Origin of the sequence: Burkholderia sp. Ap-955 (assembly GCF_011753045.1) — a bacterium.
GTDB classification, from domain to species: domain Bacteria; phylum Pseudomonadota; class Gammaproteobacteria; order Burkholderiales; family Burkholderiaceae; genus Burkholderia; species Burkholderia lata_D.
This window is the reverse complement of record NZ_VWWH01000028.1, coordinates 1-57,178: the sequence shown is the minus strand read 5'-3', so window position 1 is coordinate 57,178 and position 57,178 is coordinate 1. Positions and strand designations below refer to the sequence as shown.

Genomic DNA, 57,178 nt, shown 5'->3' with positions numbered 1-57,178 from the left:
GTGGGCCCGTGTAGATGTGCGTCGACATGAACGGCAACTGCACGAGGATGCCGACCACGTAGATCGTGATCGCCATCACGTTCCAGCGGCCGTAGCGGCCGTCCGGATCGGACAGCGCCGGCACGTCGTAGCGCGAGCGCGTGAAGCAGTAGTAATCGACCAGGTTGATCGCGCTCCACGGCGTGAAGAACGCGAGCAGGAACAGGATGAACGCGGTGAATTCCTTCAGGAACGAATGGCGGCCCGCGAGCGCGATGAGCGTGGATACGCAGATCATCCCGAAGATGTAGACGAGGCGGCTCTTCGACGACACGGCGCCCTTGCCGCGGAAGCCGCTGACGATCGTCGCCATCGACATGAAGCTGCCGTATGCGTTGAGCGCCGTCACCGTCACCTTGCCGAATGCGATGCTGAAGTACAGCAGCGCAGCCACGGCGCCCGTCGAGCCGAGGCCGACGATATACGACACTTCATGGTGCGCGAACTGGCTGCCGGCCAGTGCCGCCGCGAACACGCCGAACACCATCGCCGCCTGCGCGCCGATCACCGAGCCGAGGCCGACTGCGACGAACGTCGCGACCGACGACGTCGAGCGCGGCAGGTAGCGCGAATAGTCGGCGACGTACGGGCCGAATGCGATCTGCCACGACGCGGACAGCGACATCGACAGCAGGAAGCTCGCGAGCGAGAAATGCTTGTTCGCGAGCAGCGCGCCGATGTCGTGGTTCGCGAACAGCTGCGTGAACATGTAGACGAACGCGGCGATGCCGACCACGCTCGCGATCCGGCCGACGGCGTGGATCGCGCGATAGCCGAACACGGTCAGCACGACGATCACGGCCGCGAACAGCAGGATGCCGGCCGCGTCGTCGACGTGCAGCAACTGCGCGACGGCCTGCCCGGCCAGCACCGAGCCGCTTGCGGAAAAGCCGATGTACATCAGGCACACGAGCACGATCGGGATCATCGCGCCATAGACGCCGAACTGCACGCGGCTCGAGATCATCTGCGGCAGCCCGAGCTGCGGCCCCTGCGCACCATGCAGCGCCATCACCGCGCCGCCGATGAACTGGCCGAGCAACAGCGCGACCAGCGACCAGAACACGTCGCCGCCGAGCACGACCGCGAGTGCGCCCGTGACGATGGCCGTGATCTGCATGTTCGCCGACAGCCACAGCGTGAACTGGCTCAGCAAGCCGCCGTGGCGCTCGGCGTCGGGAATGAAGTCGATCGAACGGACTTCGATCAGGCCGCCGGCTTTTCCACTGGGGTTCGTTGACACGGGGAAATCTCCAAAATACTCAGGATCACAAATGGTTTGAACGAGACGGGAAACTGCGAGCCGCCCTTTCGGCTCGGCGGGTGCGGGGCGCCGTGGATCGCCGGCATGCGCCACGCACGCACGGTCTGCGCACTGGCGCGCAAGCGGCACGACGTGTGCCGACATTGCCAGCGGATGATCTTGTATATACAACTTGTGAGGTATCGGGGATTACCCGGTATCGGCCGATGATCGAAGTTGTCCGAATAATGGGGAGACGTTCGACCCGCTCAAGCGAAAGCTGGATGTCGGAATAATGAAAGCTCAGGTGCGCGCGGGCGATGCCTGATCCGGCTCGGCCATCATGTCGGCGGCGGGAAGCAGGTTCAGCATGCGCCGGGCAGCCTCGATGTCGCGCACATGCAGCCATTCGTCGTAGTCGTCGCGGCGCAGCATCACGACGCCCCGCTTCTCTTCGCCGGGCCGATGCATCCGCGCGAACAGCGGGTGCGTATCCGCGTTGACCGTGAGCATCGCCATGCCCACACGTTCACGGCCGTCGTCACCTTCGTAGCGCCGCCAGATGCCGGCGACGCAGTACGGTTGCCAGCCGTCAACGCCGATCCGCTGCCACACGTTGCGACCGGTTTCGTAGCAGGGTTCGAAGATCCAGCGCACCGGAATCAGGCAGCGCTGGCCGTTGCGCCACGCGTTGCCGTAGAGCCGCGACGAGCCGACCGTTTCCGCCCGTGCGTTCATCGTGTCGAGCTTTTTCTTTTTACGGCCGTTCTCGTCGACTCGCTCCGGCTGCATGAATTTCGGCCAGAAGCCGAACACGGCCGCGACGACCTCGAGGCCGTCGCCGGCGGCGCGCGCGATCGGCGCCGCGTAGTCGGGATACACGTCGGGTGCCCACGGGTCGCGGCGATACAGATCGCCGATGCCGATCTTCAGTTCGCTGATGCCCGGATCTTCGTCGGGGGCGCGGTAGTGAGTGCACACGGCTCGGCGGACGATGGAAGCAATGTTTCCATCGTAGGTCAGCACGGGCGCCGTGGCCTCGCTATTGCTTTGTATAACGAAACAGTTTTACGAATCGATGATGCGCCGGACGTTGCCCGACGCGTGCCGTCACGCGTGCTGTTAAATCTGCAGCGTCAGGATTTCGTCGCCCGCTTCGTCGAGCGTCCCGGTCGGCGTCCAGCCCAGATGCCGGTAGAAGCCGTGCGAGCGCGATGCGGGATCGGTCGAGCAGCCGAGAAACAGCGACGTGAATCCACTCGCCGCGAACTCGTCGATCACCTGCCGCAGCAGCCGCTTGCCGATCCCCGCCCCCTCGTACTCGGGCAGGATCGCGAGCACGACGATCTCGCCCGAAGCGGTGTCGCCAAAGCAGTAGCCGACCATGCATCCGTTCGCCCAGCAGACATAGCCTGAGAACAGGCCGTCGCGGATTCCGTCGCCCCAGCTTTCGACGGTGATGCCGAGGTCGCGCAACTGCCCCTCGGTGAATGCGTTCTCGCGCGTCCTGCCGCGCAGTGCGATGCACGCGGCCGCATCGTCGGGAGCGGCCTTGCGCCAGGTGAGTTCAGTCATCGTTCGATTTTTCCATGGTTCGCCGCCGGCGCGATGCATACAGGCAGATCAGTCGACGCCGACGTGATCTTCATCCTGTCCGGCGCGCATGTCGGCTTCCTGCCCGACCACGTCGCGGCGCCGTGGGTTGCCGCAGGCAAGATGCGCCGGCTGCTCGCGAGCAAGCTGAGCCATACGGTCGAATTCCAGCTCGCGACACCGCGCAACTGCGACGGCAGCGAAGCGCTGGACGCGTTCACGGCGGCGCTCGCCGAAAAGTTCGGCGGGCTCGACGGCTTCGCCGGTCAGTGACCGGCGCCCACCGCCCGTTATGCGTCAGACGAGTTGGTCCGACGCGATGACCTGCACACCCGGCCGCGCGTCGATTGCCGCGTCGAGCATCGCGCGGGCGATCCGCGACGCGGGATTCACGCGCCACTTCGCCGGCAACACCGGTCCGGCCACGTTCAACGCGGACAGCAGCAACCGCTCGCCGAACCTGAATTCGTCGCGGCTGCCGCCGATCAGGCCGGGCCGCACGTAAGTGAGCGACACGAACCCGACGCCGGCGAGCGCCTGCTCGACCTCGCCCTTCACGCGGTTGTAGAAGATGCGCGACGCCGGATCCGCGCCGAGTGCGGAATTCAGCACGTAAGCCGGTGTGCCGCAGCGGTGCGCGAGCCGCGCGACCGCGAGCGGATAGTCGTGGTCGACACGCCGGAATGCCGCCTGGGAGCCCGCGGCCCGCATCGTGGTGCCGAGCGTGCAGATCACGGCGTCGGCGTGCCACCAGTCGGCCGTATCGGGCAGATGATCGAAATCGACCTCGAGCGCGCGCATCTTCGGGTGCGGCGACAACGGGCGGCGCGCGAGGACGATCACCTGATCGACCCGCGCATCGGCGAGCGCGACTTCGAGGACGTGACGTCCGACGAGTCCGGTCGCGCCGACGAGCAGCAATTTCATGTCCGGTTTTTCCATGTGGGGCCGGCGTCGGGGGCAAGGAACGGCCCGCTTTCCGGCTTCCTGCATGATCGCCGGCCGACTCGGCGATGACAACCTCCCAACATCTCGAAAAATTACAGGATATGCCTGCTTCGCCGGGGTGCGCGCTAGGAGCCGCCCCTGTCTCGACACGCTCGGCGCGACACCTGTCCAGCGCCTGTACGCCTGCGAGAACGACGACATACCGCTGAGTCCCCGGTTCTGCGCGATTTCCTTGATCGACAACCGCCCTTCCGCGATCGGCGCCTGCGCGCGGATCTTGCGCACCGCGCCCGACATGCCCCTGACGCATGCGCCGTCGTCCTGCAACCGGTCGAGCCGGCACTGCAAATGGAAAGCCGCCGATGCGTACGTTACGCATCGGCGGCTTCATGTCACGCGCGATACGCGTCACACATGCAACGCATGCCCGAGCGCACGCAGCGCGGCCTCCTGCAGCGCTTCGCCGAGCGTCGGGTGCGCATGGATCGTGCCACCGATGTCCTCCAGCCGCGCGCCCATCTCCAACGACTGCGAGAACGCGGCAGCCAGTTCCGACACACCGCGCCCGACCGCCTGCCAGCCGACGATCAGATGGTTGTCGCGACGCGCGACGACGCGCACGAAGCCGTCGGTCGCCTGCAGCGTCATCGCGCGCCCGTTCGCCGCGAACGGGAACGACGCACTCACGCAATCGACATCGGCCGCACGCGCATCGTCCGGCGACCAGCCGGCCGTGACGATCTCCGGATCGGTGAAGCACACGGCCGGGATCGACGCGGGCACGAACTTGCGGCGCTTGCCGGCGATCAGTTCGGCCACCATCTCGCCCTGCGCCATCGCACGATGCGCGAGCATCGGCTCGCCGGCGACGTCGCCGATCGCCCAGACGTTGCGCATCGACGTCCGGCATTCGTCGTCGATCCACAGCGCGCGGCCGTTGCGATCGAGCGGCAGCGACTCGAGCCCGAAGCCGTCGACGCGCGGCCGGCGGCCCACCGCCACCAGCACGCGGTCGGCCTGCAGCGTCTGCTCCGCGCCATCGGCGGCCTGCACGCGCACCGCGCCGTGTTCCGCGGGCCCGAGCACCTTGTGGCCAAGCAACAGCCGCACGCCCAGCCGCGCGAGCGAATCGGCAACCGGCCGCGCGAGTTCGGCATCGTAGGCGGGCAGCACGCGCTCCGCCGCTTCGACCACGCTGACGTCGACGCCGAGCTTGCGATAGACGATCCCGAGTTCGAGCCCGATATACCCGGCCCCGACGACGACCAGCCGCTTCGGCAACGTATCGGGCGACAGCGCCTCGGTGGACGACACGACATGCCCGCCGAACGGCATCGACGGCAGTGCGACCGGCTCGGAGCCGGTCGCGAGCAACAGGTGCTCGCAGCTGATGCGCGTCGTGTGGCCGCCGCCGATGACGTCGACGGTCTTGCCGTCGACCACGTGCGCATCGCCGTGCAGCACGCGCACGCCGTTCTTCTTGAGCAGCGCGCCGACCCCGCGCGTCAGCCGGTCGACGATGCCGTCCTTCCATGCGACGCTTTTCGCGATGTCGATCTCGGGCGTGCGCACGCGAATTCCGAGCGCGCCCTCGCCCGCGTGGCCGCGGGCCTGTTCGAATGCGTCGGCCACGTGGATCAGCGCCTTTGACGGAATGCAGCCGATGTTCAGGCACGTGCCGCCGACCCGGTCGCGCTCGACGAGCACGGTCGGAATGCCCAGCTGGCCGGCGCGAATCGCGGCGACGTAGCCGCCCGGGCCGCCGCCGATCACGAGCAGCGTGGTGTGTTCGTTCTTCATTGCGTTATCACTCCACGAACAGCAGTGCCGGGCGCTCGAGCACCGCGCGCACGGCCTGGATGAATTCGGCCGCATCCGCGCCGTCGACGACGCGATGGTCGAACGACGACGACAGGTTCATCATCTTGCGTGCGACGACCGCACCATCGCGGATCATCGGCCGCTCGACGATGCGGTTCACGCCGACGATGCCGACTTCAGGATGATTGATGACCGGCGTCGACACGATGCCGCCGAGCGCGCCGAGGCTCGAAATCGTGATCGTCGAGCCGCTCAGCTCGTCGCGCTGCGCGCGGTTCGCACGCACTGCGTCGGCAAGCCGCGCGATCTCGGCGGAAATCGACCATACGTCCCGCGCTTCCGCATGACGCAGCACGGGCACCGTGAGACCGCCGTCCGTCTGTGTCGCGACGCCCATGTGCACCGCGCCGTAGCGCGTGACGACACCCGCTTCGTCGTCGAAGCGCGCGTTGATCTGCGGGAAGTCGCGCAACGCGATCACCATCGCGCGGATCAGCAGCGGCAGCGGCGTGAGCTTGCCGCGCGTATCGCCATAGCGACGGTTCAGATCCGTCCGCAGCGATTCGAGCTCGGTGACGTCGATCTCCTCGACGTAGCTGAAGTGCGGAATGCGGCGCTTCGCTTCCTGCATCTTGCGTGCGATCGCACGCCGCAAGCCGATCACCGGTACGTCGGTTTCGTCGTTGCGTTCGGCGTAGCCACGCGCGTGTGCTCCGTGTGCTCCGCGCGCCGCACCGCCGCCGGTTCCCGCATACGCATCGAGATCCGCATGCAGGATCCGCCCTGCTTCACCGGTGCCGCGCACATAGCGCAGCTCGATACCCATGTCCCACGCGCGCTGGCGCACCGCCGGCGACGCGAGCGGCCGTTCGCCCGGTGCGAGCGCCGCGCGCGGCGGCTCAACTTTCTCCGCGTGATCGGCATGCTTCGCACGACGCGGCTCCGCGGGTGCGTGCTTCGCAGCCGGCTTGGCGGACGATTCCGCCGGCGCGTCGGCCACCGCCTTCGACGGCGCCGCCGCGACCGGTGCGGTTGCTACCTTTGATTCCCGCACCGGTGCGCCGGCCTTCAGGTTGCCGTCGCCGTCGACCTCGAGTCGGATCAGCTCGCTGCCGACCGCCATCATCTCGCCGATCCGGCCGCCGAGCTCGATCACCTTGCCCGTCACCGGCGACGGAATCTCGACCGCCGCCTTGTCGGTCATCACATCGGCGAGCGGCTGGTCTTCCTTGATCGTCTGCCCGACTTCCACGTGCCAGGCCACCAGCTCGACCTCGGCAATCCCTTCGCCGATATCCGGCATCTTGATGACATGAATCCCCATCTCACGCCTCCATCACGCGTCGCAACGCTTCACCGACCCGGGCCGGGCCCGGAAAGTACGCCCACTCCTGCGCATGCGGATACGGCGTATCCCAGCCCGTCGTGCGCTCGACCGGCGCCTCGAGGTGGTAGAAGCAATGTTCCTGGACCAGCGACACCAGTTCCGCACCGTAGCCGCAGGTGCGCGTCGCCTCGTGCACCACGACGCAGCGCCCGGTCTTGCGCACCGACGCGACGATCGTGTCGAGGTCGAGCGGCCACAGCGTGCGCAGGTCGATCACCTCCGCATCGATGCCCGTCTCCTCGGCCGCGGCGAGCGACACGTGCACCGTCGTGCCGTAGGTCAGCACCGTCACGTCGTTGCCGGGGCGCACCACGGCGGCCGTATCGAGCGGCACCGTGTAGTAGCCCTCCGGCACCGCGCTTGCCGGATGCTTGAGCCACGACGTGACCGGCCGATCGTGATGGCCGTCGAACGGCCCGTTGTACAGCCGTTTCGGTTCGAGGAAGATCACCGGATCGTCGTTCTCGATCGATGCGATCAGCAGCCCCTTCGCGTCGTACGGATTCGACGGCATCACCGTGCGCAGCCCGCACACCTGCGTGAACATCGCCTCCGGGCTCTGGCTGTGCGTCTGGCCGCCGTAGATGCCGCCGCCGCAGGGCATGCGGATCGTCATCGGCGCGATGAACTGGCCGGCCGAGCGATAGCGCAGCCGCGCGCCTTCCGACACGATCTGGTCCGACGCCGGATAGAAATAGTCGGCGAACTGGATCTCGCACACCGGGCGCAGCCCGTATGCGCCCATCCCCACCGCCGCGCCGACGATCCCGCTTTCGGAGATCGGCGCGTCGAACACGCGCGACTTGCCGTATTTGTTCTGCAGTCCTTCGGTACAGCGGAACACGCCGCCGAAATAGCCGACGTCCTGCCCGAACACGACCACGTCACTGTCGCGCCCGAGCATCACGTCCATCGCCGAGCGCAGCGCCTGGATCATCGTCATCGGCTGCGTTGCCGTGCCTGTCTCTTGTTGCGCCATGATCACGCTCCCAGTTCCTGGCGCTGACGGCGCAGGTGCGCGGGCAGCTCCTTGTACACGTCGTCGAACATCGAAGCCGGCGACGGAATCCGGTCGTCGGCCAGCGTGCCGAATTTCTCCGCTTCCTTCTGCGCGGCAATTACCTCGGCCTCGAGCTCGGCCGTCAACGCTTCGTGCGCGCTGTCGGACCAGATGCCCTTGACGATCAGGTGGCGCTTGAAGCGTTCGATCGGATCGCCGAGCGGGAAATGGGACCAGTCGTCGCTCGGACGGTACTTGGTCGGATCGTCCGACGTCGAGTGCGCACCCGCGCGGTAGGTCACCCACTCGATCAGCGTCGGCCCGAGATTGCGGCGCGCGCGTTCGGCCGCCCAGCTCGACGCCGCGTAGATCGCGAGGAAGTCGTTGCCGTCGACGCGCAGCGACGCGATCCCGCAGCCGACGCCGCGCCCGGCGAAGGTCGTGCCCTCGCCGCCCGCGATCGCCTGGAACGTCGAGATCGCCCACTGGTTGTTGACGACGTTCAGCACGACCGGCGCGCGGTACACGTGCGCGAACGTGAGCGCGGTATGGAAGTCGGATTCGGCCGTCGCGCCGTCGCCGATCCACGCGGATGCGATCTTCGTGTCGCCCTTGATCGCCGACGCCATCGCCCAGCCGACCGCCTGGATGAACTGCGTCGCGAGGTTGCCGGAAATGGAGAAGAAGCCCGCGTCGCGGTCCGAATACATCACGGGGAGCTGGCGGCCTTTCAGCGGATCGCCCTCGTTCGACATCAGCTGGCAGATCATCCGCTCGAGCGGGACGTCGCGCGTGATCAGGATGCTCTGCTGCCGGTAGGTCGGGAAGCACATGTCGCCGTCGCGCAGCGCCATCGTGTGCGCGGTGCCGATCGCCTCTTCGCCGAGGCTCAACATGTAGAAGGAGATTTTCTTCTGACGCTGCGCGATCATCATGCGTGCGTCGAAAATGCGGGTCTTGAGCATCGCGCGCAGGCCGGCGATCAGCCGCGCATCGTCGAGATCCGGCGCCCACGGGCCGACGGCCTTGCCGCTGTCGTCGAGCACGCGCACGAGGCTGCGGGCGAGATCGGCGGTGTCCGCCGCGGCAACGTCGATCGGCGGGCGGCGAACCGCACCGGCCGGCGATAGATGCAGATAGGAAAAGTCCGTCTTGCAGCCCGGGCGCCCGGTGGGCTCCGGCACATGCAGACGCAATGGCTCTGACAGGCTCATCGTGTCGTCTCCACGCTCGATTGTGTCTCACGCTATTTGGGAACGCGCGGCCGGTTGCCGGCCTGCGCGCTGACTGGCGTGCGGATAGGCACGTCAATCTATTAAATTTAGGCAATATGGGGCCAGCCGTCGATGACCAACCCGCTCGACTGCGGTGAGCATATTTGCCATGTCAGGTGCGGGAGAGCGGCCATGCGGGCGCCAGCCGGTGCTCGGGCGTTGCCATGCCGGGGCGAACCGGGGCCTGACGGGAATTTGCGGGTGCCGCTACGACCCATGCCGGGCGAAGACCGGATGTGCCGGACGGTGCCGGCATGCCGCGCCCAATCGGGCGGCAGTCGATATCAGGAGAATGTCGATCGCGGACGAACGCCACCGATCGCCATGTTTCGGGCGGGTTGCGTGCGCTGATCGACAGGGTGCGGGTTCGGCCGGCAGGTGCCGCCCCGGAAAGCGGCACGGCCGGGCGCGCCGAGCAATGATGCGACACGGCGCCCGCTTTCCGCACGTTCAGATGCGGCTGCGGTACGACCGAAGCCGCACGAGCTGCAGCACCGATCCAAGCACGAAGATGCCCAGCCACGCGGCGAGCGACCCGCGCACGAGGGGGGATGCGGGGCCATTGGCAAGCGGGTGACCGATCGGCAGCCGCGTCAGCGTCTCGTTGATCCCGGGAACCAGCAACAGAAAGAAGCTGAACGAGAAGGCGAACTGGGCCAGGTACGGCCGTGCACGCCCCAGCGCTTCAATGCGCGGCACGAGGAGCCCGCCCGATATCGCGATCAGCGCCAGGATGCCGAGTGCATGCCCGGCATTGAAGCTACCGGTACTGGACAAGCCGAACGACGTGAACACGGATATCACCATGCCTGCGACGTAAATCCTGGCGGACCGGGTCGCGTTGTCGATCTTCTGGTACCGGGCGAAGCTGTAGAGCCCCGCGCCGAACGTCACCAGGCTGACGAGGGTGTGACCGGCACCCAAGGCGGAAATGGGATGAGGCATAAGACGACGACTCCTTCTGACAATGTGGGCCCCGGTCGCCGCGACTCGGCGACACCGGCGGCGCAAGGAAGCATTCGTGTGGCGTTGCATGTCGCTTGCCCCACTTGCAGCCAGATTGTCCCGATCGTTCGCGCCCTCCGGGATCGGTCAAATGACCGACCCCGGGCAGCGTCATGCAACGGGGCGCACGCGCCCGCGTCGCGTATGATCGTTCGCTCGTCCCTGCGTTTTTTCCAAGCCGAGCCCGATGTTCGACGCCGAAGCCAGCCACGCCGCACTGCGCATATTCGATTCCGTGAGGGCCATCGCCTTCATCGGCGATCTGAGCATGGGACAGCCGACCGACCATTCGCTTCGCACCGCGTGGCTGGGTGTACGACTCGCGGACGCGGCCGGACTGGGCGCATCGGCGTGCGATACGGTTCGCGAGGTGTCGCTGCTTCGCTGGTCGGGTTGTACAGCGAACGCAGCAGGGTTCGCGCAGGTGTTCGGCGACGACATCGCGATCCGCACGGCGATGCTCGAGAACCGGCCCGGCATGGCCGAGGCAATCGGAGGCGCCGCCGCCTCGATGACGCAACTCGCGCGGATTCACTGCGAAGTCGCCGGCGAGGTCGCGCACATACTCGGGCTCTCGACGGCGACCGAAGCGGCGCTGCGTCACATTTTCGAAGCCTGGGACGGCAGCGGCTTCCCTGCGCAGCTCGCACGCGAACGCGTGCCCGCAGCCGTGCCGGTCGTCGCGCTTGCCGGCGATCTGGAAGTGCTGGGTCGCACGTATGGCGTCGAGCGGGCACTGGGACTGATCGGGCAGCGCGCCGACTCGCGGTATCCGTCGCACCTCGTCGCGACGACGATACGTCACGCGCAAGCCTGGCTGACGGAACTGGAACGCACGTCGCCGGCCGAGTTCGACATCGCACTGGCGACCTCCGACATGCAACGGATGACTTCCGCCGAACTGATCGCCGACATCGTCGACCTGAAAGTGCCGTGGATGACGGGTTTTTCGCGTGCGGTCGCCGTGACGGCGGCCGGGTGTCACGCGCAACTCAAAGCGGATGACGCCGGGCGTTCGCTCGTCTACCAGGCCGGACTGATTCACGGCATCGGCAGGGCCGCCGTACCCAACGACATCTGGAACCTGCCTACGGCGCTGCCGGTAAGCGCGTGGGAGAAGGTTCGGCTGGTACCGTACTGGACGGAGCGCGCCGGCAAACAGTCCGGCGCGCTGCGCCATGCCACGCTGCTGGCATCGCATGCTTACGAACGGCTGGACGGTTCGGGGTATTTTCGCGGTGCGCACGCGCCTGCACTGACGCTGGAAGCGCGCGTGCTGGCGGCATCCGTCGCGTGGGTCGCATTGCGATCGCCGCGACCGTGGCGTGCCGCGCTGACCGACGACGCGGCTGCCCGTCTGTTGCAGGACGAGGTCGCACACGGCCGGCTATGCGGCGAAGCGGTCGGTGTGCTGACGTCGGCGGGCACCGCCGTCGCCAGACGCGTATCCAGAAGTGCACCGTCCGGTGCCGGCCTGTCCGGGCGAGAGATCGACGTGCTGCGCGTGATCTCGCGCGGCGCGAGCAACAAGGAGGCCGCGCGGGAATTGACCATCAGTCCGAGCACGGTGCGCACGCACATCGAGAGCGTGTTCCGCAAGCTCGGATGCTCGACGCGCGCGGCAGCGACGCTCAAGGCGTCGGCGATGGGCCTGATCTGAATGACGCATCAGGCGGACGGTGGAACGCTCGGGGCACGAGGCGACGCGCTTTCGCATCGACACGTCGCGCACGCGCAATCTGACCTTCATGCGCGAGGGGGTGATTCGTAGGGATCGCGTCGCTTCACGGTGCGACGTTTTCGTTGCGTGGTGGGGTTCGCGGCGTCGTCAGGAGGCGCGCGTTCCACCATGCGTCGGTGATGAGTCGGCGTGACGCGGCCGCGGACCAACCTGCCCGTCCATTTGACGAGTCGCTGATGGCGGTGGCGTCGCCGTTCGGTCGTCGGTAATCACACCCGATGCCACGCCACAAAAACAAAAAACCCGCGAGCACATGGCTTCTCGCGGGCTTTCTTCCCTTCATCGAATCGCGATGAAGCGATCGTGGTGCCGGGGACCGGACTCGAACCGGCAAGCCAGTTAAGGCGGCGGATTTTCGTCACACTGCTTCTTTCAAAGCCGGCGTCGCGTGCGCGATGCCGTTCGTGCGCTGGACTATGCCTTCACCGTCGCGCGCGGGCGTGCCTGCTGCCCGTGCGCCTTAGGCGCCCCCCGTCTAGTCTCTACACCTTCCTCGCGGATGCCGCGAGGCTTGGCTCGGCGTTGCCTCGATGCGCGCATCAGGGGTTTCGCCGAATTTGAAGGGTTCTGCACCGACCGTTTCCGACCGGGCACTCAATCGTTTAAGTCCGCTATGTTTACCAATTTCATCACCCCGGCAAGAGGGCGGACGCGATTCTACCATTGCTTGCGCATGCGTTCCCTTATTCCGCGGCGCTGCACCACGCCCCCCACCGCCGCACGGCATCCTCCTGTGTCGTCGGCGCCCACACACCGCCCCCCAACGATTTCCTCCCGCACTGCAGCATCCCCGATACAATCAAGTCTGCGTCGTCCGACGGCCCTATCCGTCAGACGTTTGTGTCGTGTTTTTTGCGAAACAAGCGTCGCCCGCGTCATCGCGAAGTCACATTGGTTTTCGATAATTCCCCCGGCCGAAAACGTTTACATCGCAAGATTTCATGACCTCCACCATCAAGGACGTCGCTGCCCTCGCGGGCTTCTCGATCGCCACCGTCTCGCGTGCGATCAACGCCCCGCATACCGTCAGCCCCGCCACGCTGCAATCGATCCGCACCGCGATCGACACGCTGCAGTTCCGCCCGAGCCCGCTCGGCCGGCAACTGCGCGGCGAGCGCACGCGCCTCGTCGGCGTCGTCGTGCCGACGTTGTCGAACCCCGTGTTCACCGACTGCCTGCAAGGCATCGACGAGCTCGCGACCGCGGCCGGCTTCAAGCTGATCCTGATGACGACCGAATACGACGCGGCGCGCGAGCGCCACGCGATCGAGACGCTGCGCGAGCAGCGCGTCGAAGGGCTGATCCTCACCGTCGCCGATGCGGATACCCACCCGCTGCTCGACATGCTCGACCACGACGGCCCGCACTACGTGCTGATGCACAACGACACGCAGCGCCGCCCGTCGGTCTCGGTCGACAACCGCAGTGCCGCGTATGACGGCGTGCGGCTGCTGACCGCGCGCGGCCACCGCCGCGTGCTGATGCTGGCCGGCTCGCTCGCCGCGTCGGATCGCGCACGCCAGCGTCATCTCGGCTATGCGCAGGCACTCGAGGAAATCGGCGTTGCCACGCTGCCGCCGGTCGAAGTCGACTTCAACGCGCCCGAGCTGCCCGATGCGGTGCTCGCGCATCTCACCGCGCACGCGACGCGGCCGACCGCCCTCTTCTGCAGCAACGACCTGCTCGCGATGGTCGTGATGCGCGGCCTGCGCCGCGCGGGCTTCTCGGTTCCCGACGACCTGTCGGTGCTCGGCTTTGACGGGATCGCGATCGGCGAACTGCTCGCGCCGCCGCTCGCGAGCGTCGCGACGCCGAACCGCGACATCGGCCGCCACGCGTGGCAGCGTCTCGTCGAATGCATCGGCGGCGCAGCGATCGACCGCACGTCGCTGATCCTGCCGCACGTGGTGCGCGACGGCGCGACGGTCGCCTCGCCGGCCACCGACCTGCAATTGCGCAAGGCCTGAACGCGCGCCGCCACACACGTACACACGCACGCCACCACACCACCCCAGCGCCTCACCCTCGCCCGGAGATCTACAGTGTCCTTTCGCCTGACCTCGCTGCTGCGCGCGTTTGCCGCGCCGCTCGCCTGCGCCGCGCTCCTCGCCGGCGCGCCCGCCGCCCACGCCGACGAAACGGCGATCTGCTACAACTGCCCGCCGGAATGGGCCGACTGGGCCGCGCAGATCGCGGCGATCAAGCAGAAGACCGGCATCCGCGTGCCGTTCGACAACAAGAACTCGGGCCAGTCGATCGCGCAGCTGATCGCCGAGCAGAAGAGCCCGGTCGCCGACGTGGTCTACCTCGGCGTGTCGTCGGCGTTCCAGGCGAAGGACAAGGGCGTGATCGCGCCGTACAAGCCCGCGCACTGGAACGACATCCCCGCGAACCTGAAGGATCCGCAAGGCTACTGGTTCGCGATCCATTCGGGCACGCTCGGCTTCTTCGTGAACAAGGACGCGCTCGACGGCAAGCCGGTGCCGCGCTCGTGGGCCGATCTGCTGAAGCCGGAATACAAGGGCATGGTCGGCTATCTCGATCCGTCGAGTGCGTTCGTCGGCTATGCGAGCGCGGTGGCCGTGAACCAGGCGCTCGGCGGCAGCCTCGACAACTTCAAGCCGGCACTCGACTGGTTCAGGAAGCTGAAGGCGAACGCACCGATCGTGCCGAAGCAGACCGCGTATGCGCGCGTGCTGTCCGGCGAGATTCCGATCCTGCTCGATTACGACTTCGACGCGTATCGCGCGAAGTACAAGGACAGCGCGAACGTCGAGTTCGTGATTCCGAAGGAAGGCACGATCGCGGTGCCGTACGTGATGAGTCTCGTGAAGGGCGCCCCGCACGACGCGAACGGCAAGAAGGTGCTCGACTTCGTGTTGTCGGACGAAGGCCAGAAGCTGTGGGCCAACGCGTACCTGCGTCCGGTGCGCGCGCAGACGCTCGGCGCCGACATCGCGTCGAAGTTCCTGCCGGCAAGCGAATATGCGCGTGCGAAACCGGTCGACTTCGGCAAGATGGCAGCCGGTCAGCAGGCATTCGGCCAGCAATACCTGCAAGTCATGCAGTAAGCGGCCGGACATCATCGATGCTTGACCTGACTTTCCCGCTGCGCTGGCGCGTCGCGCTCGTCGCGCCGGCGCTCGCGGTGTTCGCCGCCTTCTGGCTGCTGCCGATGGCGGCACTCGTGCAGGTGTCCGCCGACGGCGCGTTCTTCTCGCACTACGCGGCGCTGCTCGGCAATGCACGCTACATGAAGAGCCTCGGCGAGACCATCGCGCTGTCCGCGGGCGTCACGCTCGCGACGCTCGCGCTGTCGACGATCTCGGGCCTCCTGCTCGCACGCCGCGAATTCGCGGGCAAGCGCGTGCTGCTCGCGCTGCTCACGTTCCCGCTCGCGTTCCCGGGCGTCGTCGTCGGCTTCATGGTGATCATGCTCGCCGGCCGGCAGGGGCTGATCGGGATGCTGTCCGCGAAGCTCACCGGCGACAAGTGGGTATTCGCATACTCGGTCGCGGGCCTGTTCATCGGCTACCTGTACTTCTCGATTCCGCGCGTGATCGTCACCGTGATCGCGGCGGCGTCCAAGCTCGACGCGTCGCTCGAGGAAGCCGCGCGTTCGCTCGGCGCGTCGCCGTGGCGCATCTTCGTCGACATCGTGCTGCCCGCGCTCGCGCCAGGCCTGATCGCGGCCGGCGCGATCTGCTTCGCGACCGCGATGGGCGCGTTCGGCACCGCGTTCACGCTCGCCACCGACCTGAACGTGCTGCCGATGACGATCTATACCGAGTTCACGCTGAACGCGAACATCGCAACGGCGGCCGGCCTGTCGATCGTGCTCGGCATCGTCACCTGGGCCGTGCTCGCACTCGCACGCCGCTTCACCGGCCACACCGCCGCCGCCGCGGCCTGAGGATTTCCGCATGCAATCGCTTTCCGGCTCTTCCGCGCCGTCGCCGGCCCCCGCTCCCGCGCAGGCGAACGGCGTCGCCCGCCGCGCACCGCGCGTCACCGGCGCACGCGCGATCGCCACGCTGCAATGGGGCGTCACGCTGCTGCTGTGCGCGTTCCTGATCGTGCCCGTCGTGATGTCGGTGCTCGCGGGCCTCACCGTCAACTATTTCCGCGGCCTGTCGAGCGGCCTCACGCTGCGCTGGCTCGAGCAGGTGTGGCAGCAGTATCACGGCTCGGTCGCGCTGTCGCTCTATGTCGCGTTCGCGACGCTCGCGATCGTGCTCGCCGTCGGCGTGCCGGCCGGCTATGCGCTCGCGCGCAGCAAGAGCCGCGCCGCGCGCGCGATCGAGGAGGCGCTCGTGCTGCCGGTCGCACTGCCCGGCCTCGCGTCGGCGCTCGCGCTGCTGGTCGTGTACGGCGGCTTCACCGCGTTCCGGATGAGCCTGTGGTTCATCGTCGTCGGCCACGTCGTGTTCACGCTGCCGTTCATGGTGCGCGCGGTGGCGGCCGTCGCGGCCGGCGCCGACCTGCGCACGCTCGAGGAAGGCGCGGCCAGCCTCGGCGCGTCGTTCGTCACGCGCTTCGTCACGATCGTGCTGCCGAACCTGCGCCCCGGCATCGTCGCAGGTGCGCTCGCGGTGCTCACGCTGTCGATCGGCGAATTCAACCTCACGTGGATGCTGCATACGCCCGACACCAAGACGCTGCCGGTCGGCCTCGCCGATACGTATGCGTCGCTGCGCCTCGAAGTCGGCAGCGCGTACACGATCCTGTTCCTGCTGATGACGCTGCCGCTGCTCGTCGCGATGCAGTGGCTCGGCGTCGATCCGTCCGGCACGCGGGCACTCAAGAAGCGCCCGCGCTGAATTTCTCGCAGACATGAAACTCGATTCCACTCCCATCACCCTGACCCGCTGCGCGAAGACGTTCCGCGGCACGCGCGTGCTCGAACCGCTCGACCTGTCGATCGGCGCGGGCGAAACGCTCGTGCTGCTCGGGCCGTCGGGTTGCGGCAAGACCACGACGCTGCGCCTGATCGCGGGCCTCGACACGCCGGACGCCGGCGGCACGATCGCATTCGGCAATGACGACGTGACCGCGCTGCCGATCGAGCGCCGGCAGGTCGGCATGGTGTTCCAGAACTACGCGCTGTTTCCGAACCTGACGGTGCGCGGCAACGTCGGCTACGGGCTGAAGATCCGCAAGACCGAGCCGCGCGCGCTGCGCGAACGTGTCGACGAGTTGCTCGCGATGATGCGGCTCGACGCGCATGCGGACAAGCCGATCGACCAGTTGTCGGGCGGCCAGCGCCAGCGCGTCGCACTGGCCCGCGCACTGGCGGTGCGGCCACGCGTGCTGCTGCTCGACGAGCCGCTGACCGCGCTCGACGCGAAGCTGCGCGACACGCTGCGTCGCGAGATGAATACGCTGCTGCGCGAACTCGGCGTGACGACGGTCTACGTGACGCACGACCAGGCCGAAGCGATGGAGCTCGGCGACCGGATCGTCGTGATGGGCGCGGGCCGCATCGAGCAGATCGGCACGCCGCGCGACATCTACTACCACCCGGCGAACCGCACGGTCGCGCAGTTCATCGGCACGCTGAACCGGCTCGCCGGGCAATGGCGCGACGGCACGCTGGTGACCACGGGCGGCGCGATCGCGACGCCGCACGCCGCCGACGAGTGGTTCTTCCGCCCCGAGGATGCGCAACTCGCCGATCCCGGCCACGCGCCGCTGCGCGGTGCCGTCAGTGCGTGCGCGTTCCTCGGCGAGCGTACGCGGCTCACGATCGAGCATGCGGCCCCCGACGCGCTCGTGATCGACGTGCCGGGCCGCATCGCGCTCGCACGCGGCACGGCCGTCGGCCTCACGATCGCGCCGGAAGGCCTGATCGCGCTCGGCGCCTGATCCGTCATTCCGGCATCATTCATGCAGCACCCCACCGCGGCGCACGACGCCGCGACAACAATCAGACAATTCCGAGGAACGACGATGCTGCTTGCTCAAATCAGCGATCTCCACATCAAGCGTCCGGGACAGCTCGCGTACCGGCGCGTCGACACCGCGGCCGCGCTCACGCGCTGCATCGAAAAACTGAATGCGCTCGTGCCGCGCCCCGACGCGGTGCTCGTCACCGGCGACCTGACCGATTTCGGCCACGACGACGAGTACGGCAACCTGCGCGGGCTGCTCGCCGCGCTCGAGATTCCGTACTACCTGATGATCGGCAATCACGACGATCGCGCCGGGCTGCGCCACGCGTTCGCCGATCGCGCCGAACTGCAGGACGGCGAATTCGTGCAGTACGCGCTCGACGTCGGCGCGGTGCGCGTGCTGGCGCTCGATTCGCAGGTGCCGGGCGCAAGCCATGGCGACCTGTGTGACGCACGGCTCGCGTGGCTCGCCGCGCAGCTCGACGCGGCGCGCGACCGCCCCGTGATCGTCGCGCTGCATCACCCGCCGTTCGCGTCGGGAATCGGCCACATGGACAAGCTGCGCCTCGCGCCGGCCGCCGCCGCGAAACTCGACGCGCTGCTGCGCGGCCATCCGAACGTCGAGCGCGTGCTGTGCGGCCACGTGCATCGCACGATGTTCACGCGCTTCGGCGGCACGCTCGCAGCCGCGGTGCCGTCGCCCGCGCATCAGGTCGCATTCGACCTGCGGACCGATGCGCCCTCCGCGTTCCGGCTCGAACCGCCGGCCTTCGCGGTCCATCGCTATACGCCCGATACGGGGATGACGTCGCATCACGTGTATGTCGATGAAGGGGCCGGGCCTTATCCGTTCTATGAACCGACGGGTGAGCTGGTCGACTGACGGGTTGACGCACGCACGATGACGGACAGCGGCCGGCTGGTTACACCGGTTTGGCCGATTTGCCCCGCCCGGCAGGATTCCCGTCGCTCCGGTATGATCGGCAGCCTCGACGGCGCCCTGCCCGCCTGCGCACCCGACGCGTGCGCCGCGCGCTGCGCCGCCCCACTTCCGTTCGCGCAGCCATGTCCACCGCCTCCACCGACCGTCCGGCCGACGCCGCCTCGCCCCACTATTCGCGCAGCCTGCTGTTGCTGCTCGCGACGATCGCCGGTGTGTCCGTCGCGAACATCTACTACAACCAGCCGCTGCTCGACAGCTTCCGCTCGGCGTTTCCCGACGGCGCTTCGTGGATCGGCGCGGTGCCGACCGCGACGCAGCTCGGCTATGCGGCCGGCATGTTCCTGCTCGCGCCGCTCGGCGACCGCTTCGACCGCCGCGGGCTGATCCTGATGCAGATCGCGGGCCTGTCGATCGCGCTGATCGTCGCGGCCACCGCGCCGTCGCTGGCCGTGCTCGCCGTCGCGAGCCTCGCGATCGGTATTCTCGCGACCATCGCGCAACAGGCCGTGCCGTTCGCCGCCGAGATCGCGCCGCCCGCCGAACGCGGGCACGCGGTCGGCACCGTGATGAGCGGCCTGCTGCTCGGCATCCTGCTCGCGCGAACGGCCGCCGGCTTCGTCGCCGAGTATTTCGGCTGGCGCGCGGTGTTCGCCGCGTCGGTCGCGGCGCTCGTCGCGCTCGCCGCCGTAATCGTGCTGCGGCTGCCGCGCAGCTCGCCGACGTCGACGCTGTCGTACGGCAAGCTGCTCGGTTCGATGTGGCATCTGGCGGTCGAATTGCGCGGGCTGCGCGAGGCATCGCTGACGGGTGCCGCGCTGTTCGCGGCATTCAGCGCGTTCTGGCCCGTGCTGACGCTGCTGCTCGCCGGCGCGCCGTTCCATCTCGGCCCGCAGGCAGCCGGCCTGTTCGGGATCGTCGGGGCGGCGGGCGCGCTCGCGGCACCGTACGCGGGCCGCTTCGCGGACAAGCGCGGCCCGCGCACGATCATCTCGCTCGCGATCGCGCTTCTCGCGCTGTCGTTCGTGATCTTCGCGCTGTCGGGTTCGAGCCTCGTCGGGCTCGTGATCGGCGTGATCGTGCTGGACGTCGGCGTGCAGGCCGCGCAGATCTCGAACCAGTCGCGCATCTATGCGCTGAAGCCCGAGGCGCGCAGCCGCGTCAACACGGTGTACATGGTGTGCTATTTCATCGGCGGCGCACTCGGCTCGTCGGCCGGCGTCGCCGCATGGCACGCGTTCGGCTGGATCGGCATGTGCACGACCGGGCTGGTGTTCACCGCGCTCGGGGGCTGGTTCCACCATCGCGGCGGCCGGCGCGACTGAGCGCGACCGGCCACGGCCGTGTCACGCGTCGGCGCGGGGTGCGGCCGGTTCGGCGGCCGGCGGCGGGGCAAACGCCGGTGCCGGTTCAGCGATGGGCGGCGTGGCGAACGCCGGTGCCGGATCAATGACCGCGGCAGGATCCATCACGGCAGCCGGCGTCGGCACGGCCAGCGCAACGGCGGAAGGCGCCAGGATCGGCGCCGCATCCGGCACCGCGATCTGTTCGGGTACTGATGAAGCCTCTACCGTCGACTCGGCTGCCGCGGCCGCCGAACTGACAGCCGCCGCGCGCGCCGCGGGCCGGCGCGCCGGGTCGAACACGAACGACAGCCCGACGCTGCCGAGGATCGCGACGGTCGCGACCACGGTCGCCATCGTCACCGGTTCGCCAAGCAGCAGCGCACCGAGCGCGACCGCGACGATCGGGTTCACGTACATGCAGCTACTCGCGATGATCGGGCTCGTGTGGCGGATCAGGTAGCCGTACGCGACGTACGCGGCCATCGTGCAGAACACCATCAGGTACAGGAACGCGAACACCGGCCCCACCATCAGGTGCTCGACGCGCTCGCCGACCAGCCACGCGACGAGCGTCGAGATCATGCCGCCGAGGCCGATCTGCAGCGACGTGGACAGAAACAGGTCGGACGGCAGCTTGAGCCGCGTCGCGAGATGCGCGCCCCCCGCCCAGAACAGGGCGCCGGCAAGCACGCAGATCGTGCCGAGCGCCGAATTGTGCGCGGCCGCGCCGCCCGAGTTCAGCACGACGATGCCGACCATCCCGAGCGCAACGGCCGACCACTCGCCTTTCGTGACGGGCCGCCCGGCAACCGCGGCGATCACGGTCGCGAACAGCGGCACCGTGGCCACCATCACCGCGGCCGAGCCGCTGCTGACCAGACTGATCCCGAGCGCGATCGTGCCGGACGACAGCGCGACGAGCATCGTGCCGACGATCCCCGCATTGCGGATCTCGAGCAGCGTCGGCCATTCGGGCTTGCGCCGCAGCGCGAAGATGAACAGGCCGATCCCGCCGAGCAGGTTGCGCAGCCCCGACAGCAGCAGCGGCGGGAACGACTGCAGCGCGAAATGCAGGCCGCTGTAGGTCGAACCCCAGACGAAATAGATGAAGACGAGCGCCAGCGCGACGCGGCCGCCGCGGCTTTGCGGCAGGCGGATCCGGAACGAGAAGCGGGCGAAGAAGTCGAGGAGACGGTCGAGCGGCGTCATTGCGCAGCCTGCCCGCACGTCACGCCGCGTGCTCCGCTGAAAGGCGCCGGCGATGCCGGCAAACGGCCCTGGCGGGACCGGGAAGGCAGAGCGAACGTGCGGAACGACATGGCAGTGCGAACGGCGACGAAAGAGAACCGGCAAGCGGCGGCAGAGGGACAAAAAAAACGCGCGCAACCGTTTCGGCTGCGCACGCTCGGCATTATGGCATCAAGGATTCGAAAGCATCGTCGGACCAGTCTGAAAGGATCGCGAATGATGTTTCCGCGCGACATTTCCCGGCCGGCGGGCGGGTGAAATCGGGGGCCGGATATGCGATACGCGTGCGTTGCCGGGTATCAATCCGACCCGCCCTCCACGCCCATCCGTCGCGATCGAATCAGCCATCGGCCGAACGGCCAGTCCTGCACGCCAGCCAGCGCTTCCCCCTTATCGTGACGGTCAGCTCACGCGCCTCCTGCCCTGCGCGGCCCTCTTTCGAAACCTACACCGTCCATACAAAATTTTGTATAATTCAACCATTCTTCCGCCGAAGCCGGTTGTTTTCGTCGGCAGCGCGCTGGACGATCTTCGCGGCTTTCCGTTGCCCGCGCGACGCGAAGCCGGCCACCAGATCGACCAGGTACAACGCGGGTTCGCGCCCGACGACTGGAAGCCGATGCGTACCGTCGGCATCGGCGTGCGGGAAATTCGCCTGCGCGATGCGAGCGGCGCGTTCCGGATCATTTACGTCGCGACATTCGCCGACGCCGTCTACGTGCTGCACTGCTTCCGGAAGCAATCGGCGCGCACCACCAGGGCCGATATCGAACTGGCCGCCCGGCGCTATCGCGCGCTGACGATGGAGAGGAAACGATGACCAACGACCGTTATTCGAGCGTCTGGGACGCAATCGAGGGCCAGCCGGCCGAAGCCGAGAACATGAAGCTGCGATCCGAGCTGATGATCGCGCTCAAGCAGCGCATCGCACAGCTCGAGCTCAGTCAGGCCCAGGCCGCGAAACAACTGGGTGTCACGCAGCCGCGCGTCTCCGACCTGATGCGCGGCAAGATCAACCTGTTCGGGCTCGACGCGCTCGTGAACATGGCGGCGGCCGTCGGCCTGCGCGTCGACCTCCAGGTGCACGAATCCGCGTGACGCGTCACGTGCGATGCCGCGCTGCCCGACGCATCGCGGCCCGCGCATGCGCCGCCACCGCATGCCGCTCACCGCTCACGATCCGCCGAACCAGTTGTACCCCTGGTCGACCCAGTAGCCGCCCGGAAACGTATCGGTCACGAAGATCTCCATGATGTGCTTCGGATTCTTGTAGCCGAGCTTGGTCGGCATCCGCAGCTTCATCGGGAAGCCGAATTCCGGCGGCAACCGATGGCCGTCGTAGTCGAACGCGAGCAGCGTCTGCGGATGCAGCGCGGTCGGCATGTCGATGCTCTCGTAGTAATCGTCCGCGCACTTGAAGCCGACGTACTTCGCCCGCGTATCGGCGCCGGCGCGAGCGAGAAACGCGCCGAACGGCGTGCCGCCCCAGCGGCCGATCGCGCTCCACCCTTCCACGCAGATATGCCGCGTGATCTGTTCCTCGTGCGGCAGCGCATACAGTTCGTCGAGCGTCCACACGCGCTTGCCCGTCACGCGGCCGGACAGCACGAGCCGATACGTCGACGCGTCGACGTGCGGCACCTCGTCGATCCCGTAGTACGCGTTGAACGGGAACGGTCGCGTGATGTCGGCTTCGGTGTAGGTCGGCGCGAGCCGCTCGCCGCTGAACAGCCAGGCCTGCACGCGGTCGTTCATGCGCGACACCGTCTCGAGGAACGTGTTGACCGACGCGTCGTCCTTCAGCGTGCAGCCGGTCAGCATCGTCAGGCCGCCGAGCGTCAGCACGCGCCGGTTGAACAGACGCCGCGACGGCATCTCGAGCTCGCGGCGCACGTCGAGTTCGAGCGACTTCCGGTCGAGCGTCCAGCGCGAACCGTCGCGCTTGTATTCGGATTCCGACATGATGATTTCCTTCACCCGAAGTTGACGGGTCAGCGCCCGCGCAGCATCGCGAGCAGCGAGCGAGGCACCAGCAGCGCCATCGCGACATGAACGACAATGAATGCGACGAGCAGCGACATCGCCCAGAAGTGCACGACACGCGCGTTGTCGTAGCCGCCGAACAGTTCGCGCAGCAGCGGGAATTGCACGGATTTCCAGATCGTGAGCCCCGACAGCACCAGCACGACGAGATCGACGATCGCGGTCAGGTAGGCGGCACGCTGCACCGCGTTGTAGACGCTCAGGTCGGCATGTGACAGCCGCCCGCCCAGCGCGGCACGGACGTCGCGCCAGATCGACGCCGGCGTGACGGGCAGCATCTTGCGCGCGAGGCGCCCCGTCGCGATCGACATCGTCAGGTAGAACAGCCCGTTGAAGACGAGCAGCCACATCGCCGCGAAATGCCATTGCAGCGCGCCGCCGAGCCAGCCGCCGATCGTGATCCCGTGCGGGAACGTGAACGGCGGATAGATCGGCGACGCGTCGTAGATGCGCCAGCCGGACAGCACCATCAGGATCGCCGCGAGCGCGTTGAGCCAGTGGCTCGCGCGCACCCACAGCGGATGGATCGGGCGCGCGGGCGGCGTGGCGGCCGCGCGGCCGGTGGCGGGAACGGTTTGCATGATGAAGACTCCCGGTATGAGTCAACGGGACGGGACGAGATGCGCGCGGCCGCCGTGCGACGCACGCGCCGGCCGCGCCGCGTCCGCTTCCGTCAGTTCGACGGCGCCATCTTGTCGCCCGACGGCTTGCCCATCTCGTCGTGCGACATCTCGTCCTTCTTCATCGCGCCTTTCTTCATCGGATGCTTCTTCATGCCGTCCTTCTTCATCGCGTCGTGGCCCATTGCATCCTTGGCCATCGCGTCGTGGCCCATCGCGTCCTTCGACATCGACGAACCCGGCTGCGACATCGTGTCGTTCTGCGCATACGCGCCCGTGGCGATCGTGGCGAAAGCGGCGACGCAAGCGGCAATCAGTACTTTTTTCATGACATCTCTCCAAAACAACATGGGTTTAAGGAGCCGAATAGACGGACGACGTCGCGGGAAATGACAGCCGCTGCGAAAATTTTTTTTGAGGTTGCGCGAAAGCGCGTCATGCTGCACCGCTTTGCCGTGGCCGGCCAAGCCGGGAGGCCATGCGGCGGCGACGCGCGCTGCCATTTCGACGGGCCGCCGTACCGCCCGCCATGCTGCGGCCGCACCGGGGCAGCCGATCCTCTCCCGGTTGAAACCGCCGCCAAGCCAGTGTATCGTGTGCCCTGCTAACGCGGGGGTCCTGCAATGCGCCCGGTCAAACAACCGGCATTGCGGGTGAGAAATACCCTTTGAACCTGATCTGGATAATGCCAGCGCAGGGAAGCGTACGGATTTCGCCGCCATCCTTCTGACGAAATCCGCCGCCTCACCAAGCCTCGTCTCCTGCTTAGCTCGAGCCCCACATACGTCAAGGGCTCCGGGCAAGCGCCGAAGCGCCTGTCCGGCGCTCACACAGGAGATTGCATGAACGCCAATCCGAAGTTTCTGTCCGCCGACGCTCATGTCGACGCCGCGGCCGTCGCCCCGCTGCCGAATTCCCGCAAGGTTTATGTCACCGGCTCCCAGCCCGACATCCGCGTGCCGATGCGTGAAATCACGCAGGCCGACACGCCGACCGGCTTCGGCGGCGAAAAGAATCCGCCGATCTACGTGTACGACACGTCGGGCCCCTACACCGATCCGGACGCGAAGATCGACATCCGCGCGGGCCTGGCCGCGCTGCGCCAGGGCTGGATCGAGGCGCGCGGCGACACGGAAGTGCTCGACGGCCTGTCGAGCCAGTACGGCCTCGAGCGCGCGGCCGACCCGGCGACCGCCGACCTGCGGTTCCCGGGCCTGCACCGCAACCCGCGCCGCGCCCAGGCCGGCAAGAACGTCACGCAGATGCACTACGCGCGTCAGGGCATCATCACGCCGGAAATGGAATACATCGCAATCCGCGAGAACCAGCGCCGCGCCGAGTACCTCGAGAGCCTGAAAGCGAGCGGCCCGAACGGCGCGAAGCTCGCCGCGATGATGGGCCGCCAGCACCCGGGCCAGGCGTTCGGCGCAGCAGCCTTCGGCGCGAACGCGCCGGCCGAGATCACGCCGGAATTCGTGCGCTCGGAAGTGGCGTGCGGCCGCGCGATCATCCCCGCGAACATCAACCACCCGGAATCCGAGCCGATGATCATCGGCCGCAACTTCCTCGTGAAGATCAACGCGAACATCGGCAACTCGGCCGTCACGTCGTCGATCGGCGAGGAAGTCGACAAGATGACGTGGGCGATCCGCTGGGGCGGCGACACGGTGATGGACCTGTCGACCGGCAAGCACATCCATGAAACGCGCGAGTGGATCATCCGCAACAGCCCGGTGCCGATCGGCACGGTGCCGATCTACCAGGCGCTGGAAAAGGTCAACGGCAAGGCCGAGGATCTCACCTGGGAAATCTTCCGCGACACGCTGATCGAACAGGCCGAGCAAGGCGTCGACTACTTCACGATCCATGCGGGCGTGCGCCTGCAGTACGTGCCGCTCACTGCGAACCGGATGACCGGCATCGTGTCGCGCGGCGGCTCGATCATGGCGAAGTGGTGCCTCGCGCATCACAAGGAAAGCTTCCTGTACGAACACTTCGAAGAGATCTGCGAGATCATGAAGGCGTACGACGTGAGCTTCTCGCTCGGCGACGGCCTGCGCCCCGGCTCGATCTATGACGCGAACGACGAAGCGCAGCTCGGCGAGCTGAAGACGCTCGGCGAGCTCACGCAGATCGCGTGGAAGCACGACGTGCAGGTGATGATCGAAGGCCCCGGCCACGTGCCGATGCAGCTGATCAAGGAGAACATGGATCTCCAGCTCGACTGGTGCAAGGAAGCGCCGTTCTACACGCTCGGGCCGCTGACCACCGACATCGCACCGGGCTACGACCACATCACGTCCGGCATCGGCGCCGCGATGATCGGCTGGTTCGGCACCGCGATGCTCTGCTACGTGACGCCGAAGGAGCACCTGGGCCTGCCGAACAAGGACGACGTGAAGGAAGGCATCATCACGTACAAGCTCGCCGCGCACGCCGCCGATCTCGCGAAGGGCCACCCGGGCGCGCAGGTGCGCGACAACGCGCTGTCGAAGGCGCGTTTCGAGTTCCGCTGGGAAGACCAGTTCAACATCGGCCTCGATCCGGACAAGGCGCGCGAATTCCACGACGAAACGCTGCCGAAGGATTCGGCGAAGGTCGCGCACTTCTGCTCGATGTGCGGCCCGCACTTCTGTTCGATGAAGATCACGCAGGACGTACGCGAGTTCGCAGCGCAGCAGGGTGTGTCGGAAACCGAAGCGCTGAAAAAGGGGATGGAAGTGAAGGCGGTCGAGTTCGTCAAGACCGGCGCCGAAATCTATCACCGTCAGTAAGCGAATACGCGGTCCGGCGCTCCCCGCCGGATCGCCTCGCCAGGCACGAAGCCCGCTTTCGAGCGGGCTTTTTTGCGCATGCGGCGTGCCTGCCGGCCCATGCGAAACAATTGATTACGAAACCGGGCGAGCCTTAACAAGTCCTTACAGCAGCAGCGCGGGACGGCGCGTAGATTGGGGACATGCGCGGCCGCCAGCCGGTCGTGCGCCTTCCGTTCACTACCACAAGGACAACGATCATGAATTCGATTCGGCGTTTTGGGGTATACGCTCTCCTCGTCGCGACAGTAGCCAGCCTGTCGGCCTGCGATTCGATGTCGCGACGCCAGCGTGATACGGCAATCGGTGCGGGTGTCGGCGGCGTCGCCGGCGCGGCGATCGGCGGTAACGCGCTGTCGACGCTGGGCGGCGCGGCGGCTGGCGGCATCATCGGTAACCAGGTCGGCAAGTAAGCAGTCCGACATCGGCCGGCGGGGCGTCGTCGCCCCGCCGCAGGCCGGGCGGTTCAACGGCGTTTCCGCGGTGCGGAAGCGCCGTTTTCGTCTGTCGTGCCGCAACAGGCGCGGCCGCTCCACCCGGAAATGATCGGTTACCGTTTCTCATACCGTGTCATCGGTACTCGACCTAAGCTTCAGGCATCTGCCGATAGCCGGCTCCGCCGGAGACACATCATGAACAGGACCTTCGTCGCCGCGGCGCTTGCCTGCACGACGCTTGCCGGCTGCTATTACCCATACGGGTACTATCCGGGCGGCTATTACACGGCGGCGCCGGTGCCGGTACAGCCCGCGCCCGTGTATGTCGATCCGGCCCCCGCCTACTACTATCCGGCGCCGGCCTATGCGCCCGCATGGGGCGGTTATTGGGGCCCGGCGCTGTCGCTCAATTTCGGCTTCGGCGGACGCGGCGGCTGGCGCCATCACTGATCCGATCGGCCGCGCCGCGCGTGGCGGGGCGTCCGCCGCCCGGCGGCAAACCGGCGGAATGGCCGTTTCTTGTCGTTTCATCCGATCATGAAACGACGGGGCTGTAACGCGGTGTAAGATTCCTCGCATCCCGTCCCCGCCCTCGCCGATCGATGTCACCCAAGAACGCTTTCCTGCTGACCGTGCTCGCCGCCCTGTGGGGCGCGTCCTTCCTGTTCATCCGCGTCGGCGTGGTCGATTTCGGCGTCGCGCCGCTGATGGCGTTGCGGGTGGGCATCGGCGCGCTGTTTCTCGCCGGCTTCGCGCTGACGCGCTTCACACCCGCCGATCTCGGCGCACGGCTGCGCCGTCATGCGTGGCCGTTGTTCGTCGTCGGCGCACTGAATTCGGGCATTCCGTTCTGCCTGTTCGCGTTCGCCGAACTGACGTTGTCGGCCGGCCTGACGTCGGTGATCAACGCGACGACGCCGCTCTGGGGCGCGCTCGTGGCCTACCTGTGGCTGAAGGACAAGCTGTCGCTGCCGCGCGCGCTCGGCCTCGTGATCGGTTTCGCCGGCGTGCTCACGCTCGTGTGGAACCAGATCGCGAATGCGCATAGCGAAACGGGCGCCGCCGCGACCGCCCTCGCCGCCGCCGCGGCGCTCGGTGCGACGCTGCTGTACGGCATCGCGGCCAACTACACGAAACGCAAGTTGACCGGCGTCGATCCGCTCGTCAACGCGACCGGCAGCATGATCGGCTCGACCGTCCTGCTGCTGCCGTTCGCGATCGCCACCTGGCCGGCCGCGCCGGTCGGCGCACATGCGTGGGGCTCGGTGCTCGCCCTGGGCGTCGCCTGCACGGGCATCGCGTATTTCATCTTCTTCCACCTGATCGCGCACATCGGCCCCACGCGAGCGATTACCGTGACGTTCGTGATCCCCGTGTTCGGCCTGCTGTGGGGCGCGCTGTTCCTCGGCGAAAACGTGTCGGCCGTGATGATCGAAGGCTGCGCGATCGTACTCGTCGGCACCGCGCTCGCGACCGGCGTGATCAAGCGGATTCCCGGGACCCGGCCGCGCAGCGGCGAAGCGACCTGACGATACATTCGGGTGCACGCGCCGCCATCGTTCCGGCCGTGATGCCTGACGACCGGACGCCGACCGTTCATCGCCGCGCCGCGGGGGGTGCGGCAGCGCGACCGGCATTCCTCTGACGGCGACCTTCGCTCGCCTTTTGCCGGCCGCCAGGATTTCCCGCCTCGCCTCGCCTCGCCTCGCCTCGCCGCGCATGCCATGCCATGCCATGCCATGCCACCGGATTGTCATGTGCGGCGGCGGCGCCCGACGCTACGCGGCGGTCATGCGCGGTGCGCATGTGAGCTGCGCCGGCCGCAGTTGCATTCCCGCGTGCGTCTGGAGTTTCCCTGATACGCGAGCGGCCGCGTTCCCGTTACACTCCGAACACTTACCCGCAGAAGGCGGTCTCGATGTCCCACGTCCTTTCGCGTCCGCCGGCGCGTACGACTGCTTCAGCGTGGCGGCGCGCTGCCGTTCCGCCGCGCACTCCCGGGCACCGGTGACATGAAGCCCGCCCGCGACCTCTCGCTCGACTCCCTGCTCGAAAGCCTCACGCCGACGCCCGGCGGCTGGGTCGCCACCTATCGCACCACGACGTTGCGCAGCGTGTTCCAGCCGGTGCTGTCGATCACGCACAAGCGGGTCGTCGGTTACGAAGCGCTGCTGCGCGTCGTCGATTCGAACGGCGCGTTGATCTCGCCCACCGCGCTGTTCGACAAGACGCGCGCCGACGCCGACGCGCTGCTGCTCGACCGGCTCGCGCGCTGCCTGCATACGGCCAACTTCGTCGCGCAGGGCATCGGCGACGGCTGGCTGTTCCTGAACGTCACGCCGCGCGTGCTCGACTCGGGCCTCGTGCAGCGCGAATTCGTCGAGGCGCTGTGCCGGCATTTCTCGCTGCCGCCGAACCGCATCGTGCTGGAAGTCATCGAACAGCCGGCACGCGACGAAGCCGCGCTCGCCCGCACGATCGACATGATCCAGCATCGCGACTTCCTGATCGCGATCGACGACTTCGGCACGGGATTCTCGAACTTCGACCGCGTGTGGCGCGCGCGACCCGACATCGTCAAGCTCGACCGCTCGCTCGTCGTACGCTCGACCGGTTCGGCCGACGATCGCCGCATCATGCATCATCTCGTGTCGATGCTGCATCAGGCCGGCGCGATGGTGCTCGCCGAGGGGGTCGAGAGCGACGACTCGCTGCAGGCGCTGATGGAAGCCGATATCGATTTCGTGCAGGGTTTCCAGTTCGGCCAGCCCGATGCATCGATCGCACATGCCAGCGCGGCAGCACCCGCGATGCTCGACGCCGCGTGGCAGCGCTTCATCGCGCGCCGGCACGCGCCGGTCGTCGCCGAGCAGCCGGGCTTCGACGCGATCGAGCGGCTCGTGCTGTCCGGCGCGGCGGCGTTTTCCGCAAGCGGCAACCTGCAGGACGCCGCGCAGCGCGTGTTCGCGGTGCCGGCCGCGCGCCGCGTGTTCGTCACCGACGAAACCGGCGAGCAGTTCCTGCCGTCGATCGGCGCGCGCGCCGACGACGGCCAGGCGGGCTTCACCCGCCTCTCGCCACTCTTCCCGGAAACCCACAGCAACTGGTCGCGGCGCCCGTATTTCCAGCGCGCGATCGCCGCGCCCGGACGCGTCGCGCTGATGGGCCCGCACTTCTCGCTGACGGAAGGCCGCGACTGCTACACGGCCGCCGTCGCGATCCGCGCGCAGAGCCGGCTGGTCGTGTTCTGCGTCGACTTCGTGCTCGACAGCGCCGGGACCGTGATGCGCTAGCCGGCACGACGGTGGGCAAACGACGCGCGCGCCAGTCGTTCACCCGCCATCGATTCGTCAGTCGATCACCTTCCCTCTCCCCGACTTCACCACGCTGCGGCGCGACTTGTGCTCGAGCCGCCGCTCCTTCGACGCACGCGTCGGCCGCGTGGCGACCCGCGCGCGCGGCGTGAATGCAACGCCGCTGATCAATGCATCGAGTCGCGCCAGCGCGGCTTCGCGGTTCTTTTCCTGGGTGCGATATTCCTGCGACTTGATCACGACGATGCCGTCGCGCGTGATGCGCTGGTCGGACAGGGCGAGGAGCCGCTCCTTGATGACGGGCGGCAACGACGACGCGCGGATATCGAAGCGCAGGTGGATCGCGCTCGATACCTTGTTCACGTTCTGGCCGCCCGCGCCCTGCGCGCGCACGGCCGTCCATTCGACTTCGGCCGGATCGAGCGTATAGCGGATCATCATCGCGTAGCCTCCCCGCGGCGCCGTGCCAGCGCCTCGTCGACGCGTGCCGCGAGCCCCGAATCGCGCTGCGTACGCGTCGCGACCGCCTGCGCCAGCACGCGCCGCGGCCCGATCACCTGCACACGTGTGCGGGCACGCGTGACGGCCGTATAGACGAGTTCACGCGTGAGCACGCGGCCGAACGACGCCGGCAGCACGAGCGCGGCTTCGTCGAATTCCGAGCCCTGCGACTTGTGGACCGTCAGCGCGAACGCGGTTTCGTGCGGCGGCAGCGCGGCCGGCGATACCGCGCGCGCGGTGCCGTCCGCACGCCTGAACCACACGCGCAGCACGCCGTGCGCGTCGGGCAGCGCAATGCCGATATCGCCGTTGAACAGCCCGAGCGCATAGTCGTTGCGCGTCACCATGATCGGCCGCCCCGTGAACCAGTGCGCGCCGACCGCCAGCGGCACCCGCGCCGCGTGGCGCACGTGCGCGGCCACGAGCGCATTGACGTGCTCCGCGCCGCGCAAGCCGCTGCGGGTTGCGCACAGGATCCGGAACCGGTTGAGCGCGTCGAACAGCGGCAGCGGATCGGGCACCGGCGCGGCCAGCGTGTCGCGCAACGCGTCGAGGTAAGCACCGAAGCGCCGCGCGAGCCGATCGACCGTCGACGACGCGAGCGACTCGCCCGCATCGTCGTGGAATGATGCGGCAGACGAATCGTCGGCGGGCAGCGCGTCGAGCGCGGCCTGCACGTCGCCGCTGCGGATCGCGAGCGACAGCCGCCCGATCGGCGAATCGAGACCGAAGCGGTAATTGCGTTCGAGCCAGACCACGCAGTCGGCGAGCGGTGCGGGTGCGGGCGTGGCTGGCGCGGCGGCCGTTTCGTCCGGCAATATCGAAGTGATCGACGCAAGCGCCGCGTCTCCCGCGTCGAACGGCGGCAGCTCGACGGCGTCGAGCCACGCAAGTTCGTCGACCTCGATCCACGCGGGGGCGTCGCCTGTCGCGCCAGCCTCACCAGGCTCACCGGTTTCGGTCAGCACCGGACCTGCGGCCGGCGGCGGCGCGACGCTGGTCGTCGAAACTGCGTGATCCTGCGGTTCGTCGTCGAAAAGCGATGCCTGTCGCTCATCGACTTTCCGTCGCGACGCCGGTTTGCGCGTAGCGGCCGCGGCAGGCGCCGGCGCCCGGGCCGCGGCGGAAACCGGATCTGCAGCCGGAATCGCTGCGGTCGCGGCTTCGTCCTGCACCGGCAGCGCCGCGACGAATGCCGCCTCGTCGATGCCGAGCGCCTGCGCGATGCGCGTGCGCGCCGCGGCGGTAAACGCCGGCCGCGCGCTCAACTCTGCGAACACGGCGCCCGCCTCGACCGCGGCCAGTTGGTCCTTGTCACCGAGCAGCACGAGCCGCGCGCCCGGCGCGAGCGCATCGAGCAGATGCGCGGCGAGCGCGACGTCGATCATCGACGCCTCGTCGACGACGATCAGGTCGTACGGCAGCGGATTGTCGCGATGATGCCGGAAGCCGGCCGCCCCGCCACCGCCCAGCAGCCGGTGCAGCGTGAACGACGTCTCCGGCAGGCGCGCCGCGAGTTCGGGCGGCAGGTCGCCGGCCCGTGCATGCAGCGCTTCCTGCATCCGCTGCGCGGCCTTGCCGGTCGGCGCGGCCAGCGCGACGCGCAGCCCCGGATGCGCGTCGAGCAGACAGGCCAGCACGCCGACGACGGTCGTCGTCTTGCCCGTGCCCGGGCCGCCGCTGACGATCGTCACGCGGCCCGTCAGCGCGACGATCGCCGCGACGCGCTGCCAGTCGACTTCGCCGGTTGCCGGCCCGAAGTAACGCGCGAGGCTGTCGCGCAACCGGTCGGGCGCGAGACCGTCGTCCGGCGCGGCCACGCCGGCCTGCGCGACGAGCGCATCGGCAAGGCGCCGTTCGTAGTCGAAATAGCGCGACAGGTACAGGTGGTCGTGGCGGTCGACGATCAGCGGCCGCTCGTCGCCGCGTGCGAGCGTGCCGAACGCGACCACGCCGCTCGCGGCAAGCGCCGAGCGGACTTCGTCGAGCGGTGCTTCGTAGCGCTGCGCGAGCGCGCCGAGCGCGACGCACACGTGGCCGCCCGCGGTCGCACGACTCGTCGCGAAAGCGGCGCGCGCGGCCCAGCGCGCGGCCACGGCCGGTGCGCCGGCACGGCGGGAAAGGTCGCCGATGCGACGCGCAAACCCTTCCGCGAGTGCGATACCGAAATCGGCAGGTTCGGGCAGGCGCGCGACGAGGCCGCCGGTAAATTCGAGCGTGTCGTCCTGCGCGTTCATGCGCGGCCCCCGTCCATCATCCGGTCGAGTGCGTCGACGAGCGCGCGCTCGGGCCGCCGCGCATGCACGCCGGCCGGTTTGCCGTCGCTGCGCCAGCCGGGCCGTACACCACGCACGAACAGGTACAGGTAGCCCGCGACATGCGTGTCGTAGTCATAGTGGGGCAGCCGCCCGCGCAGGTAGCGGTGCAGTGCGACCGTATAGAGCAGCGCCTGCAGGTGATACGCGTGATCGGCCATCGCGACGTCGAGCGCGCGCGGGCCATAGGCGTCCGGCGTCGTGCCGAGATGGTTCGACTTCCAGTCGACGATCCAGAAGCGGCCGTCGTGTTCGACGATCATGTCGATGAAACCCTTGATGAAACCGGCGAGCATGCCCGCCTCCAGTGCAACGTCCGGGTAGCCGTGCGCGACCAGCAGGCGGCGCAGCGCCATCAGGTCGAGCGCGGGCGCCGGGAACAGGAAACCCATTTCGTCGAGCCGCTTCGCGGGATCGAGATCGGCAAGCCGCATGCCCGGCACGAGCTCGGTGCGCACGACATCGTCGACCAGCTGCACCATCATTGCCGGCAGGCGCGCAGCCAGCTCGGGCACGGCCTCGACCGGCCGGTCGTGCAACGCGCCGAGCGCGGCCCTGGGCCACGACTCGGGCTCGGTGAAGCGGCTGAGTTCGAACAGACGGTGCAGGCACTCGCCGGCCGCCGCGCCGCGCGGGAACACGAGGATATCGTCGTCCGGCGGCTCGGGCGCAACCGTATCGGCCAATAGCCACTCGCCATCCGGCGCCACCGCGGCAAGCGCATCGTGGTCGGGCCGCAGCTCGTCGTCGGGCACGGCCGCGACACCCGCCTCCTCGCGCGCCATCGACGCGGTCAGCGAACTGAAGCTGGCCATCCGCCACGCATCGCGCAGCACACGTGTCGCATGGCGCGCCGCGAGCGTCTGCGACGCGTCGTGCCCGGCCGCGAGACGCTCGGGGCGCACGGGCGCCGGCAGCGGCGCGACGCTCACGGGGCCACCCGCGAGCGCCTGCCACGCCGCATCGAGCGCGGCTTCGTCGGGCGGCTCGTCGAGCCATGCATCGAACGACTGGCCTGCGCCCGCGACGAGCCAGTTGAGCACGCTACGCCGTGATTCACGCGTCGAGCGCGACGACAGGTATGGCCCGGCGACGACGTAGCAGCGATAGACCGCGCGCGTGAGCGCCACGTAGACGAGCCGCGCGCGTTCCGCCGCCTGCTCGCGCAGCGCCTGCCGCGCCGCATGCTCGGCTGCCTCGTCGTCGCAGCCGTAATGCAGCACCGCGTCGCCCGCATCGTCGTGATACTCGCGCGCATCGGGCAACGCGGACGCGGGCGGCTCGCGCAACCCGCCGTCGTTCAGGAACGGACAGAACACGATCGCGTATTCGAGGCCTTTCGACTTGTGCACGGTGACGATCTGCACGAGGTTGCGATCGGATTCGAGCCGCAGCTGCGCTTCCTCGCCGCCGCCGTCGAGCCGTTGCGCGGCGAGCCAGCGCAGCGTCGGCGCGATGCCCGGCTGCGCGGACGCGCGTGCCTGCGTCAGTTCGGCCAGATGGTTGATGTCGGTCACACGGCGTTCGCCGTCCGCGCCGGCCATCAGCCGCTCGGCAATCCGCAACTCCCGCGTGAACGTGCGCCACATCACCGCGAAGCCGCGTTCGCGCCACAACAGCCGATACCGCGAGAAGCGCTCGACCCAGCTCATCGCGTCGGCGCTGTCCGCCGCCGATGCTTCCCGTTGTGCATCGCCGTCGCCCTGCTCCATCCGCCACAGCGCACCGGCATCGAGGCCGAACCAGTCGGATGCGAGCGCCGCGCGCAAGCGCCGCAGGTCGCCCGGTGCATCGATCGCCGCCAGCACGCGTTCGAGCTGCTCGGCGTCATGGGTCGAGAACACCGAAGCCTGCGCCAGTTCGACGCTGCCGATGCCCCACGTCGACAGCACGCGCTTCACGAGACTGCCCTGCCGGTGCGTCTGCACCAGCACAGCGATGTTGCCCGGCGACAGCGGCGTATCGCCGAGCCGCACGCGTCCTTCGCGCGCGCCGCGCATCAGCCGCGCGATCTCGGCGGCACAGGCCTGCGCGGCCTGTGCCTGCGCATCACGCTTGAGCAACGTGCCTTCGCCACCGGGCAACGCCCACACCCGGAAGTCGCCTGCCGGGCCCGGATCGGTTGCGTCGATGAACGGCGCGCGCACGCGCGTGCCGGCACGCACCGCGTAGTAGTCGAGCCCGTCGAGCACGAACGCGCGCGGATTCGACATGAAGAAGCGGTTGCACGCATCGACGATCGCGGGCGTCGACCGCTGGTTGACCGCGAGCGTATAACGCTCGCTCGCCCGTGCGCGCGCGGCAAGATAGGTATGCAGATCGGCCGCGCGGAAGCTGTAGATCGCCTGCTTCGGATCGCCGACCAGAAACAGCGGGCCACCCGGCGCGAAGATCCGGTCGAAGATCGCGAACTGCAGCGGGTCGGTATCCTGGAACTCGTCGATCAGCGCGGCCGGATAGCGCGCGCGCAGCGTCTCGGCGAGCCACGGATGCGCATGCAGCGCGTGGTACAGGTTCGCGAGCAGATCGTCGAACGAGACGACGCGCCGCGTGCGCTTGCGCTCGGCCAACTCGCCCGGCGCCATGTCGAGCCATTCGGCGATCAGCGCGAGCCAGCGTGCGCGCTGCGCGGCCTCGGCCGCCGCCACGGCCGCTTCGAGCGCATCGGCCACGTCGAAGAATGCGTGTTCGGGCGTCGCGCCGCCTTTTTTCGTGGCCTTCACGAGCGCGGTGCGCGTGAGCTTCAGCGCGGCCTTCGGCAGCGCAGCCGTCGCGTCGCCCTGCGCGAAATGCGCGGCCCATGCGGCCAGCGCATCGGCAACCGCTTCGGGTTTATGCGAGCGCTGGTTGAGCGCGGGCTGCGCGGTGCGCAGCAACGCATCGATCGCTTCGCGTTCGGCCGCCCACATCCGCCCGGCCTCGGCGAAGCATTCTGCAGCCGCCGCCTCGGCCGATTCGTCCGGCTCGGTCACGCCGTCCCACCGCAGCGCGGCGAGCGGCTTCTTCAGCCGGCGCGCGAGCTGCGCATCGAGCGCGGCCGGGCCGGCGCCCGATTCGACGAGCCAGGTCGCGAAGCCCGGCCAGCGCGCGGCCGCCGGCTCGACGCGCGTGCGCCAGAAATCAGCGGCGAGCTCGAAGCGCAGCGACGCGTCGTCGGCCTCCATGTCGAACGCGAACGGCATCGCCGCCGCGAACGGCGCTTCCTGCAGCGCGCGCTGACAGAACGCATGGATCGTATGGATCGCGGCCTGGTCGAACGCGCGCAGCGCACGCCGGATCCGCTTCGCGGCCGTTTCGGGATCGAGCGCGCCGTCTTCGCCAAGCGTGGTTTCGAGCAGACGCTCGATGAATGGATCGCCGCCGTCGTCACCCGTGTCGAGCGCATGCGCGAGCTGCGCGAGGCGACCGCGAATCCGCTCGTGCAGCTCGGCGGTCGCCGCTTTCGTGAAGGTCACGACGAGGATTTCATCCGCACCGAGATCCTTCTCCAGCAGCAGGCGCACATACAGCGCGCAGATGTTCCAGGTCTTGCCGGTACCGGCCGATGCCTCGATCTGGTTGACACCGTCGAGCGGGCACGCGAACACGTCGAGTTCGAGCGCCTGCTGCGGCTGTGACACGGCGCTCATGCGACCTCCTTCAGATGCGCGACGAGCGGATCGAACACGAGCCGCGCGAGCGTGCCGAACGGCTCGTCGAGCGATGCATGCGCGCCGCGCCACGCGATCGCGATGGCGGGATCGTCGGCTTCGCTCACGACCCGCTCGTTGATCCAGACGCTCGCGGCCTTCGCCTCGCCGTCGGACACCCTCGCCCACGCGCTGCGCGGGAAAAACCGCAGCGGCATGCGCCGCCCTGCGCGAAACAGCGCGGCGAGCGGCGCGAGCTGCTCGAGCGGCGCCGCGACGGGCGTCAGCTCGAACGCACCGCCGCTGCCGAACCACAGCGTGCGGCGCGGGCCGTCAGGGTCCACCGCGCAGTAGACGAGATGCGCGAGCCATGCGGACAGGTAGTCGCGCGCACTCGGCCGTGCATAGCGATAGATGATCTGTCCGGCCGGCGTGAGCCGGTTCAGCGTGCCGTGCAGGTCGAGCGGCGCGCTCACCGCGTCGCCCGCCAGCCGCGCGTCGTCGGCGCCGAACAGCGCCTGTTCGGTGTCCGGCCAGGCCGGTACGACGGTGAGCGTGAACGGCCGCCGCTCCATCCCGTCGGCCAGTGCGCGGCGCACGTTCGACGCAAGCTGCGTCATCGAACCGAGCGCCTGGTCGCGCCACACGGCGCCGGTCGCACCGCCCGGCAGTTCGGGGCTCGCGTCCGCAATGCGCAGCGCGTGATCGTGCACGCCGCCCTCGTCCGACTCGATTAGCAGCGGCAGCACGCGCTCGGCGAGCGCATCGCTGCCGGCGAAGTCGAGTGCGAACGGTTCGGTGTCGAGCAGTTCGGCCTGCGCGTCGGCGAGCACGATGCCGAGCCGCGCGCGCAGCAGCGCACGCGCGGGATGCCGCCAGAAGCGTTCGAATTCGCTGAATGCGACAGGCTCGACCGGTTCGGGCGGCAGCGGCTGCGCGAAGAACGGCACCTCGCGCGGCCCGTCGCGCGACGCCTCGGCGGCCAGCAACGTTGCGAGCGTCGCACGCTCGGCATCAAAGGAAACGAGGTCGCTGCCGGGCTGGAAATACGCGGCCGCGAACGGTTGCAGCGGATGCTCGACGACGAATGCGCGCCGCGCGGCATCGACCGCGTCCGGCGCCGCGTCGGGCCCGGCCGTGACGAGCGCGAGATGGTCGAGCAGTTCGTCGACGAGTGCCGCGGGCGGCAACGGCGCGTTGTCGCGAATGCTGCGGCCGGTGTACGCGATCATCAGCCGGTCGCGCGCGGCGAGCAGCAGGTCGAGAAACAGGTTGCGCTCGTCGTCGCGGCGCTGGCGGTCGCCGAGCTTCGGCAACACGGCCATCAGGTCGAATTCGTCGGCACGCGCGAGGCTCGGCAGCACGCCATCGTCCATCCCGAGCAGGCAGACGACGCGATACGGCAAGCCGCGCAGGCTCGTCAGCGACGAGAACGTGACGCCGCCCCACGGCACGCCGCCGCGCGCCGGATCGTCGAGCGCGGCGGCCAGCCCCGCCCGGACGACGGCCGCCGGCAACGCTTCGTCGGGCGCGCCCTCCGTCATCGCGGCCAGCATCGCGTCGAGCGCGTCGCGCACGCCCGCGAGCGCGTCCGCATACGCGGCGCCCGAATCGAAGAACCGCGCGAGCGTGTCGGCGAACAGCTCGCTCCAGCCTTGCGGCGTATGCGATTCGGCCAGCCGCCGCGCGAAGCCGTCGAGATCGTCGGTGAAGCGTGCGAGCCGGCCGAGCAGTTCGGCCTCGCTGCCGGTGGCCGCCTCGATCGGCAGCCACGCGCCGACCGGCGCCGCGCCTTCCGGCATCGCATAACCGAGAAAGAGCCGCGCGAGCGCATCGGAGAACGTATGGCGCGGCGACGGCACGGCCGCGTCGTCGCTCGCGAGCGGCGACAGCCCGCGCCGCGCGCCGGCGGCCGCGAGCCAGGTCTGCACCGTCTCGAGCGCCGCCGCATCGATACCGTAGCGCGCCGCCACCGCGTCGACGCGCAGCCATTCGACCAGTTCGGGCGCGCCGACCTGCCGCTCCGGCAACGCGAGCCAGTCGAGCAGCACGCGCGCGACCGGGTTCGCCTGCGACGGCGGCAGGCCGGTGATCCGGTAAGGCACACGCGAGCCGCCGGCGCCGGCCGTGCCGAACACGGCGTCGATCAGCGGCCCGGCCGCCGCGAGATCGGCCACCGCGACGAGCACGTCGGACGGTTGCAGGCTCGCGTCGGCGTCGAACCACGCGAGCAGCCGGTCGTGCAGCACCTCGAGCTGGCGCGCGAGGCTGTGGCACACGTGCACCTCGATCCCGCGCTCGGCCGGCGTATCGCCGATTTCGGCCTCCGGCTGCAGTTCGAGGATCGCGTTCTGCACGCGCGCGAGCCACGTCGGCGCGGGATTCTCGACGAAACGCGACGCGTCGCCCGACGCAGCGCTTTCAGTCAGCTCGTGCAGCATGTGCAGCTGCGCCTGGGTCTGCCGGCCCCATTCGGCGAGCAGCGGATGGCCGACTTCCTGGTAATCGAGCCGCCCGGCCGCATCGAGCGCCTCGGCATGCGCGGCGGTCACGATGTCGAACCAGAATTCGCGGCACGGGTTCAGCGCATAGACGCGCACGTCGATCCAGCGCGACAGCTCGCGCAGCAACGCGACGTGCAGCGGCGGCATCGTCGGCAGCGCGAACACGCTGACCGATTCCGGCCAGTCCGCGCGCGCGATGGCGTCGGGATCGAGATGGCGTGCCTCGACGAGGAAACGATGCGCCGGCGGCGTGCCGCTGTCGCTCAGCTCGGCGAGCAGCGCGCGCCACAGCGCGGCCTGCCAGCGTTCGTCGTCGCGCGCGGCGTCGCTGATCCCGCGCGGCGCGCCGTCACCCGCGAGCACGGACTCGCCGGCCTGCCACGCGGCCAGCCATTCGGGACGATAAGTCAGGTAATGATCGAGCACGGCCGCGACGCGGTGCGCCAGCTCGTAGCGCATCGCATCGTCCGACGCGGACAGATACGCGGCCAGCCGCGGCGACGCGAGCCATGGCGCACCGTCGTTCGCCTGTGCAAACAGCCGGTAGCAGCGCCACACGAGGCGATCGGGTGCGAACGGCGAACGCGCAGGGACCGTCAGCACGCGGCCGATCTGCGCCCACAGCCATTGGGCGAGATACGTGAACTCGACGTTCGCGCACACGCCGTTGCGCGCGGCGATGTCGAGCTCGAGACGGCGGCGCAGCGCCGCGCTCGGCACGATGACCTGTTGCGACGCCCACGGGCCATTGCGGGCCGGGAACGCGGCCAGATCCTCGAGCAGCGCATCGGCCAGCGTTTCGTGACGGTTCGAATAGAAGAGATGGAGCATGAGGCAGGCGTCGGAACCTCGCGCCGGCCGGGCCGGGCGAACAGGATCACCAAGGATAGCAAATGGGCCGCCGTCGCGAACCTCGTCCGGAAAGCCAGGTTTTACGGACCGCGAAATACGATAGACTCGTCGCCAGTCAAGATGCCGCCCCCGGGCGTCTTCGTCTGCTATTCAGCCCATCGATGCGCTATTCGGTCGAAATCAGAAAGTTTTTCTACAGCCAGTACTTTTTCGGCGGCCTGCGGATCGCGGTCGGCGTCTCGCTGCCGGCCGTGCTGTGCCTGATCGTGTTTCACAACCGGGAGCTCGGCTTCACGATCTCGACGGGCGCGCTCGGCGCCTGCGTCGTCGACATGCCGGGCCCGCTCAAGTACAAGCACAACGAAATGCTCGCTTGCAGCGTGATCGGTTTTCTGGCCGCGCTCGCCACCGGCCTCGCGACACCGAACATCTTCGTGCTGTGGCTCACCATCGTGCCGCTCACCTTCGTGCTGTCGCTGATCGTCGTCTACGGCAACCGCTGGCCGCAGATCAGCTTCGCGACGCTGTTCATGATGGTGATGACGCTCGAGGAGAAGTTCACGCCGCTGCAGGCATTCATCAACGCCGGCTGGATTCTCGCGGGCGGCCTCTGGTACACGTACTGGGCCACGCTCGTATCGCAATGGCAGGCGCGCCGGATCGAGCAGCAGGCGCTGGCCGAGAGCCTGTTCGCGTGCGCCGACTACCTGCTCGCGCGCGCGCAGTTCTACGATCTCGATGCCGACCTCGACGAGTGCTACCGCAATCTCGTCGCGAAGCAGATCACGGCGGTCGAAACGCAGGAAACCGCGCGCGACATCGTGCTGCGCAACCTGCCGAAGCTGCGGCGCGGCAAGCTCGACCCCGGCCGCACGACGATGTACAACCTGTTCATCAACAGCGTCGACCTGCACGAGCTGTTCGTCGGCGCGCACACCGATTACCCGCTCGTGCGCAATACGTTCGGCGGCTCGGACCTGATCATTTTCTATCGCGACCTGATCCGCAAGGCCGCCGCCGATCTCGAGGAGGTCGGCCTCTCGGTGCTCGAAAACCGCGCGCCGCATTCGCACATCAGCGTGAAGGCCGAGCTGCGCGCGATCGAGTACGAGATCGAGCTGATGCGCAAGAAGAACTTCCCGGCCACCAACGCGGAAGCGTATGCGGCCGTGCTGGCCACGTTCCGGCGCATCTGGAGCGCGACGCGCCTGATCGACCGGATGCGCCGCAACCTGTCGGGCCGCGCCGATCCGCAGCAAACCGAACTGAAGATCGACAAGGCGCTCACGCGCTTCCTGCAGCGCCGCCGCATGTCGCCGCTGCTGATCTTCTCGAACCTGAACATGCGCTCGCCGAGCTTTCGCCATGCGCTGCGCGTGACGATCGCCGTGGCGGTCGGCTTCTGGATCGGCCGGCTGCTGCCGCTCACGAACGCGTACTGGATCGTGATGACCACCATCATCATCCTGAAGCCCGGCTACTCGCTGACCAAGCAGCGCAACGCGGCGCGTATCGTCGGTACGCTGATCGGCTGCGCGGCGAGCGTCGCGCTGATCTACACGGTCAAGGATACGCACCTGCTGATCGCGATCATGTTCGGGTCGATGGTGATGAGCTACAGCCTGCTGCTGTTCAACTACGCGGCGAGCGTCGTGTTCACGTCGTCGTACGTGCTGCTGATGTTCCACCTGCTCGCGCCGGGCAGCATGCGGATCATCGGCGAGCGCGCGATCGACACGGTGGTCGGCTGCATGATCGCGATCGCCGCGAGCCGGCTGTTCCCGTACTGGGAATACCGGCTGATGGGCAAGCAGGTCGCCGACATGCTCACCGCCACCCGCAAGTATTTCGAGGCCGTGTGGCGCGCGGGGCGCGGCATGTCGCCGCCGCCGGTGCCGGCCGCCGACGGCGCGGCCGTCGTGCCGGTGGTCGCCGCGGCCATCGAGACGCCGGCCACGGCCCTCGACGACGACTACCGCTACCGCCTCGCGCGCAAGGACGTGCACATCGCGTTCGCGAATCTCGGGCAGGCGTTCCAGCGGATGATGATCGAGCCGAAGGCGCACCAGCGCTTCGTGCCCGAACTGAACGACCTGCTCGTGCAGACGCACGTGCTCGGCGCGCAGATCACGGCCGCCGCGCCGCTGATCCGCACGGCCTGCGCGGCCGACGGCAGCCTCCTCCACGACGACGCGCTGCATCGCGGCCTCGCCGCGGTGCTCGACAATCTCGAGAAGGCGGAGGCGGGCGAGCCGCCGCCCGCCGGCCAGCTCGACGCGTCAAAGCAGATCACGCGCGACCTCGACGCGATGGTCGTGTCCGCGGAGAAATCCGATGCGGTGGGGGCCGAGCTCACGCACGACCTGAAGGTGCTCGCGCACCAGTGCAAACAGATGCTGGCGTCGTCGCTGCTGATCCGCAAGGATGCGAGCGTGATCCGCCTGCCCGCCTGACCCAGGCTTTACCCCGCCGGTGGCCGGCCCGCGCATGCCGCGGATCGGCCCCGGCGCTCCCCGATTCAGCGATCCCCGAAGCATGACCCGCCCGTTCCACGCGGCCCGCACCCTCCAGGCGCGACCACCCAGCCCCCCATTGCGCCCGTCGCGCCAGTCAGGGAATACCCGATTCCGGTCACCCGGCCCGGCTTGTTATCATTCGTTCACATTTAAGTTGTATAGACAACTTGAGACAATCGGACCGGCTCCGCTCGCCCGGTCCGTCGCATAACGATATCGGAGACACGATGAAAAACTTGCAGCGCCACCTGAGCGCGCGGCACATCCGCTTTCTCGCGCTGGGTTCGGCGATCGGCACGGGCCTGTTCTACGGGTCGGCGTCCGCGATCCAGCTCGCGGGCCCGGCCGTGATCCTGGCGTACATCCTGGGCGGCGCGGCCGTCTACATGGTGATGCGCGCGCTCGGCGAGATGGCCGTGCGCGAACCCGTCGCCGGCTCGTTCGGCCACTACGCGACCGAGAACCTCGGCCCGTTCGCCGGATTCGTCACCGGCTGGACCTACACGCTCGAAATGGTGATCGTCGCGATCGCCGACATCACCGCGTTCGGCATCTACATGGGCTTCTGGTTTCCGGATGTCCCGCAATGGATCTGGGTGCTCGGCGTCGTCGCGATCATCTGCGGGCTGAACCTGTGCCACGTGAAGGTGTTCGGCGAGCTCGAGTTCTGGCTGTCGATCATCAAGGTCGGCGCGATCATTGCGATGATCGGCGGCGGCGTCGCGATCCTGCTGACCGGCATGCACTTCGGCCACTCGGCCGACGTGCCGACGTTCGCGAACCTGTGGAACCATGGCGGCTTCCTGCCGAACGGCGTCGGCGGGCTGATCGCGTCGCTGTCGGTCGTGATCTTCGCGTACGGCGGGATCGAGGTGATCGGCATGAGCGCCGGCGAGGCGAAGGATCCGGAGCGCGTGATTCCGCGCGCGATCAACGCGGTGCCCGCGCGCATCCTGCTGTTCTACGTGCTGACGATGGTCGTGCTGATGTCGATCAGCCCGTGGACGGGCGTCGGCAACGACGGCAGCCCGTTCGTGCAGATCTTCTCGGCACTCGGCGTGAAGTCGGCCGCGACGATCCTCAACTTGGTCGTGATCAGCGCGGCGATCTCCGCGATCAACAGCGACATCTTCGGCGCGGGCCGGATGATGTTCGGGATGGCGCGCCAGGGCCAGGCGCCTGCCGTGCTGATGACGACGTCGCGGCACGGTGTGCCGTGGGTCACGGTGCTCGTGATGGCGGTCGCGCTGCTCGTCGGCGTGCTGCTCAACTACCTGATGCCGAAGGACGTGTTCCTGATGGTCGCGGCGATCGCGACGTTCGCCACCGTGTGGGTGTGGCTGATGATCCTGCTGTCGCAGGTTGCGATGCGCCGCCGGCTGTCGAGCGCCGAAGTCGCGGCGCTGAAGTTCAAGGTGCCGTTGTGGCCGGTCGCGCCGGCACTGACGATCGCGTTCATGGGCTTCGTGATCGTGATGCTCGGCTGGTTCGAGGACACGCGCGTCGCGTTGTACGTCGGCGCGGCGTGGCTCGCGCTGCTCGCGGTCGTGTTCTACGCACGGATCCGCCCGAAATTCGCCCCTGCGTCACGTTGACGCACGACTGACCTGCCTACGCGGCGCGCCGGTTCCGGCGCCCGCTTCTCGCCCGGCTCCGCGCGGCATCCCGCGCGCCAGCAGCCGGGGATTCCTCCCCTTCGCATCCACCTGCGGGCGCGGCCCGCCGGGCCGCGCATCGGCACGTCAGTGCGACGCCGCGCTCGCGGCCTCGGCCGGATGGGCCTCGTCGTACGCGTGCTTCTGCGAAATCGCGTTGTACAGGATCGTCCCGATCACGAGCAGCACGGCCACGACGATCAGGATGCTCACGTTGCGGACAGGGTTCTTCTTGCGCTGATCGTTCATGGTCGGGGCGACTCCGTCAAATTCATCGAAGCGGGCATTCTACGCGCTTGCGCGCCCGCTGCGACGCGCCGTTTCCGGCCCCCCTTCCCCGCCCTCCCCCCGCCCTCGCAAGCTTTCATTTGATAATCGTTCCCATTTCGATCTAGAATCTCGAGTCTTTCATTTTGTAATGTTTCGGATCGCTCGGGCGGCAGGCGCGCTCCGGAACGCTCCCTTCGTCCACCTGCCCCTTCCGGAGTCTTCATGTCGAATCCGCGCACCCGCCTGCTGCCGCTTGCCGGCGCCCTCGCCCTTGCCGCCGCCGCTTTCGCGCCGCTGGCCCAGGCAGCCGAGGAAGTGAGCCTGTACACCACCCGCGAACCGAAGCTGATCCAGCCGCTCATCGACGCGTTCACGAAGCAGAGCGGCGTCAAGGTCAACACGGTGTTCGTGAAGGACGGCCTGCTCGAGCGTGTGAAGGCGGAAGGCGCGCAGTCGCCGGCCGACGTGCTGATGACGGTCGACGTCGGCAACCTGCTCGATCTCGTCGACGGCGGGCTCACGCAGCCGGTGCGCTCGAAGGCGCTCGACGACGCGATTCCCGCGAACCTGCGCGGCGCGAACGGCGACTGGTACGCGCTGTCGCTGCGCGATCGCGTGCTGTACGTCGAGAAGGACCTGAAGGTCGACGCGTTCCGCTACGAGGATCTCGCCGATCCGAAATGGAAGGGCAAGGTCTGCATCCGCTCGGGCCAGCACCCGTACAACACGGCGCTCGTCGCGGCGATGATCGCGCACGATGGCGAAGCGGCGACCGAGAAGTGGCTGCGCGGCGTGAAGGCGAACCTCGCGCGCAAGGCAACGGGCGGCGACCGCGACGTCGCGCGCGACATCCTCGGCGGCATCTGCGACGTCGGCCTCGCGAACGCTTACTACGTCGGTCACATGAAGAACGCGGAGCCCGGCAGCGACGCGCGCAAGTGGGGCGACGCGATCAAGGTCGTGCGGCCGACGTTCGCGAACGCGAAGAGCGGCGGCACGCACGTGAACATCAGCGGCGCGACGGTCGCGAAGCACGCGCCGCACAAGGCCAACGCGGTGAAACTGCTCGAGTACCTCGTGTCGCCGGAAGCGCAGGCGCTGTATGCGCAGGCGAACTACGAATACCCGGTGCGCGCGAACGTGAAGCTCGACCCGGTGATCGCCAGCTTCGGCACGCTGAAGATCGACCCGCTGCCGCTGGCGGACATCGCGAAGCATCGCAAGCAGGCGAGCCAGTTGGTCGACAAGGTCGGTTTTGACAACTGACGCAACCACCGCCGGCGCCGCGCGCCGCCCGCCCTGCCGGCTGCGCGTGTTGCCGCGCGCGGGCAGCCTGTGGCTGCTCGCGGCGCTGGCGATCGCCGCGGCGGTCGCGGCGCCGCTTGCGGTGCTCGTGGCCGCCGCGTTCGACGCCGATCTCGCGCACTGGCGCCATCTCGCCGAATTCGTGCTGCCGCAGGCACTCGTCAATACGCTGCTGCTGCTCGCGGGTGTCGGCACGATCGTGTCGATCGTCGGCACGGGCTGCGCGTGGCTCGTCACCGCGTATGACTTTCCCGGCCGCCGGATGCTGACGTGGGCGCTGCTGCTGCCGCTCGCGGTTCCCACCTACATCGTCGCATTCGCCTATCTCGACCTGCTGCACCCGATCGGCCCGGTACAGGGCGCGGTCCGCTGGCTGCTCGGCTTCGACAGCCCGCGCCAGTTCCGCCTGCCCGACCTGCGTTCGCTGCCCGGCGCGATCTTCGTGCTCGGCTTCGTGCTGTATCCCTATGTTTACCTGAGCACGCGCGCGATGTTCGTCACGCAGTCCGCGAGCCTGCTCGAAGCCGCGCGCACGCTCGGCGCGGGACGCATGGCCACGTTCTGGCGCGTCGTCGTGCCGCTCGCGCGGCCCGCGATCGCGGTGGGCGTGAGCCTCGCGCTGCTCGAAACGCTGAACGATATCGGCGCGTCGGAATTCCTTGGTGTGCAGACGCTGACCGTGTCCGTCTACACGACGTGGATCACGCGCTCCGATCTCGCCGGCGCCGCGCAGATCGCGCTCGCGATGCTCGCGATCGTCGTCGGCATGATCGTGCTCGAACGCTACGGACGCCGCCGCCAGCGCTATGCGCATGGCCGGCGCATGCGGCCGATCGCGCCGCGCCGCCTGACGGGCACGGCGGCCTTGGGCGCCGCGGTGCTCGGCTGGCTGCCCGTGCTGCTCGGCTTCGGCGCACCGGCCGCGTACCTCGCGGTCGAGACGGCCAAGCGGCTGCACCTGGTCGGCGGCGTATCCGCACAACTGATGACCGGGCTCGCGAACACACTGACGATCGCCACCGCCGCCACCCTCGCGACGCTCGTGTGCGGGCTCGTCGTCGCATGGGCGGCGCGCGCGCAACGCGACAGCGCCCGCGCCGGCCCGGCCCGCGTGGGCGCGAGAATCGCGAGCCTCGGCTATGCGGTGCCCGGCACCGTGCTCGCGATCGGCCTGCTGATCCCGTTCGCGGCGGCCGACCGGCTGTTCGGCGCGGCGCTCGGCCGCGACGGGCTGCTGCTGATGGGTTCGACCGCCGCGCTCGTGATCGCCTATACCGTGCGCTTTCTCGCGATCCAGGCCGGCAGCATCGAGGCCGGCCTCGCGCGCATCCCGCCGTCGCTGGAACAGGCGGCGCGCTCGCTCGGCGAGACGGCCGGCGGCACGCTGCGCCGCGTGCACCTGCCGCTGCTGCGGCCCGCGCTCACGACGAGCGCGCTGCTGGTGTTCGTCGACGCGATGAAGGAATTGCCGGCGACGCTGCTGCTGCGTCCGCTGAACTTCGACACGCTCGCGACCTGGCTGTATGCGGAAGCCGCGCGCGGCACCTACGAGGAAGGCGCGGTCGCCGCGCTCGCGATCGTGCTGGCCGGGCTCGTGCCCGTGATCCTGCTCGCCCGCACCCGCCACAAGATCGGAGCCTGACACCGTGAACCTGCTCGAACTCGACGACCTCTGCCTCGCCTACGACTCGCCGCACGGCCGCCGCACCGTGGTCGACGGGCTGAGCCTCGCGCTGCCGCGCGGCGACATCGGCTGCCTGCTCGGCGCGTCCGGCTGCGGCAAGACCACCGTGCTGCGCGCGATCGCCGGCTTCGAGCCGGTGCGCATGGGGCGCATCATCCTGGACGGCGTGCCCGTCGCGGCGCCATCGCTCGACGTGCCGCCCGAGCGGCGGCGCATCGGCATGATGTTCCAGGATTACGCGCTGTTCCCGCACCTGAGCGCGGCGGACAACGTCGCCTTCGGCCTGCGGCGCATGCCGAAGGCCGAACGGCGCCTGCGTGTCGCGGAGATGCTCGAACTCGTCGGCCTCGCCGATTCCGGCGGCGCGTATCCACACGAGCTGTCGGGCGGCCAGCAGCAGCGCGTCGCACTCGCGCGTGCGCTCGCACCGTCACCGGAGCTACTGCTGCTCGACGAACCGTTCTCGAATCTCGACGTCGATATGCGCGAGCGGCTTGCGTTCGAGCTGCGCGACATCCTGAAACGCACGGGCCACACCGCGATCCTCGTCACGCACAACCAGGCCGAGGCGTTCGCGATCGCCGACCGGATCGGCGTGATGAAGGACGGCCAGCTCGCGCAATGGGATACGCCGTACGCGCTGCATCACCATCCGGCCAGCGCGTTCGTCGCGGATTTCGTGCGCCGCGACGCGCTGGCCGACCAACGCGCGCGCGCACTGGCGCGCGGCCGCTGAACTCGCGGGCGCGACGCGCGCCCGCGTCGTTTCATCGCCGCGTTTCGTTGCTGCGCTTCATTGCCGCGTCAGGCCGGCTCGGCAAGATCGCGCACGGGCAGCGCAGTCGAATACTTGATCTGCTCCATCGCAAACGACGAGCTGACGTCGAACAGCGGCACCGCGCGAATCAACTGCTTGTAGACGCGGTCGTAATCGTCGATGCCGGTCACCACGACGCGCAGCAGGTAATCGGTCTCGCCGCTCATCCGGTACACCTCGACCACTTCCGGCATGTCGCGCACGGCCTGCGTGAAACGCTGCGCCCATTCCTCGGTGTGCTGGTTCGTGCGGATCGCGACGAACACGGTCGTGCCGACCCCGAGCTTGCGCGGATCGCACAGCGCAACCTGCGCGCGAATCGCGCCGGTTTCCTTGAGCCGCTGCACGCGCTTCCAGCACGGCGTCTGCGACAGGTTCACGCGCTGCGCCAGTTCCGCGATCGGCAGCGTGGCATCCGCCTGCAACAGCTCCAGCAGCTTGCGATCGATGGCGTCCATTTCTCCAGTCCCTCGTAGATAGAAATTTATTCTATTCATCCTGCACAACGGGGAACAATATGAAAACGGCTTCGCCGCGTCGACCGGTATAAATACCGATCCGGTACGCGCGCGGAGCGAGCGGATCCTCCGCCACACCGCACGCGCCAAATGAAACAGGCGATCCCGCCCGTGAAGGTGGAATCGCCTGGCGTTCCTGCACGTCGCGGCCAGCCCGGCGCTCACGCGCCACGGGCCAGCGTCAGCGCACCGCTCAATACGCGACCGTCGCGATCTCGTGCACGAAGCTGCCTTGCTCGAGCGCGTCGACGAACGCGATCGCGTAGTCTTCCGCCGAGATCTTGCTGTTGCCTTGCGCGTCCACGATCAGCTTGCCGACGCCCGTGCGGAACGTACCCGTCCGCTCGCCCGGGGCGATCAGCGCGGCCGGTGCGAAGAACGTCCAGTCGAGATCGCCGACCGTCTTCAGGTAGTCGAGCGCGTCGCGGTGCGCGAGCGCGACCGCCTTGTACGCTTCCGGGAAACCCTCGCTGTCGACGAGCTGCTTGCCCGGCGCAACTTCGAGCGAACCCGCGCCGCCCACCACCACGAGCCGCTTCAGCCCCGCCTGGCGCGTGCCGGCGACCAGCGCCTTCGCAGCGGCGACGACCTTCGCCGCATCATCCTGCTTCGGACCGTACGCGCTTGCGACGACGTCATGGCCCGGCAGCGCGGCCGCAATGCTGGCCGCGTCGAACAGGTCGGCCGCCTTCGCGGTGATGCCGTCGCCGGCTGCACCCGGATGGCGCGACAGCGCGGTCACGCGATGGCCGCGTCGTGCAGCTTCCGCGGCGATGCGCGAGCCGATCGTGCCGGTGGCGCCGAACAGCGCGATATTCAAGGTACGTTGCGTCATATCGATTCTCCAGTAAGAAAAATATGTAACGTAGTTAATTACATATAAGACCGAAAAAAACGGGGCAAAGCCCCCGTTGTGCCGGTCGCCACGCATCTCGCGCCGTCCGGCTTCCTGCCCTGCCGCCGCTCACCCGCCGGCGCGTGTCGCCTGCTGCGTGCGCTGCTCCAGATCCAGCACGTCGGCCGTGACGTCGGCCAGCGTGCGCGTGCCAAGCGATGCTTCCATCGCACGCTGCGCGTCGCCGATGTAGTCGATCAGCGCGCCCTGGATGTGCCGCCCGACGAGACACGCCGGATTCGGCGCCTCACGGTGCAGCGCAAACAGTTGCGCATCGTCGACCGCGCGATACACGTCGAGCAGCGTGATCGCGCCGGGCTCGCGCGCCAGCAGCGCACCGCCGCCCGCACCCAGTTGCGACGTGGTCAGCCCTGCGGCCGCCAGCATCGACAGCAACCGGCGGATCAGCGCCGGATTCGTGTTCACGCTGCCCGCGATGATGTCGGACGACAACGGCACGCCCTCCTGCATCGACAGCAAGGCAAGCACGTGGACGGCAAACGCGAACCGGCTGCTGGTATTCATTCCTGACTCACTTGACGACGCCGGCCCATCCCGCAGCCGGCGACATATGTAACTACTATAATTACATTTAGCGGATCATGCAAGCCCGCGTCACTCTCCGCTCGCGGGCTTGGCGCCCGACGCATTCTGCTGGCTCCACTGCTGGAGCTTCTTGCCGGCTTCGGCGATCTTCGCGCCGGCTTCGGAAGCCGCATGCGCGACGACCGCGGACGCGGCCGCGTCGATCTGCGCCTGCGCGGCGGATGCGAGGCCGCTCGCGGACAGCGGCGGCACGGCCGACGCCGCGGACGCGATGCCGGCCTTCGCGGCGTTGAGCTGCTGGTTGACGGTGCTCGCCACCTGGTCGAGCGCCTTGGCCGCATTGTTCGCGGCATCGGCGGCCGCGCTCGCGGCCGTATCGGGTTGCGTGACCGGCGCACCGGACTTCTCGCAGCCCGCGAGCAACAACAGCGCACCGGCGGCCACGGCCGCCAGTACGGACCCGGGCACGCGACGCGCCCGCGATGTCTTCATGTTCATCAGCAATCTCCGGCCGCGCGTCGCGCGGCCTCGTGGTTGGACCGACGTCGATGATACCGCCTGTGGAACAGGGCCAATCACGCGCCGTGATTAAAAATGGCTTTCAATTTCGGACTCGTCTGATTTAATCGAACACGCGAGGACACTAAAGTGGGCACGCTTCAATCCGCTTTGGACGCCCCTTTTTTCTCATGAATTTTCTCGTCGACTGGCTCATCGCCCTGGCCGCCGTGCTCGCCGCCACCCTGTTCCTGTGCCTGCGCCCGCCGTCGCCGCACCGCCTGGCCGAATCCGGGCGCCCACGCCGCGTCGCGTCCGCGCGCCTGCTCACGCAGGCCGTGATCGGCTTCTGGACGGCCGCGCTGATCGTCGCGGAAGGCATCCTCGGCCCCACCGCCGACGGGCAGTCGCTTGCAGGCTTCGCGGCACTCGCGTTTGCCGCCCTCGGGCTGACGACCGTCGCCGCCTACTGGTCCGCGTGCGCGCTGCGGCTGCGCCGGCCGCCGCTGCTGTTCCCGCGTCACTGATGCGCCGGAACGGTGCGCAGCGACATACCTTCGCGCACCACGACGCACCACACCGTGCCAATCGGCACATTACACGCACCAGTTCCGCACGTGTCGCACCACACACGTGCACCCCGCATCACATCGCATCCGCATCGGCCGCGCCCCCTTCCCGTGCACGATTCACCGGATTGCCGCACCACACGGTGTTGAAGCACCAACTCCACGCAGCCGTTCACCAAGTTGGCTCGATACTTGCGTTCCTCGCCCGTTTTTTGCGCAAGGAAGCCACGGCATGGATGGTCTGAAATCCGGCGTCGATACACTGTTCCTGTTGATCGGCGCCGTCATGGTGCTCGCGATGCACGCGGGCTTTGCTTTTCTCGAACTCGGCACGGTCCGCAAGAAGAACCAGGTCAACGCGCTCGTGAAGATCCTGGTCGACTTCTCGGTGTCGACGCTCGCGTATTTCTTCATCGGCTACACGATCGCGTACGGCGTCGAGTTCTTCGACGACATCGGCACGCTGTCGCAGCACAGCGGCTATGCGCTCGTGCGCTTCTTCTTCCTGTTGACCTTCGCGGCGGCGATCCCCGCGATCGTGTCCGGCGGCATCGCCGAACGCGCGAAGTTCAATCCGCAGCTCGTGGCGACGCTGATCATCGTCGGCTTCATCTATCCGTTCTTCGAAGGGATCGCCTGGAACGAACGCTTCGGCGTGCAGGCCTGGCTCACGCACGCGTTCGGTGCGCCGTTCCATGATTTCGCGGGTTCCGTCGTCGTGCACGCGTTCGGCGGCTGGGTCGCGCTGCCGGCCGTGCTGCTGCTCGGCGCGCGCCACGGCCGCTATGCGAAGGACGGCCGGATCGCCGCGCACCCGCCGTCGAACATCCCGTTCCTCGCGCTCGGCGCGTGGGTGCTCGCGGTCGGCTGGTTCGGCTTCAACGTGATGAGCGCGCAGACGCTCGACAAGATCAGCGGCCTCGTCGCCGTGAACTCGCTGATGGCGATGGTGGGCGGCACGCTCGCCGCGTGGATGGCCGGCCGCAACGACCCGGGCTTCACGTACAACGGGCCGCTCGCGGGCCTCGTCGCGGTGTGCGCGGGCTCCGACGTGATGCACCCGATCGGCGCGCTCGTCACGGGCGCCGCGGCCGGCGCGCTGTTCGTCGCGATGTTCACCTGCGTGCAGAACAAGTGGCGCATCGACGACGTGCTCGGCGTGTGGCCGTTGCACGGCATGTGCGGCGCGCTCGGCGGCCTCGCGGCCGGCGTGTTCGGCCTGCCCGCGCTCGGCGGTCTCGGCGGCGTGTCGTTCATGTCGCAGCTCGTCGGCACGCTCGGCGGCATCGCGATCGCGACCGCGGGCGGCACGCTCGTCTACGGCGCGCTGAAAGCGACCGTCGGGCTGCGCCTCGACCGCGAAGCCGAGTTCGACGGCGCGGACCTGTCGATCCACCGCATCTCGGCGACGCCCGAACGCGATTGAGCGCAAACGCTTGCGACCGGCGGCCGTCCGTTCACCTGACGGCCGCCCGACACATTATTACGCTTTCAATTCAAAAAACTTTCATCTAGCGTCCCTACACTTCCGTCCAGTTTTCAATTTGCCTTCGCCGAGCTTGCCGACCGCCTGCTTCGCGAAGGCCATTCTTCCAACAACTGAAACTGGACTCCACATGCCCGCGTTGCCCAATACTTCCCGTCGTCAGGCCCTGAAGATCCTCGCCGGCGCGCCGATGCTTCCGCTTTCCGGCCTCGCGCTGCCGGCCCTGCTGACGGGTTGCGGCGGCGACGACAATCCGGCGTCGACGCCGGCCCCGGTCGCCGCCGCGTACACGTCGGCGACGTTCTCGGCGATGGCCGCCCCGACGCTCGACAACGCGGCCGCGATGGCCACGACGACGGTCGGCTCGACGCTGTCGGTGTCCTTCTCTGACGGCTCGGCGCGCAACTTCAAGCTGGCGTACCGGCCGTTCTTCGTGACGGGCGACCTGGTGCCGGACGGCAAGGGCGGCACGACGCTCGCGGGCGGCTACTACGACATCAACAACCAGCCGATCATCGACCGCTCGGTGGCCGGCAAGGAACGCCAGTTCTATTCCGACTGCCCGGACGGCAGTTCGCTGCTGACGCTGAAGAACGCGAACGTGCCCGGCGTGAAGGGCAACACGGTGTTCGCCGTCGTGCAGTTCGAATACACGACGCGCGACCAGGCCAGCGCATCGCAATACGGCCAGCTGCCTTCGCCGATCGCGGTGCTGACGCTCGACCAGGATCCGGCCAACGGCGCGCTGAAGGTCGTCAAGTACCACAACGTCGACACGTCGAAGGCGCACGGGCTGTGGATCACGTGCGGCGCGAGCCTGTCGCCGTGGGGCACGCACCTGTCGAGCGAGGAGTACGAGCCGGACGCGACGAAGGTCGCGACCGACGCGCAGTTCAAGGCGTTCAGCAAGAACACCTTCGGCGACGAGACGAAGGCGAACCCCTACCACTACGGCCACCTGCCCGAGATCACCGTGAATCCGGACGGCACGGGCAGCGTGAAGAAGCACTACTGCCTCGGCCGCATCTCGCACGAGCTGATCCAGGTGATGCCGGACCAGCGCACCGTGATGATGGGTGACGACGCCACCAACGGCGGCCTGTTCATGTTCGTCGCCGACAAGGCGGCCGACCTGTCGGCCGGCACGCTGTACGTCGCGAAGTGGACGCAGACGTCGTCCGCCGGCGCGGGCACCGCGACGCTCACGTGGATCAAGATCGGCCACGCGACCAGCAGCGAGATCGAAGCGCTCGCGAACACGCTGAAGGCGTCGGACATCATGGACCTGGTGACTACCGACCCGAACGATGCGAGCTACACGAAGATCCACTTCGGCGGCAAGTTCAACTGGATGCGCGTCAAGCCGGGGATGGAAAAGGCGGCCGCGTTCCTCGAGACGCACCGCTACGCGGCGCTGCTCGGCGGCAGCATGGCGTTCACGAAGCTCGAAGGCACGACCGTGAACGCGAAGGACAAGATCGTCTACACGGCGATGTCGCGGATCGAGACGTCGATGGTCAAGGGCAATGCGGTGTCGCGCGACGTCGCGGTCGACAAGAAGATCGCCGCGGGCGCCGTCTATGCACTGAACCTGAAGGGCAGCCAGCGCGACACGACGGGCAGCGCGATCGACAGCGAATGGGTGCCGGTCGACATGGGCGCGCCGGCCGCGCTCGTCGGCGAGGATCTCGCCGCGGCCGACGCGCTCGGCAACCTCGCGAACCCGGACAAGATCGCCAACCCGGACAACCTGAAGTTCTCCGAAAAGCTGCGCACGCTCTTCATCGGCGAAGACTCGGGCATGCACGTGAACAACTTCCTGTGGGCCTACAACGTCGACACGAAGTCGCTCGTGCGCGTGCTGTCGTGCCCGGCCGGCGCCGAATCGACGGGCCTGCACGCGGTCGACGAGATCAACGGCTGGACCTACATCATGAGCAACTTCCAGCACGCGGGCGACTGGGAATCGCCGCTGCACGACAAGGTCAAGCCGACGCTCGATCCGCTCGTGCGCGCGAACTTCAAGGACCGCTTCGGCGCCAGCGTCGGCTACCTGACCGCCGAGCAGACCAGCATCAAGCTCGCGAAGGCCTGACCGGGCGCGCGAGGCGGACCTGTCCCCTAACCGGGCGTCCCTGACCAGGCGTCCCTTTCTTCACCACGTTCATTCGTCGGCGCTCCACGCCGGTTTATGCGCGATGCCCGTGTGGGCATCGCGCTTTTTTTCGTCGTCCATCAACGCAGACCGGACCGCGCCTGCCCCGGCAGGTATCCGCCCGCGAACCCGGAAAGGCTCGGGAAGCTGCCCACCGACGCAGATGCAGGCGCGGGCGTGGAAGCGGACGCACCGTCGGCCGGCGCGATCAGGCCGGGGGCGAGATAAAGGAAGCGCCACTTTCCGTAGGTTTCCTCGCCTTCGAAATCCACATACCGAGGCGGAAATCCCGCGCGCTTGATCGTCGCCAGATCCGAGCTGCTGTAGATGCCGTAGAAGCGATCGGCGCGCCACAGGAATCCCCAGTCGTTCCGACCGGTGACCGGATCGGGATACGCGCGGCGCAGATGATGGATCGGCTTCGGAAAGCGGCTGTCTTCCAGCAGGTCGTCGACGGTTTCCGGATAGGCGCGCGCCAGCCGGTAGTAGTGGACGATCGCCCTCCGGTACTGATCGCCGACGAACAGCAGTTGCCGCTCCTGCTCGCGGCGACGCTGCAACGACCAGACATCCAGCGCGCCCGCCAGCGCGATCGACATCAGCATCAGCGCGATCAGCAGCGCCAGCAGCACGAGCCCGCGCTGACGCGCGGTGCACGGGCGGCCGCGCATCGCCCGCGCGACGACGTGCGCGGCTCGGCCGGCCTGGCTCATTTCGGCACGCTCATCGCAGCGGGCTGCGCAGCCTGTGCGCTGCTCGCGGGCGCCACGTCGTAGACGCCCGGCTTGGTCTCGTCCGACGACGCGATCGCCGCCCACTTGTCGTCGCCGTTCACCGGATCGAACGGGACCGCGCGCAGATAATGTTTCGAGACCAACTCGTCGATCGTTTCGGGATACTGACCGTTGTCACCGTAGTACTGGTCGATCGCGTTGCGCATCACCGCGATGTTCTGTTGCCGGACCTGCTCCTTGCCGCGCTCGATGCTGTGCATGTAACGAGGCACCGCCAGCGTCAGCAGCAGGCCGATGATGGCCATCACGACCACGATCTCGATCAGCGTGAAGCCGCGAGTCCTGCGGATGCGAGCGGGGTTCATGATCACCGTCACCATTGTTTGTACGGGATGCCGTTGATGCCGACACGCGCGGATTTCGAGGTCACGTCGAACACGTCCTTGCCGGCCTCGGCGCTCCCGGATATCCCGCCGGCCGCGGGATCGCCCGCCGCCGGGTCCGGCGGCGTTCCATAGGCGCGCACGTCCCAGGTCTCCTCGGCGGGCGTATCGGGATCGCCGGCGAAGAACGGATCGCGCGGCACCCGGCGCAGGAACATCATCAGGCCGCCCTTCGGATCCCTCGCGTTCTTCACGCCCGTCACCAGCACGGCCAGCGACGGAGGATAGCCGGACGCTTCCGGTTCCTTGTCGATCTGCCCCGCGTCGCTCGCATCCTTGTACGCATCGACCGCGGTGCGGATCTCGCGCAGCGCGGCGCCGAGTTCCTGCTCCTTCTGGCGCTGCACGATCAGTTCGGAAAACGGCATGATCGCGAACGCAAGAATGCCGACGAGCGCGAGCGTGATCACCATCTCGATCAGCGTGAAGCCCCGCTGACCGGGATGATGGGGGCCGCCGACGCGCGCTATACGAAGGTTGCTGCCCCTGTTGCACCCGCTGCCCCTGCTGGCCGGATCACGCGAACCGCCGTGCCGGCTCGCTGACCTGGCCGAACGGCCAGCCTGGACGCATCCGCTTGCGG

General features: G+C 68.3%; 49 protein-coding genes and 1 riboswitch (1 of these 50 cut by a window edge). Of the genes, 24 read left to right on the top strand and 25 right to left on the bottom strand.

Translation table 11 applies throughout. The annotated features are described in order from the left end of the window. The 3 genes from F3J15_RS17335 to F3J15_RS17325 all read right to left on the bottom strand — a co-directional run. Positions 1–1,282: the 5' portion of a cytosine permease gene (locus F3J15_RS17335; RefSeq protein ID WP_166892900.1), read on the bottom strand. The gene continues 149 nt to the left of window position 1, outside the view; only the first 1,282 of its 1,431 coding nucleotides appear in the window; its start codon is at positions 1,280–1,282; its stop codon lies off the left edge, out of view. A 303-nt stretch (positions 1,283–1,585) separates the two neighbouring features. Further along, complete coding sequence (locus tag F3J15_RS17330) at positions 1,586–2,263, bottom strand: SOS response-associated peptidase family protein (RefSeq protein ID WP_166892897.1); 678 nt, start codon at positions 2,261–2,263, stop codon at positions 1,586–1,588. Between the two features lie 141 nt (positions 2,264–2,404). After that, positions 2,405–2,857 (bottom strand): GNAT family N-acetyltransferase, encoded by a 453-nt coding sequence (locus F3J15_RS17325; protein WP_166892893.1) that lies wholly within the window; start codon positions 2,855–2,857, stop codon positions 2,405–2,407. 33 nt (positions 2,858–2,890) lie between these two features. Between F3J15_RS17325 and F3J15_RS17320 the strand changes: the two genes are divergently transcribed. Then, positions 2,891–3,148 carry a LysR substrate-binding domain-containing protein gene (locus tag F3J15_RS17320; RefSeq protein ID WP_240158956.1) on the top strand — a complete coding sequence of 86 codons (258 nt, stop codon included), beginning with the start codon at positions 2,891–2,893 and terminating at the stop codon, positions 3,146–3,148. A 24-nt stretch (positions 3,149–3,172) separates the two neighbouring features. Here the strand turns inward: F3J15_RS17320 and F3J15_RS17315 are convergent, their stop codons facing one another. The 6 genes from F3J15_RS17315 to F3J15_RS17290 all read right to left on the bottom strand — a co-directional run bounded on the left by F3J15_RS17315 (position 3,173) and on the right by F3J15_RS17290 (position 10,250). Next, positions 3,173–3,802, bottom strand: coding sequence for an NAD-dependent epimerase/dehydratase family protein (locus F3J15_RS17315; protein WP_166892890.1), 630 nt, complete (start codon positions 3,800–3,802; stop codon positions 3,173–3,175). 429 nt (positions 3,803–4,231) lie between these two features. Continuing rightward, a complete protein-coding gene (lpdA, locus tag F3J15_RS17310) occupies positions 4,232–5,623 on the bottom strand; it encodes a dihydrolipoyl dehydrogenase (protein WP_166892887.1) in 1,392 nt (463 codons plus the stop codon). 7 nt (positions 5,624–5,630) lie between these two features. Beyond that, positions 5,631–6,968: a dihydrolipoamide acetyltransferase family protein gene (locus F3J15_RS17305; protein WP_166892885.1), complete on the bottom strand. Its 1,338-nt coding sequence runs from the start codon at positions 6,966–6,968 to the stop codon at positions 5,631–5,633. A 1-nt stretch (position 6,969) separates the two neighbouring features. Then, on the bottom strand, positions 6,970–8,010 hold the full coding sequence (locus F3J15_RS17300; protein WP_043182180.1) for an alpha-ketoacid dehydrogenase subunit beta: 1,041 nt from the start codon (positions 8,008–8,010) through the stop codon (positions 6,970–6,972). A 2-nt stretch (positions 8,011–8,012) separates the two neighbouring features. Beyond that, complete coding sequence (locus F3J15_RS17295; RefSeq protein WP_089424947.1) at positions 8,013–9,245, bottom strand: 3-methyl-2-oxobutanoate dehydrogenase (2-methylpropanoyl-transferring) subunit alpha; 1,233 nt, start codon at positions 9,243–9,245, stop codon at positions 8,013–8,015. Between the two features lie 510 nt (positions 9,246–9,755). Beyond that, positions 9,756–10,250, bottom strand: a complete 495-nt coding sequence (locus tag F3J15_RS17290; RefSeq protein WP_166892882.1) for a hypothetical protein — start codon at positions 10,248–10,250, stop codon at positions 9,756–9,758. A gap of 247 nt (positions 10,251–10,497) precedes the next feature. Here F3J15_RS17290 and F3J15_RS17285 point away from each other — a divergent pair, with 247 nt between their 5' ends. The 8 genes from F3J15_RS17285 (at position 10,498) to F3J15_RS17250 (ending at position 20,207) form a co-directional block, all read left to right on the top strand. After that, on the top strand, positions 10,498–11,970 hold the full coding sequence (locus F3J15_RS17285; protein WP_166892879.1) for an HD domain-containing phosphohydrolase: 1,473 nt from the start codon (positions 10,498–10,500) through the stop codon (positions 11,968–11,970). A gap of 1,022 nt (positions 11,971–12,992) precedes the next feature. Further along, the gene (locus F3J15_RS17280) at positions 12,993–14,018 is read left to right on the top strand and encodes a substrate-binding domain-containing protein (protein WP_166892876.1); all 1,026 of its coding nucleotides are present in this window, start codon (positions 12,993–12,995) and stop codon (positions 14,016–14,018) included. 75 nt (positions 14,019–14,093) lie between these two features. Further along, positions 14,094–15,122 (top strand): ABC transporter substrate-binding protein, encoded by a 1,029-nt coding sequence (locus F3J15_RS17275; RefSeq protein ID WP_166892873.1) that lies wholly within the window; start codon positions 14,094–14,096, stop codon positions 15,120–15,122. Between the two features lie 17 nt (positions 15,123–15,139). After that, positions 15,140–15,964, top strand: coding sequence for an ABC transporter permease (locus F3J15_RS17270; RefSeq protein WP_069247587.1), 825 nt, complete (start codon positions 15,140–15,142; stop codon positions 15,962–15,964). Positions 15,965–15,974: 10 nt separating this feature from the next. After that, complete coding sequence (locus F3J15_RS17265; protein ID WP_166892870.1) at positions 15,975–16,871, top strand: ABC transporter permease subunit; 897 nt, start codon at positions 15,975–15,977, stop codon at positions 16,869–16,871. A 13-nt stretch (positions 16,872–16,884) separates the two neighbouring features. Then, positions 16,885–17,916 carry an ABC transporter ATP-binding protein gene (locus F3J15_RS17260; protein WP_166892867.1) on the top strand — a complete coding sequence of 344 codons (1,032 nt, stop codon included), beginning with the start codon at positions 16,885–16,887 and terminating at the stop codon, positions 17,914–17,916. 84 nt (positions 17,917–18,000) lie between these two features. Continuing rightward, complete coding sequence (locus tag F3J15_RS17255) at positions 18,001–18,825, top strand: phosphodiesterase (protein ID WP_166892864.1); 825 nt, start codon at positions 18,001–18,003, stop codon at positions 18,823–18,825. 182 nt (positions 18,826–19,007) lie between these two features. Then, positions 19,008–20,207 carry an MFS transporter gene (locus F3J15_RS17250; protein WP_166892861.1) on the top strand — a complete coding sequence of 400 codons (1,200 nt, stop codon included), beginning with the start codon at positions 19,008–19,010 and terminating at the stop codon, positions 20,205–20,207. Between the two features lie 21 nt (positions 20,208–20,228). On the opposite strand, the gene F3J15_RS17245 is transcribed toward F3J15_RS17250, so the two are convergent. Continuing rightward, complete coding sequence (locus tag F3J15_RS17245; RefSeq protein WP_166892859.1) at positions 20,229–21,437, bottom strand: EamA family transporter; 1,209 nt, start codon at positions 21,435–21,437, stop codon at positions 20,229–20,231. Between the two features lie 505 nt (positions 21,438–21,942). Between F3J15_RS17245 and F3J15_RS17240 the strand changes: the two genes are divergently transcribed. Both F3J15_RS17240 and F3J15_RS17235 read left to right on the top strand, forming a co-directional pair. Further along, positions 21,943–22,296 carry a type II toxin-antitoxin system RelE/ParE family toxin gene (locus tag F3J15_RS17240; protein WP_069247581.1) on the top strand — a complete coding sequence of 118 codons (354 nt, stop codon included), beginning with the start codon at positions 21,943–21,945 and terminating at the stop codon, positions 22,294–22,296. Next, a complete protein-coding gene (locus tag F3J15_RS17235; protein WP_166892856.1) occupies positions 22,293–22,574 on the top strand; it encodes an XRE family transcriptional regulator in 282 nt (93 codons plus the stop codon). The genes F3J15_RS17240 and F3J15_RS17235 overlap by 4 nt, the downstream gene beginning before the upstream one ends. Positions 22,575–22,649: 75 nt before the next feature. Here the strand turns inward: F3J15_RS17235 and F3J15_RS17230 are convergent, their stop codons facing one another. From F3J15_RS17230 to F3J15_RS17220, 3 genes are all read right to left on the bottom strand, one after another. Continuing rightward, positions 22,650–23,438, bottom strand: a complete 789-nt coding sequence (locus F3J15_RS17230) for a molybdopterin-dependent oxidoreductase (RefSeq protein WP_089445284.1) — start codon at positions 23,436–23,438, stop codon at positions 22,650–22,652. A 29-nt stretch (positions 23,439–23,467) separates the two neighbouring features. Next, on the bottom strand, positions 23,468–24,100 hold the full coding sequence (locus F3J15_RS17225) for a cytochrome b/b6 domain-containing protein (protein WP_069247579.1): 633 nt from the start codon (positions 24,098–24,100) through the stop codon (positions 23,468–23,470). Positions 24,101–24,192: 92 nt separating this feature from the next. Beyond that, positions 24,193–24,468, bottom strand: a complete 276-nt coding sequence (locus tag F3J15_RS17220) for a pentapeptide MXKDX repeat protein (RefSeq protein ID WP_069247578.1) — start codon at positions 24,466–24,468, stop codon at positions 24,193–24,195. 272 nt (positions 24,469–24,740) lie between these two features. Then, a riboswitch (TPP riboswitch) is annotated at positions 24,741–24,857 on the top strand. Positions 24,858–24,981: 124 nt separating this feature from the next. Between F3J15_RS17220 and thiC the strand changes: the two genes are divergently transcribed. The 5 genes from thiC (at position 24,982) to F3J15_RS17195 (ending at position 30,682) form a co-directional block, all read left to right on the top strand. Next, entirely contained in the window at positions 24,982–26,913 is a 1,932-nt protein-coding gene (gene thiC / locus F3J15_RS17215) for a phosphomethylpyrimidine synthase ThiC (RefSeq protein WP_060086525.1), read from the top strand. A gap of 239 nt (positions 26,914–27,152) precedes the next feature. After that, a complete protein-coding gene (locus F3J15_RS17210) occupies positions 27,153–27,365 on the top strand; it encodes a glycine zipper 2TM domain-containing protein (RefSeq protein WP_069247576.1) in 213 nt (70 codons plus the stop codon). A 219-nt stretch (positions 27,366–27,584) separates the two neighbouring features. Next, positions 27,585–27,839 carry a hypothetical protein gene (locus F3J15_RS17205; protein ID WP_006497666.1) on the top strand — a complete coding sequence of 85 codons (255 nt, stop codon included), beginning with the start codon at positions 27,585–27,587 and terminating at the stop codon, positions 27,837–27,839. Positions 27,840–27,991: 152 nt separating this feature from the next. Next, complete coding sequence (locus F3J15_RS17200) at positions 27,992–28,918, top strand: DMT family transporter (protein WP_166892853.1); 927 nt, start codon at positions 27,992–27,994, stop codon at positions 28,916–28,918. A gap of 483 nt (positions 28,919–29,401) precedes the next feature. Beyond that, entirely contained in the window at positions 29,402–30,682 is a 1,281-nt protein-coding gene (locus F3J15_RS17195) for an EAL domain-containing protein (RefSeq protein WP_069247573.1), read from the top strand. Between the two features lie 57 nt (positions 30,683–30,739). Here the strand turns inward: F3J15_RS17195 and arfB are convergent, their stop codons facing one another. The 4 genes from arfB to recC are packed head-to-tail and all read right to left on the bottom strand — an operon-like array spanning position 30,740 to position 40,483. Next, on the bottom strand, positions 30,740–31,144 hold the full coding sequence (arfB, locus tag F3J15_RS17190) for an alternative ribosome rescue aminoacyl-tRNA hydrolase ArfB (protein WP_039352282.1): 405 nt from the start codon (positions 31,142–31,144) through the stop codon (positions 30,740–30,742). Then, complete coding sequence (locus F3J15_RS17185; RefSeq protein ID WP_166892850.1) at positions 31,141–33,441, bottom strand: AAA family ATPase; 2,301 nt, start codon at positions 33,439–33,441, stop codon at positions 31,141–31,143. The genes arfB and F3J15_RS17185 overlap by 4 nt, the downstream gene beginning before the upstream one ends. Next, the gene (gene recB / locus F3J15_RS17180) at positions 33,438–37,148 is read right to left on the bottom strand and encodes an exodeoxyribonuclease V subunit beta (RefSeq protein ID WP_166892848.1); all 3,711 of its coding nucleotides are present in this window, start codon (positions 37,146–37,148) and stop codon (positions 33,438–33,440) included. The genes F3J15_RS17185 and recB overlap by 4 nt, the downstream gene beginning before the upstream one ends. Continuing rightward, the gene (gene recC, locus F3J15_RS17175; RefSeq protein WP_166892845.1) at positions 37,145–40,483 is read right to left on the bottom strand and encodes an exodeoxyribonuclease V subunit gamma; all 3,339 of its coding nucleotides are present in this window, start codon (positions 40,481–40,483) and stop codon (positions 37,145–37,147) included. Before recC ends, recB begins: the two co-directional genes overlap by 4 nt. A 182-nt stretch (positions 40,484–40,665) precedes the next feature. Between recC and F3J15_RS17170 the strand changes: the two genes are divergently transcribed. Both F3J15_RS17170 and F3J15_RS17165 read left to right on the top strand, forming a co-directional pair. Beyond that, complete coding sequence (locus F3J15_RS17170; protein WP_166892842.1) at positions 40,666–42,957, top strand: FUSC family membrane protein; 2,292 nt, start codon at positions 40,666–40,668, stop codon at positions 42,955–42,957. 290 nt (positions 42,958–43,247) lie between these two features. After that, on the top strand, positions 43,248–44,615 hold the full coding sequence (locus F3J15_RS17165; protein ID WP_166892839.1) for an amino acid permease: 1,368 nt from the start codon (positions 43,248–43,250) through the stop codon (positions 44,613–44,615). 147 nt (positions 44,616–44,762) lie between these two features. Here F3J15_RS17165 and F3J15_RS17160 read toward each other — a convergent pair whose 3' ends face one another. Next, positions 44,763–44,924 (bottom strand): hypothetical protein, encoded by a 162-nt coding sequence (locus F3J15_RS17160; protein WP_006476417.1) that lies wholly within the window; start codon positions 44,922–44,924, stop codon positions 44,763–44,765. Between the two features lie 243 nt (positions 44,925–45,167). On the opposite strand from F3J15_RS17160, the gene F3J15_RS17155 reads away from it, so the two are divergent. The 3 genes from F3J15_RS17155 to F3J15_RS17145 are packed head-to-tail and all read left to right on the top strand — an operon-like array spanning position 45,168 to position 48,670. Continuing rightward, the gene (locus F3J15_RS17155; protein ID WP_043182119.1) at positions 45,168–46,211 is read left to right on the top strand and encodes a Fe(3+) ABC transporter substrate-binding protein; all 1,044 of its coding nucleotides are present in this window, start codon (positions 45,168–45,170) and stop codon (positions 46,209–46,211) included. Positions 46,212–46,251: 40 nt separating this feature from the next. Then, positions 46,252–47,892 carry an iron ABC transporter permease gene (locus F3J15_RS17150; protein WP_240161522.1) on the top strand — a complete coding sequence of 547 codons (1,641 nt, stop codon included), beginning with the start codon at positions 46,252–46,254 and terminating at the stop codon, positions 47,890–47,892. Positions 47,893–47,896: 4 nt separating this feature from the next. Beyond that, the gene (locus F3J15_RS17145) at positions 47,897–48,670 is read left to right on the top strand and encodes an ABC transporter ATP-binding protein (RefSeq protein ID WP_166892833.1); all 774 of its coding nucleotides are present in this window, start codon (positions 47,897–47,899) and stop codon (positions 48,668–48,670) included. A gap of 68 nt (positions 48,671–48,738) precedes the next feature. Here the strand turns inward: F3J15_RS17145 and F3J15_RS17140 are convergent, their stop codons facing one another. From F3J15_RS17140 to F3J15_RS17125, 4 genes are all read right to left on the bottom strand, one after another. Further along, a complete protein-coding gene (locus F3J15_RS17140) occupies positions 48,739–49,209 on the bottom strand; it encodes an Lrp/AsnC family transcriptional regulator (RefSeq protein WP_069247564.1) in 471 nt (156 codons plus the stop codon). A 253-nt stretch (positions 49,210–49,462) separates the two neighbouring features. Continuing rightward, positions 49,463–50,104 (bottom strand): NAD(P)H-binding protein, encoded by a 642-nt coding sequence (locus F3J15_RS17135; RefSeq protein WP_089445273.1) that lies wholly within the window; start codon positions 50,102–50,104, stop codon positions 49,463–49,465. A 129-nt stretch (positions 50,105–50,233) separates the two neighbouring features. Beyond that, positions 50,234–50,689, bottom strand: coding sequence for an Rrf2 family transcriptional regulator (locus tag F3J15_RS17130; RefSeq protein ID WP_069247562.1), 456 nt, complete (start codon positions 50,687–50,689; stop codon positions 50,234–50,236). A 90-nt stretch (positions 50,690–50,779) separates the two neighbouring features. Next, positions 50,780–51,208 carry a hypothetical protein gene (locus F3J15_RS17125; protein WP_166892830.1) on the bottom strand — a complete coding sequence of 143 codons (429 nt, stop codon included), beginning with the start codon at positions 51,206–51,208 and terminating at the stop codon, positions 50,780–50,782. Between the two features lie 191 nt (positions 51,209–51,399). On the opposite strand from F3J15_RS17125, the gene F3J15_RS17120 reads away from it, so the two are divergent. The 3 genes from F3J15_RS17120 to F3J15_RS17110 all read left to right on the top strand — a co-directional run bounded on the left by F3J15_RS17120 (position 51,400) and on the right by F3J15_RS17110 (position 55,358). Then, on the top strand, positions 51,400–51,735 hold the full coding sequence (locus tag F3J15_RS17120; RefSeq protein ID WP_166892827.1) for a hypothetical protein: 336 nt from the start codon (positions 51,400–51,402) through the stop codon (positions 51,733–51,735). Between the two features lie 274 nt (positions 51,736–52,009). Further along, entirely contained in the window at positions 52,010–53,203 is a 1,194-nt protein-coding gene (locus F3J15_RS17115) for an ammonium transporter (protein ID WP_069247559.1), read from the top strand. Positions 53,204–53,393: 190 nt separating this feature from the next. After that, a complete protein-coding gene (locus tag F3J15_RS17110; RefSeq protein WP_166892824.1) occupies positions 53,394–55,358 on the top strand; it encodes an alkaline phosphatase PhoX in 1,965 nt (654 codons plus the stop codon). A gap of 140 nt (positions 55,359–55,498) precedes the next feature. Here F3J15_RS17110 and F3J15_RS17105 read toward each other — a convergent pair whose 3' ends face one another. Genes F3J15_RS17105 through F3J15_RS17095 form a run of 3 tightly spaced genes read right to left on the bottom strand, consistent with a single transcriptional unit; the run spans position 55,499 to position 57,065 of the window. After that, positions 55,499–56,131, bottom strand: coding sequence for a type II secretion system protein (locus tag F3J15_RS17105; protein WP_240159348.1), 633 nt, complete (start codon positions 56,129–56,131; stop codon positions 55,499–55,501). Continuing rightward, positions 56,128–56,517 (bottom strand): prepilin-type N-terminal cleavage/methylation domain-containing protein, encoded by a 390-nt coding sequence (locus F3J15_RS17100; RefSeq protein ID WP_166892821.1) that lies wholly within the window; start codon positions 56,515–56,517, stop codon positions 56,128–56,130. The genes F3J15_RS17105 and F3J15_RS17100 overlap by 4 nt, the downstream gene beginning before the upstream one ends. A gap of 8 nt (positions 56,518–56,525) precedes the next feature. Then, positions 56,526–57,065 carry a type II secretion system protein gene (locus tag F3J15_RS17095; RefSeq protein ID WP_166892930.1) on the bottom strand — a complete coding sequence of 180 codons (540 nt, stop codon included), beginning with the start codon at positions 57,063–57,065 and terminating at the stop codon, positions 56,526–56,528. Positions 57,066–57,178 lie beyond the last annotated feature (113 nt).

Excerpts from the sequence above, each read along its gene's own strand:
- F3J15_RS17325 (WP_166892893.1), bottom strand. The coding sequence starts at position 2,857 with ATGACTGAACTCACCTGGCGCAAGGCCGCTCCCGACGATGCGGCCGCG.
- F3J15_RS17320 (WP_240158956.1), top strand. The coding sequence starts at position 2,891 with ATGCATACAGGCAGATCAGTCGACGCCGACGTGATCTTCATCCTGTCC.
- F3J15_RS17315 (WP_166892890.1), bottom strand. The coding sequence starts at position 3,802 with ATGAAATTGCTGCTCGTCGGCGCGACCGGACTCGTCGGACGTCACGTC.
- lpdA (WP_166892887.1), bottom strand. The coding sequence starts at position 5,623 with ATGAAGAACGAACACACCACGCTGCTCGTGATCGGCGGCGGCCCGGGC.
- F3J15_RS17305 (WP_166892885.1), bottom strand. The coding sequence starts at position 6,968 with ATGGGGATTCATGTCATCAAGATGCCGGATATCGGCGAAGGGATTGCC.
- F3J15_RS17300 (WP_043182180.1), bottom strand. The coding sequence starts at position 8,010 with ATGGCGCAACAAGAGACAGGCACGGCAACGCAGCCGATGACGATGATC.
- F3J15_RS17295 (WP_089424947.1), bottom strand. The coding sequence starts at position 9,245 with ATGAGCCTGTCAGAGCCATTGCGTCTGCATGTGCCGGAGCCCACCGGG.
- F3J15_RS17290 (WP_166892882.1), bottom strand. The coding sequence starts at position 10,250 with ATGCCTCATCCCATTTCCGCCTTGGGTGCCGGTCACACCCTCGTCAGC.
- F3J15_RS17285 (WP_166892879.1), top strand. The coding sequence starts at position 10,498 with ATGTTCGACGCCGAAGCCAGCCACGCCGCACTGCGCATATTCGATTCC.
- F3J15_RS17280 (WP_166892876.1), top strand. The coding sequence starts at position 12,993 with ATGACCTCCACCATCAAGGACGTCGCTGCCCTCGCGGGCTTCTCGATC.
- F3J15_RS17270 (WP_069247587.1), top strand. The coding sequence starts at position 15,140 with ATGCTTGACCTGACTTTCCCGCTGCGCTGGCGCGTCGCGCTCGTCGCG.
- F3J15_RS17265 (WP_166892870.1), top strand. The coding sequence starts at position 15,975 with ATGCAATCGCTTTCCGGCTCTTCCGCGCCGTCGCCGGCCCCCGCTCCC.
- F3J15_RS17260 (WP_166892867.1), top strand. The coding sequence starts at position 16,885 with ATGAAACTCGATTCCACTCCCATCACCCTGACCCGCTGCGCGAAGACG.
- F3J15_RS17255 (WP_166892864.1), top strand. The coding sequence starts at position 18,001 with ATGCTGCTTGCTCAAATCAGCGATCTCCACATCAAGCGTCCGGGACAG.
- F3J15_RS17250 (WP_166892861.1), top strand. The coding sequence starts at position 19,008 with ATGTCCACCGCCTCCACCGACCGTCCGGCCGACGCCGCCTCGCCCCAC.
- F3J15_RS17245 (WP_166892859.1), bottom strand. The coding sequence starts at position 21,437 with ATGACGCCGCTCGACCGTCTCCTCGACTTCTTCGCCCGCTTCTCGTTC.
- F3J15_RS17235 (WP_166892856.1), top strand. The coding sequence starts at position 22,293 with ATGACCAACGACCGTTATTCGAGCGTCTGGGACGCAATCGAGGGCCAG.
- F3J15_RS17230 (WP_089445284.1), bottom strand. The coding sequence starts at position 23,438 with ATGTCGGAATCCGAATACAAGCGCGACGGTTCGCGCTGGACGCTCGAC.
- F3J15_RS17225 (WP_069247579.1), bottom strand. The coding sequence starts at position 24,100 with ATGCAAACCGTTCCCGCCACCGGCCGCGCGGCCGCCACGCCGCCCGCG.
- F3J15_RS17220 (WP_069247578.1), bottom strand. The coding sequence starts at position 24,468 with ATGAAAAAAGTACTGATTGCCGCTTGCGTCGCCGCTTTCGCCACGATC.
- thiC (WP_060086525.1), top strand. The coding sequence starts at position 24,982 with ATGAACGCCAATCCGAAGTTTCTGTCCGCCGACGCTCATGTCGACGCC.
- F3J15_RS17210 (WP_069247576.1), top strand. The coding sequence starts at position 27,153 with ATGAATTCGATTCGGCGTTTTGGGGTATACGCTCTCCTCGTCGCGACA.
- F3J15_RS17205 (WP_006497666.1), top strand. The coding sequence starts at position 27,585 with ATGAACAGGACCTTCGTCGCCGCGGCGCTTGCCTGCACGACGCTTGCC.
- F3J15_RS17200 (WP_166892853.1), top strand. The coding sequence starts at position 27,992 with ATGTCACCCAAGAACGCTTTCCTGCTGACCGTGCTCGCCGCCCTGTGG.
- F3J15_RS17195 (WP_069247573.1), top strand. The coding sequence starts at position 29,402 with ATGAAGCCCGCCCGCGACCTCTCGCTCGACTCCCTGCTCGAAAGCCTC.
- arfB (WP_039352282.1), bottom strand. The coding sequence starts at position 31,144 with ATGATGATCCGCTATACGCTCGATCCGGCCGAAGTCGAATGGACGGCC.
- F3J15_RS17185 (WP_166892850.1), bottom strand. The coding sequence starts at position 33,441 with ATGAACGCGCAGGACGACACGCTCGAATTTACCGGCGGCCTCGTCGCG.
- recB (WP_166892848.1), bottom strand. The coding sequence starts at position 37,148 with ATGAGCGCCGTGTCACAGCCGCAGCAGGCGCTCGAACTCGACGTGTTC.
- recC (WP_166892845.1), bottom strand. The coding sequence starts at position 40,483 with ATGCTCCATCTCTTCTATTCGAACCGTCACGAAACGCTGGCCGATGCG.
- F3J15_RS17170 (WP_166892842.1), top strand. The coding sequence starts at position 40,666 with ATGCGCTATTCGGTCGAAATCAGAAAGTTTTTCTACAGCCAGTACTTT.
- F3J15_RS17165 (WP_166892839.1), top strand. The coding sequence starts at position 43,248 with ATGAAAAACTTGCAGCGCCACCTGAGCGCGCGGCACATCCGCTTTCTC.
- F3J15_RS17160 (WP_006476417.1), bottom strand. The coding sequence starts at position 44,924 with ATGAACGATCAGCGCAAGAAGAACCCTGTCCGCAACGTGAGCATCCTG.
- F3J15_RS17155 (WP_043182119.1), top strand. The coding sequence starts at position 45,168 with ATGTCGAATCCGCGCACCCGCCTGCTGCCGCTTGCCGGCGCCCTCGCC.
- F3J15_RS17140 (WP_069247564.1), bottom strand. The coding sequence starts at position 49,209 with ATGGACGCCATCGATCGCAAGCTGCTGGAGCTGTTGCAGGCGGATGCC.
- F3J15_RS17135 (WP_089445273.1), bottom strand. The coding sequence starts at position 50,104 with ATGACGCAACGTACCTTGAATATCGCGCTGTTCGGCGCCACCGGCACG.
- F3J15_RS17130 (WP_069247562.1), bottom strand. The coding sequence starts at position 50,689 with ATGAATACCAGCAGCCGGTTCGCGTTTGCCGTCCACGTGCTTGCCTTG.
- F3J15_RS17125 (WP_166892830.1), bottom strand. The coding sequence starts at position 51,208 with ATGAACATGAAGACATCGCGGGCGCGTCGCGTGCCCGGGTCCGTACTG.
- F3J15_RS17120 (WP_166892827.1), top strand. The coding sequence starts at position 51,400 with ATGAATTTTCTCGTCGACTGGCTCATCGCCCTGGCCGCCGTGCTCGCC.
- F3J15_RS17115 (WP_069247559.1), top strand. The coding sequence starts at position 52,010 with ATGGATGGTCTGAAATCCGGCGTCGATACACTGTTCCTGTTGATCGGC.
- F3J15_RS17110 (WP_166892824.1), top strand. The coding sequence starts at position 53,394 with ATGCCCGCGTTGCCCAATACTTCCCGTCGTCAGGCCCTGAAGATCCTC.
- F3J15_RS17105 (WP_240159348.1), bottom strand. The coding sequence starts at position 56,131 with ATGAGCCAGGCCGGCCGAGCCGCGCACGTCGTCGCGCGGGCGATGCGC.
- F3J15_RS17100 (WP_166892821.1), bottom strand. The coding sequence starts at position 56,517 with ATGAACCCCGCTCGCATCCGCAGGACTCGCGGCTTCACGCTGATCGAG.